Source organism: Candidatus Villigracilis affinis (assembly GCF_016705895.1).
Lineage (GTDB): Bacteria > Chloroflexota > Anaerolineae > Anaerolineales > Villigracilaceae > Villigracilis > Villigracilis affinis.
On sequence record NZ_JADJKT010000009.1, the window covers coordinates 57,672 to 101,446 of the forward strand.

The following is a 43,775-nucleotide window of genomic DNA, read 5'->3' on the forward strand; positions in this document are numbered from 1 at the left end:
CGATCGCGCCTTCCTTGGTCACATGCCCGATCATGAACACCGACACACCCGAAGATTTCGCCAACTCGCGCAAATGAGAAGCGCACTCACGCACCTGCGAAACTGATCCTGCCGACGAATCCAATTCAGATAAATATACTGTCTGGATCGAGTCGACAATCAGAAGGTCAGGTTTCAACTCGTTGACATGGTTGAGAATCACTTCGAGATTCGTTTCCGTCACCAGCAAAAGATTTTTCGGCAATTCCTTTTTCCCATTTAACAAACGCACCGCGCGCATTTTGATCTGCCGCTCCGACTCTTCGCCGGAAACATACAACACACGCTGCGAGTTCGCCATTTCCATTGCCATTTGCAGCATCAGCGTGGATTTGCCGATGCCCGGGTCACCGCCAATGAGGACAATGGAACCGAGCACGATCCCGCCGCCGAGGACACGCGCAAACTCACCGATCGGCAGGTGGACACGATCTTCCGCGTCACCCCCGACCTCGTCAATGGGTCGCGGTTGCGAGCGGCCACTCAGCCCACGGACATTCGCCGAGCTCTTGCTGACGGGTTCTTCGTGGACGATTTCCTCCACCATACTGCTGAACGATCCGCACTGCGGACATTTGCCCATATACGAAGCGGCCACACGTCCACACTGTTGACAAACATAACGGGTATGTGTTTTTGCCATATCGGTTCTCACAATCCAAAAAAGGGTGAAAGGCTTGATTAATTCCTTCAAAGTATAACAGAATTTTTGTTCTGTTTTTGCGCGTCGATTTAGTCCACACGGCGACCTTACGCCTGCCAGCGCATCAAAACGGAAAAATGCTTGACCATCGTGGTACATTACAGTAAAATACCACCCGCTAAACAATGCTCTCGTAGCTCAGTGGATTAGAGCGCTTGCTTGCGGAGCAATAGGTCGCAGGTTCGAGTCCTGCCGGGAGCACTAAAAACCACCTTACAAAAGGTGGTTTTTTATTTAGATCGCACACCCCGAGGATGATATTCGTGTCTCGACCATATTAAAAGCAAACGTGATTCACCATCCACCCGTTTTCTATTTATAATGGCAGGATGAAAAAGAACAAACCCCACATTCTCCTGACAAACGATGATGGCATTCGCTCTCCCGGTCTTTGGGCTGCAGCCAGCGAACTTTCCAAGATCGGCTATGTGACTGTAGCCGCGCCGCGTGAACAATCGACGGGCATGGGGCGCAGCCTGCCCAGTACGTCAGATGGGGTCATTCGCAAGGAACAGGTACAGGTCAACGGTCAGGAGTGGAGCGTGTATGCAATCGGCGGTACTCCCGCACAAGCTGTCCTGCATGGGGTGCTGGAGATCGTTCCACACAAGCCCGATCTTATCGTTTCAGGCATTAATTACGGCGAGAATGTCGGGCTGGGAATCACCATCTCGGGGACGGTCGGCGCAGCAATGGAAGCCGCCTCGCTGGGATTCCCCGCACTGGCAATTTCACTTCAAACCGAGCCTGAGTTTCATCTCTCCCATTCAGACGAAATCGATTTTGCAGTAGCTGGACATTTCACCGCCTATTTTGCAAAAATGATCCTCGAAAAGAAACTCCCCGAAAATGTGCATCTTTTGAAAGTGGAAGTACCGAGTCACGCTACGCCTGAAACTGAGTGGCGGGTCGGGAGGCTTTCCCGTAACCGATACTATGACCCCGTCCCATCCAAAAGGGATTCATGGGAACAGCCCGGGCCCATCTCGTACAGACACAGCGCAGGTATTGACGAAGACCCCGAAGACACTGATGCTCACATTTTGCGGACGAAGAAAATGGTGGCTGTAACCCCTATCAACCTCGATATGACAGCGCCAGTGGTGTTGGCTGATTTCGAAAAAAGTTTGCGGAATTAGGGCAGAAAGCGAAAACTAAAAATGGTTTTCGCTTTTTCTGTTTAAATAGATACCCAACCTTTTAAGGCCTGGACGGATATATCCTATAGAAGATGGACGAAATACAGGCAATTCAACGACTCAAGAACGGCGATATCAGCGGACTGGAATTTCTGGTCGCGCGCCATCAGGTGAAGGCCGTGCGCACGGCTTATCTGATCACGCGTGACTTGGGGCTGGCTGAGGATGTGGTGCAAGATTCCTTCCTCCAGGCATTTCGCTCCATACGTGGCTTCGATTCAACACGTCTGTTCGAGCCGTGGTTCATGCGCAACGTGGTCAATGCTTCAGTGAAGATGATGCAAAGGTCGGCGAAGCAGGTTGAGGTCGGAGATGAAGCGGACGAATCTCTTTTTGCAGAATTGGCCGCGAGAGTCGAGTCGGTTGAAGAGCAGGTCGAGTCCATCGAAATCCAAAATCAGATCTGGGACGCCATGCAAAAATTATCACCGCGTCAAAGAGCGGTGATCGTTCAAAGATATTTTCTCGAAATGAGCGAAAAGGAAATGGCGGAAGATGCAGGCTCGGCGGTCGGCACGGTGAAGTGGATGCTGAACGCGGCGCGTGAACGCCTGCGCGGCTTGATTGAAAGGAGCGAGAGATGAACGATAAGCGCATGAAAGACGCGTTGGAAGCTATCGCTCGTCGCGACGTTCCGGAGAATACCAACCTTATGCCGCGCATTGCGGTTCAACTTGAAAGGAAATCTCCGATGACTACCCTTCGCGCCCGTCCGTTTGTGGCGATATTAATTGCTTTGCTGATTTTACTCACGCTGAGCGGCGTGGTTTACGCCATCGGGCGTTCGCTCGGATATATCCCCGGTATTGGCATCGTGGATCAAAGCACACCGATCCGTGTATTGGCGGAACCAGTCTCGCAGACTCGCGATGGAATTACGATCACGGTCAGCGATGTGGTGTTGACCTCAAGCAAGACCGTGGTGGTCTATACCGTTGATAATATTCCGCAGGAAAAACTTTCGCGCGATGTGGCCGTGCCCGGTTGCGGCTCGAAGCCGGAAGAACACACACTCCTGACAACTTCTGAAAATCTTATACCGAAGGATCTCGGCTATGAAATGAGCGGCTGGGGCGCAGGCTATAAAGTCCGTCACATCTTTGCCCCGCTCCCTGCGGACATAAATGATGCCGTGCTCATCATTCCATGTATCGAAGGCTCCCTGCAAGGTACTCTGCCCGAAAACTGGGAACTGCCTCTGCAATTTATTCCCGCGCCGCCGGATATGACCGTCGTCCCGGTTGTTGAGGTCACGCCCTCACAAGAACCAACCGGGCGAGAACCCACTGAAACTGAAAAGATCGTCGAGACAGAAAAGGGCTTCATCCTTATTGGCACGTTCAATTCACGGCCTGCCGCGGGGCGCGCAAGCCATGGATTTTTCCACCTTCCCCATTTTCACCGACGCGGACGGTCAGGATGTAATTTATGATTTCGCCAATTTTCAACTTGACCAACCTGCGGAGCTTCCCCCGGTCGGTTCCTTCCCGTGGGCATTTGAGATCATCGGCAAGGATCATGCCTATCCGCTAACCATGACCGTCAGCGCAGTGGCTGCTCAATATTCAGAATCAAGCGCCAGCTTTGAGTTCGACGCGGGGCCGAATCCGCAGGAAGGACAGGTTTGGGATCTGAATCAAGACATCGAGTTGGCAGGGTTCCCGGTGCGCGTCGTCAAGGCAATCCGCACCGCCGATGGCTACAGTTTCGATTTCGAGAGCGCCGCCATGTTCCACGGCGTCAGCCTTACCATCGGAAATTCCCTGCCCGTCGGGTCTGGCCTGGGCGACCCCGGACATTTTATTTCGGTGGTCAGATTCGAAGGCGAAGTTCCTTCGGGCAAATTAACGGTACAGGCCTCAAACCCGGTGGTGGCGGTTTCTGGCAACTGGCAGATTCAGTGGGGCGTGGAGAATCTCCCCATTGAGGAATCTCCCACGCCGGTAGCAGCGGATCAAACCTGCCTGACGCGTGATTCTTGGCAAGCGGCATTGGACAACTATCAGCCTGCTCCCGCCGACCTTGCCAAAAAGCTGCTCGTCTACGGAGCACTCGGCGATAATTATTACGACTACGATAATTACGGAAGTTTCATGACCAGCACTGATGGCAAAGACAAACAGATCATCTCGCAAGGCGTTTATCCCTCGCTTTCGCCGGATGGAAGATACGTGGCTTTTGCCTGGGGTGAAGGTTTGAATCTTTTCGACTTCGCAAGCGGCGGACAAATTCACATCCCCAACACAACCACCGATGACAATGTCCCGGTCTGGTCACCGGATGGGACGAAGATCGCTTTCAGCAGCGGAAGCGACCTCAACCTATACACCATCAACCCGGATGGCAGCGGTCGAACGCGTGTCATCAACGAAAATGGCGATGAGCAATTGGTGGATTGGACTTCCGATGGAACCGGCCTGATCTATGGCGTGAATGTGGAAGGCGGCATTTCCCTGCGGAAAGTGGAGATCGCCAGCGGCGCGGTCACAGATTTTTTCATCATCCCTAATCATCGCGCCTATGAAGATTTCGCCATCTCCCCCGACGGAAACCGCATCGCATATCATGCGCGTGAGAATCTCCAGGATGCAATTTACATTTCCAATCTCGATGGTTCAAACCGCAGGCTATTCGCTCAAATGGGAAATTGGATCGTCACTGCGCCGTTCTGGTCACCAGATGGCAACTGGCTGATTATCGTTATGCGCTCCACCGACCTCCCCGACCGTCCCACCGAACTGATGCTGGTCAACGTGAACGACTGCCGAATCCATCCAACTCCGCTAAGTGTGGAAGCAATCTACGGGTGGATCCAGTAGAGAGAAAAAATAAAACAGGCGGAGGAAAATCCTCCGCCTGTTCTTTTACGGTCTATCGTCCGTTGTCCACGGTCTGACTTACAACTCGCTTGCTCTTCTCGCAATCTTATCCTTCGCACGCTCTGTAAACTCAGCCAATGAAATATTGTTCTGCTGACTTCCGTCGCGCACGCGGAGCGAAACTTGTCCAGCCTGCATTTCATTATCACCGACCACGATCATATACGGCACCTTCATCAACTGCGCCTGGCGGATCTTGGCGTTCATGCGTGAGGCGCTCAGATCTGAATGAGCGCGGATTCCGTTTTCACGCAATTCCTTCGCGATCTTTTCTGCATATTCATTCTGCGCATCTGTAATTGAGATGACGCGCACTTGTTCCGGCGAGAGCCAAACCGGAAAGTTACCCGCGTAATGCTCGAGCAGGAAGCCAACCATGCGTTCATGTGTTGAAAGCGGGGCGCGGTGGATACACAGCGGAATTTCATCCACGCCTTCCTTGTTCGTGAACTTCAAGTCGAAGCGCTCTGGTACGGCAAAGTCCACTTGATTGGTCATCAGCGAAAATTCGCGCCCGATGGCTGACCAAACTTGCACATCAATTTTTGGACCATAGAATGCAGCTTCGTCTTCGCGTTCCACGTATGGCACGCCGCCGTTATTCATCGCCCGGCGCACCATCTCTTCCGTCTTGAGCCATAGGCGCTCGTTGTTCACATATTTTTTGCCCAGTCCCGCCTTGCTGTGCAGGGACAGGCGCATCACGTACTTCTCGATCCCGAACAGTTCAAAATACTTGCGATATAGCGCCACCACACCCATGAACTCCTGTTCGAATTGTTCCTCCGAGCAGTAGATGTGAGCATCGTTCATTTGCATCGAGCGCACGCGCATTAAACCAAACAACTCACCTGATTTTTCATAACGATAGCACGTACCGTATTCAGCGAGGCGCACGGGCAGGTCGCGGTAAGAACGTCCCTTCGAACCGAAGATCTTATGGTGCATCGGACAGTTCATTGGCTTGACATAATACTTTACGCCTTCGATTTCCATCGGCGGATACATGCTCTCGGCATAATAGGGCAGGTGCCCCGAACGGATGAACAGATCTTCCTTTGTAATAATTGGCGTTTTAACGCGCAAATAGCCAGCCTTGTCTTCCATATCCTTGGCGAGTTTTTCGAGTTCCTCGATCATCACGCCACCGTTGGGCAGCCAGAGCGGCAGGCCAGGACCGACTTCATCGTCGAAGATGAAGATTTCCAATTCCTTGCCCAGCTTGCGATGATCGCGCTTCTTCGCTTCTTCGAGCTGCTGCAGATATTCTTTGAGTTGATCCTTGCTCTCCCAAGCCGTACCGTAGATGCGTTGCAGCATCTTATTGTTCTCATCACCGCGCCAATACGCGCCCGCAATGGACATTAACTTGAAGGCATCCTGTTTGATCTCTTTCGTGGTTTGAACATGCGGACCACGGCACAGATCTGTGAACGTATCCTGCTGATAGATCGATATCTCAGGCGGCCCATCCAGCGGGTTGCCGTATTCGTCCGTGCCACCTTTTTCGAGGCCTTCGATCAATTCCAACTTATAGGGCTGGTCGGCAAAAATCTTTTTCGCCTCCTCAGCAGAGATGACCGTTTTCTTGAATTCATGCTTGCCCTGCACGATTTGTCTCATACGCTTTTCGATCTGTTCCAGATCTTCGGGCGTGAGGTTGCGCGGCAGGTCAAAGTCATAATAAAAACCGTTCTCAACGGGAGGGCCAATGGTTGGTTTCCCATCAGGGAACATCTCCATCACCGCCTGCGCCATCACATGCGCTGCAGAATGACGGATTCTGTATAACTGCGTATCTTCATAACGTTCTGTTTGTAATGCCATTTTTACTTCCTTTCTTAATACTCGCACAATACGAACTTTGGTTTGTTTCTGCTTTCCAGGGAATTTCGCGCCTCGGAGAAAAGCAGTTACAAACCTCCGAGCCGCTGACGAGTATGGATACGAACTTTAGTCATAACAACCTCCAAAAAACAAAAAACTCTCGCCCATCACGGGGCGAGAGTTTGATCTCACGCGGTTCCACCCGAATTGTATGTTGACATTCATTCAACACACCACTCTTAAGCCTCTAACGGAGCAACCCGTTTCCCTTACTCTCTTTCGATTTCAAGGTCACGCTCGCGAGTGGTTTTCGGTGATTGTTTCTTGAAGAGGCTCTCAGTCTCTGGCTTCTTCTCTCTGTCAGAACGATGATCACGTACTCGTCTCGGTCAACACGTTTTTTTAATCGTTGGTTCGTATTATATGCTGATTCAAAAGGCTGTCAAGCAAAACAAAAAGTCCCAAAATGGGACTTTTTGTTTGTGGGCGAGATAGGGCTCGAACCTACGACCTCTGCTATGTCAAAGCAGTGCTCTAACCAACTGAGCTACCCGCCCGAAGGACTGACATTATACAAGGTGTCCCAAAAATTGACAATCCCCTGTATAATCCCAGCGACATGGCTCGCAAGAAAGCACCCGAAGATTTATCCGTCGAGGAACTGCGTCGACTGCTGGTTGAAAAACGCCGCGGCGCGCGCAAGGAAAGACTGGAAAACTTCCGCCGCACAGGACGCGTACTCTCGGTCACGCCGGAACCATCCGACTTTACCTCGGATCGCTCCGCGCCGATCGTTGATACAGCAGAAGCGGCATCCTCCACCCCGGAACCTGCTCCTGCAAACCCGCGCCGCAAGTTCATGGATCGTGTCCTGCTGGGCGTGGAAGTGCTCGCCGTCCTCGGCCTGATCGCTGTATTGATGAACAGCCTCGGCATGCTGCGCACACTCAACACCGAAGTGGCATCCGCGCTCAACCCGGAGACCGTCACACCGACACCGTTGGTAATGGCTGTTGTGTTACCATCCGGTCACACCCCACCCGATGCGCAGGGAAATACACGGCCCAACGAAGCCGAAATTCCCGAACATCTGCGCCCCATGGTGCAGTCGCTCGTGAACCTGCCCGTTCCCACCGCCGCACCAGACCAGGCGGTCCGCATCCAGATTCCCGCGCTCAGCATTGATGCACCGATCGTTCAGGGTGATGGCTGGGAACAACTCAAAAAAGGAGTCGGCCAAAATATCGGCTCCTCAAACCCAGGTCAGGATGGAAACGTCGTGCTTTCGGCGCACAATGACGTTTACGGAGAAATATTCCGTTATCTCGATCGACTCGCGCCCGGCGATCAAGTCATTGTTTATACACAACAACGGCAATACACCTATGTTGTAGACCGCACAATTCTTGTCGAGCCGACCGCCGTGGAAGTGATGGCATCCACCGGCACACCGACCGTGACACTGATCTCGTGCTATCCATACCTTGTTAACAAACAGCGCATTGTTGTCTTTGCGCGATTACAAAATTAGGAGAAATATAAAATGGCTACAAAAAACAAAAGACCAACCCGCGTCGGGGCTGCCCCACAACCAGCAGTTGAATTCAACCCCGATTACACACAAGTCAAGAAGGACCTGGCTCGCATTGGCTTGCTCTCGGGCGCTTTCTTTGTTCTGCTGATTGCGCTTTCCTTCGTCATAAAATAGTTATCGCGCATACGGAAAGACAAACCCAGAAAAGAGGAAAGACGGATTCCGGGCTTTTCCTCTTTTTTTATTTCCAAAACAAATATGACCCAACCTGTGTTCGACATCCTGCTTGAAAAATTGACCTACGGCGGCGAAGCCATGGGGCGCCTCCCCGATGGCCGTGCCGTGTTCGTGCCGTTCGGCCTGCCAGGCGAACAAGTCCGCGTGGAATTGGTGGAGGAGAAAAAAGGTTTCGCGCGCGGAATACTGCTTGAGATATTAAAAACCTCCCCGGAAAGAATCGCCGCGAAATGCAAACACTTTGGGGTCTGTGGCGGCTGTCATTATCAAAACCTTCCGTATGAAAAACAATTGACGGCAAAAACCGAGATCCTGCGTGATCAATTGCAAAGGATCGGCAAGATCGAAAACCCGCCCGTGAAGCCCATCGTTGCCTCACCGCTCGAGTGGAACTATCGCAACCATGTTCAGTTTCATCTCACAGCAGAAGGCAGGATCGGCTTTATCAATTCCCGGGGATATTCCACCCTGCCCATCGAGGAATGCCATCTACCCGAAATAGGCATCAACACCTTTTGGCCTGATTTGCAATTCGAATCAAACGAAGGCGTGGAACGCGTCTCCCTGCGCAGCGGACAGGATGAAGAGTTGATGGTGGTGCTTGAATCCGAAAATCCTGAAACGCCCGAACTCGAGATCGAAGCGGACGTATCGGTCGTGCATTTATTTGATGACCATCCTGTTGTCATTGCAGGGGAAAGTTATTTGAGCATGAAGATCGCTGAAAGGGATTTCCGCGTTTCCGCCGCCTCATTCTTTCAAGTAAACACAAGAATGGCTGAGAAAATGGTGGAGCACCTGGCAGAAAAACTGCCCGTTACAGAATCTGCCACCCTGCTGGATGTGTACTGCGGTGTCGGTCTGTTCAGTGCTTTCTTCGCCAGGAAATATCAGCGGGTAATCGGCATCGAATCTTCGGAATCAGCCTGCGAGGATTTTGCATTCAACCTCGACGAATTCGACAATGTCGAGTTATATGAGGGCGAAGCGGAAACGATCCTGCCCGGGCTTGCGGACCGTATCGATGCACCACTTCACATGATCGTGGACCCACCGCGCGCCGGGATCGAAAAGCATGCCTTGGATGCGATCATTAACATCAATCCACAAGTAATCGCCTATGTTTCATGCGACCCATCCACGCTCGCACGGGATGCGGCACGGCTTATTAATGGGGGATATCAGTTGGTGGAAGTGACTCCGTTCGACCTATTCCCCCAAACCTATCACATCGAATCGATTTCGATCTTTGAAAAAAAGTAGAGGCACAGCGCGGCTGTGCCTCTACAAAATGATTATTCGTCTGCGATGACGATGACCTTGTCATCGGGCGAGTAGCTCACCCGCTCCGATTTCTTCGGGTTGGTGTGAACGCCATATGCTTTTTCTGCATCATGGCTTTCTCTCATCACGCGATAACCGATGGCAGTCTCGCCGCGTCGACGGGCGGCTTCGGTGACGGTATAGAAATTCACAGGTTCGCCTGTCACCACATAATCGCTGATCGGCTTGAGGTAGATCTCCGCGCCTTCGGGATCGAACATGTCATTGAACACACCCAGCAACTCCGCGTTTTCTGAAAGCTGTGTCATCATCAAACTGATCAAGTGCTCGCTGACGATGAAGTCATCCACCTTTGCGGCTTCGGCCAATTCGCGATTGCGCAAGTCGAGCATTTCGCTAATGATCGAGAACGGTGTTTCGTCGCGCTCGGCAATATCGCGCAGGTGCAGTAACGTGATGAGAGTAATCGCATCCGCTTCCTGCTGTTCGAGGTGATTGTACGCCAGCACGATGACATGGTCGTATTCGGTGGCTTCCAGGCTTTCGAGCATCTCGCGGTCACGAATATCACCTTCCTTGACTGTGATCTTCTGATTCTTCAAAACACCGCTTTCAAGTTTTATCTGCTTATCCAGTTCGAAGATATCTGAAACGATCGTAACTTGCGAACCTTTGGCTACATAGTTGTCCAATTCACGGATGATCGTGGCACCGGAACCATTCCAACCGAGGATGAGCGTCCGCTCCGGCTTGGAACGGGAGGCTGCTCCAGAAACCTGTATCAGGCGTTCGTCAAATTGTTTGCGGCCGATCCCAGTTAGTTTGATCTTATCGTCGTCTTCCGCAATCACAAAGATATGGTCACCTGATTGAATGCGGGTATCCATTCCAGGATTCATTGCAACAGATCCATCCGCCTTACGGATACCCATTAATGTGGATGTCTCATAGGCTTCGAGCGCTTCGCCGTAGGTCTTCCCCGAGAGTTCGGGTTCCTGTTTGAAATAAATTTCATCGCCGCCGAAATTCATCAACTCTGTATAAACAATGGACAGGCCGCTTTGGCGTGAGGTTTGCGCCACAACGCGGGCGATGAGATCATTGGTGAGGATGGGTTGAACGGTATCCTTTACGCCCAGCATCTTGACCACGTCCATGTTCTTCGGGTCGCGGATCTGAGTGACGATGTGATAGGGTTCTTCACGGCGGTTGGGATTGTTGGTGATGGCCAGCACTGATTTGATGATATGCGTATCCGGGTCTGCGCCTTCAGCGAGGATGATGATCGAGCGCGCCGTGTGCGGACTGGCAATTTCAAGATCGGTCAGGTCGATGGGATTGCCCGAACGACAAATGACACGGGTATTTTTTGTATCGGGAATACGATCAGCGATCTCGTCTTCCATTTCAACCTTGTCCTGATCGGCCAATATGACAATGACCGCCCCGCTTTTTCGGCTTTCGTTCGCAAGGACAAGTTCTGAAATGACTGTAAATACCTGAGTGCTCCAGCCAAGGATGAGGGTGTGATCGTTTTCCAAAACTGCAGAGCGCCCCTTGCGCAGTTCATCGAGTTTGTCTTCGAGACCGTTATTGATAATACCGATCAACGCACTGACGACAAAGATGCCGCCGAAAGTCACGACAAGCATCATGAGCAGGAAGAAGAAACCGCCTGTATCGCCGCCCATTGTGCCTGAATCCAGCGTACGCAGGAGACCCATCCATGCCAGTTGGAACAAGCTTTCATCGTTGGGGGCACTTCCAGTGATCTTCACCAGCGCCGCAATCACAAATATGATGATGGCAGAAAGCACAAAAAGAGCAAAGATCAATGCGCCTGTACCACGAGACATATAATTATCGAACCAGTATTGAAACTTTTGCTTAAAAGTGGGTGCTTTCATTTTTTCTCCTCACGCCGTAATTTTGGCCTATTATAACCAGCCCGCAGGGAATTTGACCTGCAAGTTCATTACATCTATACTTGGGTCAGTTAAGAAAACTATCATCTTTTACAGGTAACATCCGCCGAATTCAAAAAGTCAATGCAGTGCCGCAATTGTTCAATTTTTTAGAATTTAGAAAGTGAGGTAAGTCATGTTTGCATTTGAAGGTTTTGACCGCCGCAAGGAAGAGGACCGCATTCGTTCTGAAGGTCGGCTTCCCCCGGGGCAATCTCTGACCCAGAAATTCCCCGTTCTGCACTACGGCCCTGTGCCAGCTTTCAACCCCGCCACTTGGGATTTCCGCGTGTGGGGTGAAGTGGAAGAGGAAAAGCGCTGGTCATGGGATGAATTCAATAAACTCCCCCGCTCAAAGATCGAAATGGATATTCACTGCGTGACCCGCTGGAGCAAATTCGACACCACCTGGGAAGGCGTTTCGGTAAAGACTTTGGTGGAACAGGGTTTCTTCAAGATCAAACCCACAGCCACTCATCTCATGCAGCACGCCGAATACGGATTCACGGTCAACCTGCCGCTGGAAGTGGCGTTGCAGGATAACTTCCTGCTGGCCACCCATTTCATGGGCGAGCCGATCACGCCCGACCACGGTTATCCGTTGCGCGGTGTGGTGGGATTCATCCCCGGACGCGAGGACATGGAAACCCCATACCTGTGGAAGGGTGCAAAATGGCTGCGCTCACTCGAGTTCATGCCCCGCGACAAACGCGGATTTTGGGAACAAGCCGGGTATCACAACCGCGCCGACGTCTGGCGCGAGGAACGGTTTGGATAAGAAAAACAGCTTGAATAGTGCGGGATCATAATCCCGCACTATTTCTTTTTCCGAGCTAACAGTGACCGTAAAATGAGCGGGAAATACAAGACCGCTATTTGAGAAAATAATAGGATTAACCGTATAGTATTCCAATCCAGCAACGCATACCATGAGGGCATGGGACGGGGCAGGTCTCTCAAGTTTGTATCCATTGAGATAATTTGATCATCGAACGACCAGATTTTTCCATCGGCGGTCATGACAGGGGGGAATGAAGTTCCATTTTGAAAATTTGAATTGTTCTCCGTATATCGAACAAGTTCGCGCGCATTGTCATTCCACGCTGGTTCGAAGACGACCACAGAAGATGGGGATACACCATACATCCATAAACGCCCAAGTGAATCAACCATTAATGCACGATATTTATCTATAACCCGTTCTTCATTATTCAGGCTTTCAGGCAACTGGGTGAGCAAAACACTGCCCAATGAGTCTATTTTCTCGACGACAAAGTTGCCATACTCCACCTCCAACAATACCCACAAGGCATTGTCGCCATCCAAAAAATAATCCTTTGCCCATCCATTCGCTTGAATGATAGGGATTTCCTGATCGGTCCATTTGCCATTTGAAAGTCGGTACACGCGGCTCTCTGTGTCGTTGCGCATCAACACAAGCAAGTCACCATCCGGCATCGGTGAAGCAGAGACAGGCGAAAGACCGCGCTGTTCAGCCATTTCCGGAAGCGCTAATTCAGACCAGATACCGGTCAAGGCATCCACCCTCACCACATGCCCCTGCCTATCCACAAACCAGCCATAACGGCCGGAGACCATGCCATCCAAAATGGATACACTCTGATCATTTTCAAAGGGAATCTCCTTCCAATGGTCAACTACATAGCGCAGCACGCCAGTATCCAGCCAGATGAGCGGAGTCCCATCCTCCATAACGCTGATATATTTTGGGTATGGAGTACCAAACGCAGATTCACGTTTCCACTCCCAAGCATTGTCTTTTTTCTTCGGAATATGGAAAACATGATAATTTTTGCTACCCTGTGAGATCACCCAAAAACCACCCTGCGGATCTACAGAATACTCATCCACACTTTCAAACCATGGAAACCGGGTTTCGGTCTCCCAAATATTTATGAACCATGAATGCGGCGGTTCCAGGAACACGACAAGCAGATACAAAGCCGCTATCAATGAGGTAATTGCTGATATGTTCCTAGACTGACGATGCCATTTTTCAATCGCCCCAGCGTCTTTCATGCTGGGCGCAATCGCCTCCGGAGGCACACGATTCTTCAACTCAATCACTATATCTTCGCCATGCCGATTGCCAAACAGGAGGGGAGTAAGGGTATATTTCGCCCCACTCATTTCAATGATCTCCACAGTGCCAAATACCCCAAGCATGAGACTCCTCACCCTCCCATATTTGACTGAAAAAGGTTTCAATCCGCGTTGAAGCAACCAATCCATGCCTGCTATGGTTTCAAGAGATATCTGCTCGTCATCGAAAATTAACCGCGCTTTCCACTCGGCGATCTGAACAACTGCAATCCATGCGGTCATAACTGCAAAAAACACAACAAACAGGGCAAACCAAATCCCCAAACTGACATTGCCATCTTTGATGGAAGCGAATAGCTCCATGAAGGTGAAGTATGTGTATGCCAGGAACAAAAAGACAGACAGCATCATCAAAAATGCAATCAGACTTAATATTTTTCTTTTCAGGGGCACACGGAATATCTTCATAAAACCCTCCCAAGTGAAATATCGAACGATGTCTGAATTATACAACTCTTCCAGACCGGCGCGTAAAAAAAACAGCACGGAACCGTGGTTCCGTGCTGTTAAAACTACCTGGGGTGATTTACGGTCTCTTCCCCAACTCCACGCTGATATCGACCCTTTCCTCGCCCCGCAGAACGGTGAGGATCACGGTCTCGCCGGGGCTTTTGTTGGTGATGAGGTAGGCCAGCATTTCATCGAAGGTGCGGATGTCGCGTCCGTCGATGGCGACGATCAAATCGCCGCCGCTGAACAGGTCGGGGATGCCCGTTGGGGTGGAGCCCGCCTTGATGCCCGCCTTATCCGCCGGGCCATCGGCGACAACATCGGTGACATAGGCGCCGGTAAACGACTTTAATCCCAGCTCATTGATGATATCAAGGCTCAACGAGTCCATGGAGGAAATCCCCAAAAATGGATAATCGTACTGGCCTGTCTCGATCAAGACCGGGACGACACGTTTGACCATGTTAATGGAGATCGCAAAACCGATGCCCGAATTGACGGGCTGTCCCGTTTCGGTGGTGCTGGTGGTGCGAATGGCGCGATTGATGCCGACCACTTCGCCGTTGATGTTGAAAAGCGGACCACCCGAATTGCCGGGGTTGATCGCAGCGTCGGTTTGGATGATATCGCCCGTGGTGAAGGGACGTCCATCCGGGGTTTCGCGAATCGCATCGAGCGTGCGGCCAAGAGCCGAGATGATGCCAACCGTCATTGTGCTGTCGAGGCCAAAGGGGTTGCCAATGGCCACTACGGTCTGACCCACTTTCAGTGAGTCCGAATCGCCGAGCGGCAGGGGATGAAGCTCGCCCGCAGGCGCATCCACTTTGATGACCACAACATCCGAGTCGATATCCGTCCCGATCAATGTGCCATAGGCCATGTAACCGGAAGTGAAGCGCACTTCGATCGTGGTCGCATCCTGCACGACATGATAATTGGTGATGATATGGCCTGCGCCATCATATACAAAACCTGAGCCCTGACCCACATCTGTAATGATGGCCACTGTGCCGGGGCTGACGTTTTCAAACAACGCGACCAAACCATCTTCATCTGTGACGGGATTCGAAGTGTTTGAATTCAGAGGTGCAACAGGCACCACCGGCTGTACCGGGGCCGCAGGTTGTTGTAACGGCAATGAAGGTGTCTGGCAGGCGAGCATAGCCAACACCAATAGAACAAAAGCCAGAATACTTTGCTTTGCTTTCATGAAATACTCCTGTGATCAACTTTAAAACTTAATGCGAGCTGCTTCTTCAAGCAATTCCCTCTGCTTGGGTGACAAATACTTTGGCACCTGCGGCTTCAATCTTACAAAAAGATCCCCTTTGGTGGCCGGGTTCTTGATATGCGGCATGCCGCGCCCGGCCAAACGAAAGACCTGGTCGGTTTGCGTGCCTGCGGGAATGGTCAATGTAACTTTGCCTGTGGGAGTCTCAACTTCCGCCTCACCGCCAATGATCAAAGTAAGCACATTCACGAGGGATGTCGTGTAAAGGTCCTGACCCTCCCTTTCGAATTGCCCCTCGTCTGTGATATTCACGAGAAGATAAAGATCGAGTCCATCGGGACCCGCACCTGCCACTCGAACCTTTGAGCCGGTCTTCACCCCGGCAGGGATCCGCACCTGCAACTTGCGTCCATTGGTTTGGAGCTGGCGCATGGTGCCGCTATACGCCTCCTGAAAAGTGATCTCCACTTCCTGTTGGTAACCCTGCTCAGCGGCCTGATTACGCGCCGAAGAACGGACCGCCTCACCAAAGATGGTGCGGAAGAAATCGGAAAAACCGCCGCCCGCAAAAGGATCTTCGGCGTTTCCATAGCCTCTTTGCTGTGTGCCCTGCTGCTGTTGAAACCAGTCGTCCCATTGAAAATCACCCGGGCGTCCCCCACCGGTGCGGAAATTGGAATATGCGCTGCCCAACTGGTCGTAGCGCGCGCGTTTCTGCTCGTCGCTCAAGACCTGATAAGCCTCGTTGATCTCCTTGAATTTATCCTCAGCCTTTTTATCGCCCGGATTCTTATCCGGGTGATATTGCATGGCAAGCTTGCGATACGCTTTGCGGATATCGTCTGTACTGGCCTTGCGCTCCACGCCGAGGGTTTTGTAGTAATCCTTATATTCCATGAGGCTATTGTGACACCGCGCTAGTCCCTCGTCAAGCACTCAAGGGGCACACTAACATAACTCTAACCTGCCTGTCTTATATGGTAAAGTAAGCCAATCACCGAATAAAAGGATTAAAAAATGAAATCGATTTGTGTTTTTTGCGGATCATCAGACTCGGTTCATGCGGACTATAAGACTGCCGCTTTTCAATTGGGCATTGTCCTCGCGAAAAGAAGGATCCGCCTCGTCTACGGCGGCGGCAAGACTGGTTTAATGGGCGAAGTTGCAAACGGGGCACTATCCGCAGGCGGAGAGGTGATCGGCATCATCATCCCTTCCATGAATACGCCCGCGCTGGCTCACACCGGCCTTACCCGCATGGACGTGGCCCCCGACATGCACGGACGCAAAGCCCGCATGCATGAACTCTCCGATGGATACATTGCCCTGCCTGGCGGCTTCGGCACATGGGACGAACTCTTTGAAACCATTACCTGGGCACAGACCGGCGCACATGAAAAACCCGTGGGAATGCTAAATGTGAAGAATTATTACGCACCCTTGCTCGCCGCAATGGATCATGCGGTAAACGAGGGCTTTGTCTTCGAAGAACACCGCAAAGCCGTCTTCTGTGAAATGACCTCCGAAAAATTACTGGATGAAATGTCAAAATACCAGCATCCGCGCGAAGCGGTAAAGCGTTGGTTGAAAAAGGATTAAGAAAACAGTCCGCAGGAAAGTTTCCTGCGGACTGTAATTTATTTATCCATTGATCAAATCATGCCAGAGTCAGAATGATCGGTTCATCTTTTGTGACAATGACCGTGTGTTCGAATTGGGCGGCGACGGTTCGGTCGATCGTGCGCAGGGACCAGCCATCTGATTCTTCGAAGATGTGCCCCCTGCCTGTGGTGAGGAAAGGCTCAATGGCCAGAACCACGCCTTCGTCCAGTATGCGGCGATCTTTCGATTTGTAGTAGTTGTAGACCTGTGTCGGCTCTTCGTGCAGTTTATGCCCGATGCCGTGACCCGTCAAATCGAAAATGACACCGAACCCGTTTCGTTTTGCTTCATCCTGAATCGCCTTGCCAATGCCATTCAACGGTTGGCCCGCCCGCGCGGCCTGCACCGCCTTCACCAAAGCGGACTTGGTCGCCTCGATCATTTTGTCGTATTCAGAAACCTGATTCGCAACGACCATCGAACCGCCCGTATCCGCAAAGTAGCCGCCCATCTCAGCAGAGACATCGATGTTGATGAGCTGACCCGCCTGCAATACCTGGTCGCCGGGGATTCCGTGCGCGATGACAGGCGAAATGCTGATGCAGGTTGCGCCGGGGAAGGAATACATCACCTGCGGCGCAGATTGCGCGCCTTCCTTTTCAAGAAATTCCCTGCCGATGGCATCCAGTTCGGCGGTGGTCATGCCGGGCTGGGCCTGTTCCATCATCAGCTTCAACGTTTGCGCGACGACACGGCCAATGGCTTTGAGGGAATTGATCTCTTTTTCAGACTCAACGATCATGCTTAACCTGCTTTGATTCCGCGCTCGATGGTTTCGCGGTGTTCAAGGAAATGTTCGGTGGTGTCGCCTAATATCCACAACAAAATGGGGCGTTTCTCGGGGTCTTCTGCGTGACGGGGAGTCAGCAGGTCTTCAAAACTCATCGCATCGAGCCGCGCATGCACCTGCTCATAAACCTGCTTCAAATCATCCATCACTTCTTTTATGGAACGGTCTTTGTTGCGTTCAAAAAGAACCGGGTTGATGATTTCCATATCCCAGCTCTCCGCTACACTTTCGGCAACTTTCAAGACCTCGTGCGCGGGACGTTTATCCAGGTGAACACCGATGAGGATGTTCATCCATTCGGTGAGGTGCGCAAGGTTATCCTTCGGTGACCAGCCGCCCGGGTCGGGTTTGGTCATCTGTGCATCGGTCAGGCTTTCAACAACCTGTAACAGCAGCCGAAACTCCCGCTCGATCGCGGACATTAATTCCTTTTTACTGCCGGGCATCCATTGTTCTTCCATGATGATTTCTCCTATAAAACGATCAACTTACCTTCTTCGAGTTTTTCCTTTTCCTCATCTTTGCGCCAGATCCACGCTTCCCCGCGGACAAGGGTCGTCTTCTTTCCATCCACTTTCACATGCGCCCCATCCGATAACATGAGGATGGGATTGTCGTGAAAGAAATGATAATCCGCCAGCCATTCATCCTTCACAGATTGACCATGCGAATCAAGCGGATAATGCGCCGAGAAATTGAACGGTGTCAGACCCAGACCATCAAAAAAGGATGTACCAACCGTGTTCATACTGGCAGCGGTGAGAATGTTCGGGCCGCATAGCACGGTCCCTGCGCTGAATCCGACCAAAGGCAGGCCAGCCTGGATCTTCTTTTTCAGGTAAAGCGATATGCCGCTGAGATGCAAACGATGATTGAGCAAAAAGGTATTTCCGCCGGGGATATACACCAGCGACGCATCCCGCAAAATATCTTCGATCTCTTTTTGACGCATCAACTCGGTGTTGACCATCTGTAACCGTCCCAGCCCTTTGAAGGCGGTCTCGTTCAACTCCAGCCAGCGTTCGGCATACAGTGAGCCCAGCGGTAAATACGCCACAATTGGGTCACGCTTATCTTCCAAATATGGGCGGCTGGCTTCGATCACATCACTGATGTCATCTTTGCCGGGGGTGGAAAAGAGGTGGAGGTTAAGAGAGGGCATAAGAAGTTAACCTGTAACCTGCAACCTGCCAACAATCACCCGCTTTAGCTCTTCTTGCACGGACTCCCATTTCTGATCCGAATTGACAACCACCCATCGTTTCGGCTCGGCCTTGACCATCTCCAAATACCCCGCGCGGACTCGTTTGTGGAATTCGACAGTGTAGGCATCCATGCGATTCCATTCCATTTCGTTTTGGGTTTTGCGCTTCAGGCCAATTTCCACTTCCAAATCCAACAGGATCGTTAAATCGGGAGTTAATCCGCCCGTTGCGTATTTCACCAGTGCGCGGACTTCATCCAAATTCTGCTGATGCCCGTAGCCTTGATAGGCGATGGTCGAGTCAAAATAGCGGTCGGAGATGACGATCTCGCCTGCGGTCAAACGCGGCTGGATGACCTGCTCCACGATCTGCGCGCGGGCAGCCTGATAGAGCAGGGTTTCCGTGCGCGGGTGCATCTCCGCATTTTTCAGGTCATGCAAAATATCACGGACCTGCTCGCTGATGGAGGTGCCGCCCGGTTCGCGGGTGGGAAATACAACATGTCCCTGCTCGCGGAGGTATTCCACGAGATACGGGATGTGAGATGTTTTGCCTGAACCTTCAGGACCTTCGAGGGTGATGAACATATGGTTAGTGATTAGATGATTAGAGATTAGATAACTAGAGGGAATGGTAACATAAAAATAGAGAGCAGCATCACACTACTCTCTATTCTCCAATCCCTATTCTCTAAATATTCTTACATGCCTGCGCGGCTCTTTGCCGTATGAGTGGCTGACGAGTTCCGCGTTGCGCGCCATTTCGTGTTGGACGCGGCGCACGAGCGATGGGCCAGGCGGAAGATCTACCCAGCGTTCGCCGTTCAACACGGCGGAAATGGCCTGCTCGGTCTGGCCGCGGATATCTTCCATATTGTCGCGCGGGGCTTGATGCTCAGTGAGGTTATACAGATCGCCGAGGAATTGTTCCACCTGCGCCACGGTGTTCGCGCGCAGCACATAGATCGGCATACCACGCGATTCGGCATCAATGACGGTCTTTTCACGGTTGCGATAATACGTCCGCAGGGTGACGAGCACATCAGCATCGCTGACATCAGCCACCACCACGGCGGGCACGCCGATCCGCTTGGCAGCTTGCATCAATCGGTTGCGCGCCACACCATAGGCAAACACACGCACGGTCTGCAATTTCGCGCCGACACTCGGCGTGTTGATCGCGGGTGGGTTGATCGAGTCTGAGCGCTGAGTCTGCTCTTGAATAACAGGAGCAGGCCTGCCCGTCGTTTGATCGACGGTCCCTCGTCCACGGCGCGGCACTTTCACATCCGCTTTGGCGGCAGGTTTCGGCGGCGCAAGCTTCTCTATCTGGATCTGCCCCGCCTCATCGCGTGTGCGAATTTCGGGCGGCATGGGCACGTCGCGCAACAATGCATCCACCGCAGACATGATATCGAGATGGACTGCGAAGCGTTCACGATGCTGGATCTCGATGAGGACATCGAAGGTCGGGGGCGCGCGTCTTTCGAGGACCGTTTTCTGGGTGCCGCGTCGACGGGCTTCCTCGTCTGAAAGTGTGACCGCTTCGATGCCGCCGACAAGGTCGCTCAGCGTGGGGTTGAGCAGCAGATTTTCAAGGGTCTGGCCGTGCGCCGTGCCGATGAGCTGCACACCGCGTTCCGCGATGGTGCGTGCGGCGAGGGCTTCGAGTTCGCGCCCGATCTCGTCAATGACGATGACTTCAGGGTTATGGTTTTCAACCGCTTCGATCATCACTTCATGCTGGAGCATGGGTTCGCGCACCTGCATGCGGCGCGCCTTGCCCACGGCAGGGTGCGGCACATCGCCGTCACCGCCGATTTCGTTCGAGGTATCGACGATGACCACGCGTTTGTTTTCAGCGAGGATGCGGGCGGCTTCGCGCAACAGGGTGGTTTTGCCCACACCGGGGCGGCCAAGGATCAAAACGGATTTACCCGATTCGATGATGTCTTGAATGATATCGACCGTGCCATATACGGCACGGCCTACGCGGCAGGTTAAACCGACAATGGCACTGCGCCTGTTACGAATGGCGGAGATGCGATGAAGTGTACGCTCCATGCCTGCGCGGTTGTCGGCGTCGAACGTGCCGATGCGCTCGGTGATGTGGTCAATTTCTGCGCGGGTGATCTCTTTTTCAGAGAGGACAATTTCACCCTCGACAAAGCGCGCAGTGGGCACTCTGCCAAGGTCAATGACAATCTCCAGCAGTCTGTCGCTGTTGTTGGCCTTCTCCACCGCATGACGAATGGAAGTGGGCAGGACTTCGAGGAGAGCGTCGAGGTCGTCTGTGATTCTATGTTGGGTCATATGTTAAGTTTCAGATTGTGCAGGTGTCAGGTATCAAGTGACACGTAGTAGTAAAGCAGGGAAAGACGAAAAGGATATGCCGCGCAAATGCGCGCGAAACACGTTGCAGGGATCTGGGATTAGAAGAGGATGTAGTTGAGCATGTTGAAGTACCGCCTGTAAAAGAGGTGTCACGTTTCACGTGCCAGGCTTGCCCGCAGCCGCAGCATTAAATTGGTGTCACGTGCAGGTATATTATAGCAGGGTGGCGGTTAACGCTGAATTAAAGGCGTGTGTTAATTTCGTTGATTTGTCTGACGAATTTATTTGTTTTGTTTATGCCAGTTTTTCAGCACGAGGTACACAACCGGCAGGCTGGGATTCAACCCGGAGATGCGAACCGATTTCCGATTCACCAGGTGGAGCAAAACAAAATATATCTTTCCATTCCGTGACCGCTGGAACGTGAACTGAACACTTTGGATCTCATCGGCAAGCAGGGTTTTCTCGCTCAAGAAATATTTGATCGACATGGATCTTCCGTCAAGCACGAGCGAGCGGGGACGAAAAAACATCATCCCCACGAACACTGCAACGATGACGAGGAAGATGATAAGAGGTGCAATCATGACCGGGGCGACATCGGGTGAGTTGTACAGCAAAAGCCCAAACCCTACGAACATGCCTACGAATAGAACCGTGAAGATGAGTCCAGCCAGCAGGGGAAAACTTCCGCTTTTCAGTTCATCATATTCGCGCGGATTGAACAGGTCGGGACGTTTGTTGCCGATCGATTCCACAACTTCCTCATAGCCGGGCAGGTTGGGGCTGGGCACGACGGTTATATCACCGTCGAGATTGTGAAGCTTAATGGAATATCCTCTGCCCGAGACGCGGTTGATCTCACTCCAGCGCAGTGTCTTTGTGCCCAGGAGACTTTGAGATGAAATTTCATCTTCAGAGATGATGGTCTTTTGGGTCAGGGATGTTATGGAAATGATGACGACCAGCAGCAAAATGGCAACAGGAATGAGCATGGACCCATCACCCAGGTCCATATTGAAGAACATGGCGACCAGTATGAAACCGAACATCAGGATCAGGACGACAAATTGAAATGGGGAATGCTTGTAAACACGGGGTTCATTCATGGTCTTCTCCTACACTATTAGTGACGTCTGACCTTATCCCAATCCACGTGCGGGGAATCTTTCAGCAGATACAATCGGATACCTTCATATTTTACATTCACATAATGCTCCGCGCCCCATTCGTTGAGATTCTGCGAGCCGACCTCGAATTCCTGCACGTAAGTGGGCATCAGGGTTTTGATGGAGTAGTTCAGGTCGTATTTGTTGTGGCCAGGGACACTGTTCATGCCAAGCCAGCTCATTTGACCGGAGAGGTCGGGCGGCAGATTGGCGATGTACGGGTCGGATTTGCCGAGGAAATCAATGGCGGGGCGGTCGGCGTAGTAGGGAATCGTCCCTGCCCAGAAGACGCCGATAGTGGCATTTTCATCGGTCAATTCGTTGATAGCGATGGCGATATCGGTTTGTTTGTGGGTGGCACCGTTATCGTAGGGCAGGGCGGAGAGAGTCATCTCGCGCAGGAAGCGGGAGTCTGCGAGGTAGAGTCCGCACAATGCAAAGGTGAGGATGATGATGGAGGACGCTGGGCCAGTTGTCAGTTTGGGAAAGAAGCGCAGCGCGTCAGCGCATCCTTCGAAAAAGAGGATAAATAGGAACGGCATGGTCGGGGCCATGATGCGCCAGTAATTCCACGGATCGCCGCCGACGTAGATCTGATAAAGCATCGAGGTCAGGAACAACACGAACAGGTAAAGTTTTTGGCGTGAGAATTTCAGCAGCAGCCCGGTGATCGCAAGAAGAAGTACGAAGCTGGTTTCTTTCAAGAATGGTTGAATGAAGCCCCAGCCGTTTCGTAATCGTTCGAGCAGCGGCATGCCGACGAGTTTGAGGGTGTAGGTGTTGGGCACGATCTCGCCATAATAAAAATAGCGAAAGGCAGTTTGACCGAGGACAAAGGTTGAATATAGGAGACCTGCCGCCAGAAAAAGGGAAATCGATTTGCGTCCGTTTTTGAGGGTGGGGAGTAAAAATAAAAATGCGAGTGCGGCAAAGAGGAGCGAGTCGTTGCGGGTGAGAAAGGCCAGGCCGAAGCAAAGGGACATCCACCAAAGATGGCTTTGATCCAGCGTATCGGCATATTTAAAAGAGAACAGGACACCCGCGCCGAGCAGGAAGGCCAGCATGCCCGTTTCCATGCCCATGAGCGACCAGTAGTTGAGCGGATAATATAAAAGGACCGCGGCAAAGAGAAAATATTTTACGGGGTTGTTCTTGTTTGGGTTGACGATGTGAAAGATACGCAAGGTGAAAAACGCCGAGCCAAGTACGAAGAAGATCCCTGTCAATTGAACCGCCAGCACGGCATATCGTTTTTCAAAGAGGAAGGTCGCCGCTGACATCATCAAGGTCATCAGCAAATTGGTGTAGCCTTCCACTCGATTCGCGTCGCCTGCATTCCAGACCAATCCGCGGCCATGGGAGAAATTCCACGCGTAGCGCATGGAGATCATCGCATCGTCGAAAAGGTTGAAATATCGACGGTCATCAATGGCCGCGTAGGAGGAATGATAAATGAACGCCAGCGCCCAAATGGCGAACAGGGCGGAGAGCAGGATGAAGAGCCAATTTTGTTTCATTCGATTCGTAAAAGTCGCTTTGTGTTTCATCGCATAAAAGCCTTCAATCACGTCATTCAACCAAGGCCCCCTCCCTGCCCTCCCCCAAATTCCAAAGAACGGAATTTGGGGGAGGAAAACCATCACCACGCAAGGATGGTGGTCACTTTATCCCAATCAATATCGGGCGAGCCTTTCAATAGGTACAACTTGGCATCGTTGTACTTCACACGCACGTAATACTCTTCGGCCCAGCCGCTGAGTTTTTGCGTACCCCAGTCAAATTCTTCCACATAGGTGGGGAGCAGTTTCTGGATGGAATAGGTCAAGTCGTATTTGTTGTGGCCGGGCATACTGTTCATGCCGAAGCCCGCGCTCTGACCTGAAACATCAGGCGGCAGGCTGGCAATGTATTTATCTGATTTACCGAGAAAATCGATCGCGGTACGGTCAACGTAATACGGAAGCGTTCCACCCCAAAATACTCCGATGGTGGCATCTTCTTTCGTAAGGTCATTGATGGCAATGGCCGCTTCCACATGCGCCTGGGCATAGTTGTTTTGATACGGCAGATCAAGCAGTAGAAACTCCCGCACAAAACGTGCATCTGCAACATACAACGCAAAAATAGATAGTGCCGCCAGTGCGAAATTGCGAATCCAACCTGTTTGAGAAAAACGCTCCACAATTTCGAAACATGCGAATGAAAAGAGCAAAAGCAGCAGAGGCATGGTCGGCGCCATGATGCGCCAATAATTCCACGCATCGCCGCCCACATAAACCTGATACAACACCGAAACGAGAAAAAAGCCGAACAGGTACAACCTCTTCCACGAAAATCGCAGTGTCAGTCCAGCAAGCGCAACGAGCAAAAGCGCCCCCGTTTCTTTCAAAAACGGCAAAATGAATCCCCATCCATTTCGCAGGCGTTCATCGAGCGCCATGCCGACGAGTTTCAAAGTATAGGTATTCGGCATGATCTCGCCGTAATAAAAATAACGAAACGCCGTTTGCCCGAGGATAAAAGCCGAGTACAAGACTCCCGCCGCAAGAAAAAGATACACATCGCGGCGTCCGTGTTTCAAGGTTGGGAGCAAAAATAAAAACGACAGTGCGGCAAACACCAGCGAATCATTGCGGGTGAGGAATGCCAAACCGAACGAACCTGCCATGAGGAGGATCAGCGAACTGGGGCGATTCAGCGAATCAGCATATTTAAGCGAGAGTAGAATGCCTGCGGTGAGAAAGAACGCCAGCATGCCCGTTTCCATGCCCATCAGCGACCAGAAATTGAGCGGATAGTAGAGCAGGATCAAGACAAAAGGGAGATAACGATGAAGACCCGAATCAGACGTCCCGAAATTTGATTCGGCGTACTTTGAAATCCTCTCCCCGATGCGGACCGTCATCCACGCCGTGCCAAGCGTGAAGAAGATGCCTGTCAATTGAATGGCAAGCACGGCATAGCGTTTGTCGAATAAAAATGTAGCCACCGACATGACCAGCGTCATCAGCAGATTGGTATAGCCTTCGACACGCTCCACGTCGCCCGCGTTCCACACCAGGCCACGCCCGTGCGCGAGATTCCATCCATAGCGCATGGAGATCATCGCGTCATCAAAGAGGTTAAAGTACAACCGCCCGTCGCTCGCCACGTAGGAGGAATGATAAATGAACGCCAACGCCCATCCGCCAAACAGTACAGACAAGAGGAGCGGGAGCCAATTCTTTTTCAGGTAAACGCGGATATGGCTGGTCATCACAGTTTTAAGTCTAGTCACGATTGGTAATTTTCTCGAATACTTTCAGAGCGTTTTCAATTCCATTTTCTGTTTGAATCTTGCGCCCAAGTTCGATGGCTTTTTGTCGCATCTTGGGATCGCCAACGCCGAGTTGAATAGCTTCCCGCAGACGTTCGGTGGTCAATTCCTTAAATCGAATAGGCCTGGGACCCGCCCCCAACTGGGCGATACGCTCCCCCCAATAGTGCTGGTCAAACACAAACGACACAACACAGGATGGCACACCAGAGCGAAGACCAAAGGCAGTTGTGCCTGAGCCACCATGATGAATCAACATTGCCATTCGCGGGAACAACCAATCATACGGGGCATAATCGATCTTGAAAACATGATCAGGTAACAACTGATTTCCAAGGCCGCCCCAGCCCATATGTAAAATGCCGCGTTGCCCGCTCTGTTTTAAGGAATCAAGAACGATGTTGGTGATGCGCTGCGGATCTTTTACCGGCATACTTCCGAAACCAATAAACACAGGTGGACTGCCTGCTTCAATGAATGCTGATAAATCATGCGGCGGTTCCCAATTTCTATCTTCTGGAAACCAATAACCCGTGATATGGACATACTCGTTCCAATCGGCGGGACGCTCAACCACATATTGACTAAACCCGTTCACGATTGGAAACCGCCTCGTACCCAATTGACCAAAGTAACCCAGCAGCGGCAGCGGAGGCAAGTTGAGCGTTTTTTTACGCCAACGATTGATTACAGTGCGAAACATTTGCCACGCTATCTGTTCGCCCAAATAATAAGTTGCTTTGTTATAGCCCGGCAGGGGAAGTTTTGGAAAGCCCATAAGAGGAAATCCCCGTGTCCGAGCCAATGGAATTACGGCTGCTTGTGCCATGGGCACATCGTATTTTTCCGCCAAGTCAAAACCAAACAATCCCGCTGGCAGTTGATTAATAATAAGGTCTGTTTCACCCAGATGAGGAGCGGACAAATCACGAGCGTAACCTTCTGCCAGAGAACCAAAGGAGCGCACAAGGGCAGGCAGGTCTGCTCCTGCATTGGCGACCAATTCCTTCGCATTTCCCTGAATTGGGTGAAAGTCCAGCTCGTTTTCGGTTATAAGTGGTGCAAAGTCTTCAAAGGTAATAAAACGGACTTGATGGCCGGCAGCTTTGAACCCTTTGCCGAGGGCAGCATAGGGCTGAACATCACCGCGTGAACCTAGTGCAAGAATCGTTATGTGCATGGAAAATATCTTGAGCGAAACGCCTGACTATTTATTCAGTACCCAATCCCAACTCTGGAATCGGCGGAAGTGAGCCGCTGTACAACCAGTTGTTGAAGAATTCGCCCAATTCCATTCCGCTGATTTCCTCTGCAACAGAGACGAAATCTTCGGTGGTGGCGTTGCTGTTTTTGTAGCGGTTGTGATACGTTTTCAGGATCTCGAAGAAAGCTTCATCGCCCACTTCGAGTCGCAAGGCGTGCAAGGTGAGTCCGCCCCACTCGTATACGCTGGCGTTGAACAGGTCATTTGCAGGCGGATTTCCCGGCGCGCCAACCACATCTCCATATTCGACCATGTCTGAATACAGATATTCGACATACTCGTCCCGCGCTTCGGGGCCTTCGGCATGTTCCACCCACAGCACTTCGGCATAGGTGGCAAAGCCTTCGTTGAGCCAGATATCGCGCCAATCGGCCACGCTGACGCTGTCCCCGAACCATTGATGCGCCAATTCGTGGGCCACGGTCAATTCGGTGCCTTCCACGTCATCCACATCCACCATGTCAATTCCAAAAATGGACAGGGTCTGGTTTTCGAGCGCCGAACCGAATTCGACGTCCATCACGAGCGCGCCATACACCTCGAAGGGATACGGGCCGAACAACCCGCTGAAATAATCGATCATCTCGCCCTGCCGTGCAAACGGCGCGCGGACCTTTTCACTCAGTCCCGTGGAATAATAATTGCGGATCGGAATCCCGTTGTCTGAACTCATCGTCTCGATATCAAACTCGTCGATATTGATCGTGGCGAGATAGCTCGCCATCAAACTGGGCGAATCGAAGACGAAGGTGGTCGCATCACCCTTATCGGTGGTTTCGATCAGCAGGCCATTGGCCGCCACCTCGAATGGCTTGGGAACCGTGACACGAAACGTGTAGGTCGCCTTGTCCAATGGGTGATCGTTGACGGGGTAAAAACTTGCAGAACCATCGGGTTCGCTTAATACAAAACTGCCGCCATCCACAGTGACCCAGCCCGTTTGCACAGGCAGGGCAACAGATTGCATCTCTTCGGGTGAGCCGCTGTATTGAACGATAATGGTAAACATATCACCGTCCACGAGCGGCTTGAGCGGGCTGACGATTAATTCCTGTCCCTTACGGGAATAGTCCGCTTCCGCGCCGTTGACCATAAGGCTGTTGATATCAAAGCCGACAAAATCGAGATTGAAACTGCCAAGGTCCTGGGTGGCAATCGCCTCGATGGTCACGATGGCTGTCAGGTCACTGGTGGCAACATCGTGGATGGTGAAATCCAACAGGTAGTGAGTCACATCATAGCCGCCGTTCCCAAACCCCGGGTAGAGCGAATCGCCCAATCCTGTTGAACCGGCAACCGCTTCCAGGGTCGCATCAGGGACGATGGTGGAGATCGCCACGCCGGTCGGCGGTACTGAAACGGGATTTGTGCTGAACTGACTGCACGCAAGAATGGCAAATGCAACCAAAAATGCCGGGAGAATGACTTGAAGTGATCTGCTTTTCATTTTATATCCTTGTGGTTCAGGCAGTATATCATGGCAGTGTGTTGTAAAATTGAACGCATAGATTGGAGTCAGATGAACGCCTCACCGATTTTCGAGTTTGCATTACTTGGTTTTATTTCCATGTTCACCATGATCAACCCCATTGGTGTCATTCCCGTATACACGGCGATGACCGCGAAGTTATCTCCGCATGAATCGCACCGCGTGGCACGCAAGGCCAGCCTGACGGCGTTGTTCATCCTGCTCGCCTTCGCATTGACAGGCCAATGGATCTTTCGTTTCTTTTCCATTTCAGTCAACAGCCTGCGCGTGGTGGGCGGCGTGATCTTTTTCCTGATGGGCTACGAAATGCTGCAAGCCCATCTTTCACGCACACAGTTCGATGACGAAACGAATCACGAATACATCAATGATATTTCCATCACACCGCTCGGCATTCCCATCATCTGCGGACCGGGTGCGATCACAACATCCATCCTTTTGATGAACGAATCCACATCGCCGCTCGAATCAGGAATCGTGATCGGTATCATCGTTTTGATCATCGCATTGACTTACTTTTTGTTGCTTGGCGCAAAACAGGTCACACATCTGATCGGCGAGAATGGCAACAAGGTAATGCTGCGGCTGATGGGCCTGATCGTGATGGTTATCGCCGTGGAATTTTTCTTCAGCGGGTTGACCCCGATCATCCGTGAGATCTTCAGGATACAGTGAGGCATACATGAACCGCAAATTGGATTGGCCTGCACTTTTGCTTTTTACCGCGCTGCTCTTCGGCGCAATTGTCCGCTTTTGGCCTGCGTTCACGAACGGATTTCCCCTCAACGACGGCGGGATGTTCTACAGTATGATTCTCGATTTGAAGGAAAACGATTATCAACTGCCCGAATTCGCGGAATACAACAGCGTGGATATTCCCTTCGCCTATCCGCCGCTCGGATTTTATGTCGCAGCTTTTCTCTCGGACGCTTCGACCACGCTCAGCGCAGGCCTGTTGCCTGTTTCTGTACTCCAAATATTGCTCTGGCTGCCAGCTTTGGTGAACACCCTCTCGATCTTCTTCTTTTATAAACTCGCCGAGCAAGTCCTCAACTCACGCCTATCCGCTTCGCTGGCGGTGATGATCTACGCGCTCTCGTCACGCGCCTTTCTGTGGCAGGTGATGGGTGGAGGAATCACACGCGCCTTCGGCATGTTGTTCCTGATTCTGATGCTGTGGCAAGCGGTTCAATTGTTCAAAAGCGAGGGATATCCCAAACATCTTGCGCTGACCATTTTATTTGGCGCAGGCGCGATCCTGAGTCACCCTCAGACTGCTTTGCATGCCGTGTTGGGTGGCGCAGTGCTTTTTGGCTTTTACGGGCGCAATAAACGCGGAGTCCTCTCTGCGGTGGCGGTTGGTTTTGGCGTGGTGTTTCTCACTGCCCCCTGGTGGGGAAATGTGCTTTTGCGCCACGGCCTCGAGCCATTGCTCTCCGCAGGCCAGACCAGTCAGCGAACGCTTGAATCCTACTTGATCGTCCTAAACTTGCATGGCCCTGGCAATTTCCTCGCCATTCCTATGTTGATATTCTTCTATATTGGCCTGTGGATTTCAATTAGACAAAAAAACTTTTTCTTCATCGCCTGGATCGTGCTTGCCTATTTAATAGATACCCGCGGCGGTGACAGTATTGCATTACTGCCAGAGTCCATGCTGGCGGGAATGGGACTTGGAAAGGCTGGTCCATCTTGATCAACCGCTCGAACGATGAGCAGGATTCAACCTTGCTCATGGCGCAAGGTTCAGGCGCTGGTTTTCGGTGCGTTCTTCTATTTCATCCTCGCGGCCAGTATTTCCGATTTTCAACTGGTCAACACCAGCCTGAAACCCGAAGACCTGAGGATGATTGAGTGGGTCAATTCAAATTTGGAGGAAAATAAAACCTTTTTGCTTTCGACAGGGCGCGAGTTCTCAATGTCTGACCCGATGCAGGAGTGGTTCCCTGCGCTGACTAAACAACACAGTGTCACCACCCTGCAAGGTTTGGAATGGACGTTAAATGAGTTATTTTTTCTCTGGTACGAGGAATTGGTCGCGTTCCAACATTGTGCGGATGTGAATTGCGTCACCGGATGGAGCGGGAAAAACAAGATCAACTATGATTATCTGCTCGTAACGATTCCTACCCGGGATGACGAGAGCGATTTAGCCGACTCACTGAGAAGCCTCGCAATTTCGGCCAAGGCTTCTCCTTCTTACACGGTTGTGTACGAGTCGGAGAATGTGTTGATATTTGAGTTTCACAGGTGATGATATTTTCCATAGCGAGGATATAACCTGCTATTGCAAAACAAAACGCGGACACGGTCCGCGTTTTGTTTTAGAAAACATCCTTTCCTTCCCATTCATTCATGAACTGGTCAAGAAAGCGGAGCATGATCTCATGTCGCTGCTCCGCTATTTTTTTTGCGGTCGGCGTGTTCATCATGTCTTTTAGCAAAAGCAATTTCTCGTAAAAGTGATTGATGGTGGCGCTTTTGCTGTTCTTGTATTGTTCAAAAGTAGCATGCATCTGCGGCGTGGACTCGGGATCGTACATCGGTCTGTTCTTGTAGCCGCCGTAGGCGAAGGCGCGCCCAATGCCGATGGCGCCAATGGCATCGAGTCTGTCGGCGTCCTGCACGATGAGGCCTTCGAGACTTTTCATTTTATTTTCCACGCCCGCGCCTTTGTAGGAAATGTGTATGATGATTTCGCACACTTTGTCAGTGGTGGAAATCTCCACGCCGCAGGAATCAAGCCAGGCCTTGGCGCGAAGCGGGGTTTCATCGCCCGTGTCGTTGAATTTCCAGTCGTCGAGGTCATGCAAGAGGGCGGCAAGTTCCACGATGAACGCATCCGCTTTTTCATGTTGGCAGATGGTGACGGCGTTCTTCCACACGCGGTAGATGTGCCACCAATCGTGGCCCGAGGAATCGTCGGAGAATTCCTGTTTGATGTATTCGGCTGTCTTTTGGATGATGTGGGGTTGATTCATGCGGCTATTTTGCCACAAAAATCAGCCGTTCCATTTCATCTTCATGTACACGCCGCCTTTTTTCAATTCATCGAGCATTTGGTTCAGGCGCTTTTGGCGGGTGGATTCGAGTTTTGCGCGCGTGATCCAGCCGATGTAATCATTCTGTTGAAACGCTGGACGCGCGAGGTAGGCATCCATGAGCCCGTGTGAATCGAGCGCATCGCGGAAAAAATCAGGCATTTCATAGCGAGGACGTGGGGGCATGATCAACTCCTTTTGAGAAATAACAAAATGAGGGCGACGACATTCGCCGCCGTACCGATCGGCAAATACCATAAACCAAGAAGCGCGATTGCGATCAACGCATTGCGGCCCCAGGGTTGATTCAATGCAAAGCCTGCCACGGCGATCAACGCGGCGATGCCATAAACAACGAAGACAAGTTTCATGAATGTGGAACGCGGCTCAATGCCGAGCGCCTGCACAAGGAGGGTCCACGGGCCAAGCTGGCCTGCGTATTCACCACTCGCTGGCGTAAAGTAATCGCCGACCGTCAATGCGCGCAGACCGTCGGCGAGCATCCAGCCAGCGGTTAAGGTGATGAGAATGATGATGACCCATCTCATATTATTTTTTCAACACACACAATGCCTGGCGGATCTCGCCAAGGTGATACGCCGTGTGGACCACAATGGCAAGCGAGCCGCCAATCGAGTCATCGTTCCAGACGGGATTTTCGCGGAACAGGTTCGAAATGCGCTGATAGGCTGCCTGTAATTTATTTTTCGAAGCAATCCATTCTTCGGGCGTGACCTTTTCCACGGTGCGCCACACTTCACCCCAATCCACACGGCTGCTATCGTGGTGAACCACGTACCGTTCCAATACTTCCATGTAGAAGGTCACATGTGCAACCTGCGCAGCCAGCGAGGCGCACTTTCCGCCCACGGGAATCGATGCCTCTTCCGCAGAGACAGTTTCAAGGGTGCGAAAAAGAGACGTATCTTTGTCGAGGTAGATTCCGTGGGTGTTGTCGAATGTTTCATCGAGCAGAGCCATCAAATTGTTGAAAAAATCTTCATGAGCGATGGATTGGGTCATTTTTATCCTGCTCCTTCAAATGCGGATCTGAGCCACGCGACGAGTTCCACATCCACTTCACGCGGATCGCTGACATTAACGATGTAGTTGCACATGCTTCCTTTGGGCTGTTCCAGCAGGCGGGCGTTTTTCTTGAAGTCCTTCGCGTTGATGCCAACCTCGAAACGCGTGTTGGTCTTGGGGCCGATCATGGCAAATTGCTTTTTGCGGCGCAGGCTGACATATCCCTTTTTGGGAACGATCTCGAACTCGCCGAACTTTTGGATCTCTTTCATCAGTTTTTCATGAATGGGGCGGAAGCCCGCCTTTGCCCCCGAATAGATTTCATCGAGCACGGCATCTTCGTTTTTGCCTTCCGCGGCGCGTGTGCCATCGGATTGCAAAATGGCGTGGACGAGCGAATTGGCATCGCCGTGCCCCAGCCCAAGCTTTTCCTTGAACATGTCGCGGAGTTCGCCGTGTTTGCTCAATCCGCTTTTCTTTGCGATGGCGGCCAAGTTCTGCAAGGGACTTGCCCGTCTTCTTTTGAATATTTTCCAATTGGGTCTGGATGGCTTTATCAAGGCTACTCATAAATCATCTCCTTAAAGGTTCTCGAAATTATTGACAGACTGTGCGTCTCCGCTTGAAGGCAACCAACCAATTCGCAGGTGAATCGGATTGAACTACTGACGTCCGTATATTGAACATATATTTCCCCCGACCTCGGGAAATCGATATTCCTCCCAACAAAAAGACAACGAACATGCTGGCAACCACCGCAGGCCAGAACGGCGCGGAAGGCAGACGGGTGGCAACTTCTGATACTCCTGCCGCGATCAACCCCACGTACGACCAGTTCATAAATTCATAGTGAAATTCCAGCCAGCGCCCATGAGGAAGGCGAAGGTAGGCGGGGATGAATCCAGCCAGCAGGGTGAGCAAACTCGCCAACGCCGCACCATGAAAAGGTCCGAAATGACCCGTGAGTTGATAAATGAAAAGCGCGGTGAGGTTGAGTCCCAGCATATTGAAAAAGTAGGCATATCCCAGTTGTTTATGCAGACGAGTCCCTTTGCGGGCAAGCAGCACACACGCGCCAAAGATCAATGCTGAGACAGCGGACACCATATGAAATGTTGATACAAATTGATAAATCATTCTCTTCTTTCTAAAGATCACACACAATATTATTTTCTAACGCCATATCCCGAGTATAAATCCGATGACTGTAAAATACACCGTTATGAAGCCGCCGTTGACGAAAATATATTTCCACGAGCGCTGTTCAAAGAGGGCAATGACCGCAAAGATCAGGGCTGCAAAACCGAAGCCAGCAAGGAAACCCGCCGCCGCTCCCCAGACTGCATTGGTATTCGCATCACCGAGGAAAAAGGCCAGGTTGTACGAGATCAACAGCGAAAACAGAAAGGCAAGTCCATAGGTCTTGGCGGGGTTTTGCTTTGCAAGCTGTTCCTCGGTCAGCTTTGTTTCAGCCAGCCAGGCTTTGTAAAACAGAGCGGGCGAATACCAGAACGCACCCAATGCCAGATTGAAAATGGCGCAAACAAAAACAGCGATGTGATTAATATACAGGTTTTCCATGAGATTTCTCCTTTGTTTTTTGGAGGTGATCTTACAGAAATCGAATCCAAATGTATTGGAAAAAATTTACATTAATCCACCGGAACATAATTCAGAGTGGACGCCTTCCTTTTGATGTACTCGTTGGGGGTGAACCCGGAAAAAGCCTTGAAGTCGTTGATGAAGTGCGCCTGATCGTAAAAGCCGCTGTCCATGGCGATTCCGCTCCATTGAACGGGCTGATTCTTTTCTATTGTCTTGATCGCTTTCTGAAAACGGGCGATCTTGAGATATTGTTTTGGCGGCACACCGACCTGCCCTTTGAACAGGTCAATGAAGTGTTTTTGGGAATACCCGATCTGTTCCCCCAGTTTTTTGAAATTGAACAAAGTGGGCTGGCGAAGCATGCTGGCGACCGCATATTTAACGCAGTTGGATTTTGTATTATCGTAAATCTTATCCCCGGCCATGTTCAGCAGAAACAGTTCAACCAGTTGGAACATCTCCTGCGGTGACCTGGCAGAAATCAGCCTCTCGCGCAAGTCGAGAATTCTTCTGCCAAAGACCAGATCAGCCATGACGACCGAATCCGTCAACTCGTTCATCGGAAACGGATAAAAAGGACGCGCCATTCCCTTTTTGAAAATCACCACCAGCTTCCTACTCTCCCTGCCCGAAGGAATGGTGATGGGACGGGTCCGCACACCGCTGACCCAGGCGTGACGGCAGGATTGAACGATCTCCAGCGTGTCATTATTGTGAATATGCTGGGGCGCATCCGACAGGTCGATGATGAGTTCCGTATTTCCATCGGGCAGAAATCTATCCAAAGAGTGCGGCGGACGCATGTCCTCAAAGTAGATCAGGCTGTCGAGAAAATCACTCAGCGGAAATGGTGGTTGGTGAATTTCGAAAAACATGGTGGCTTGTCCAGTGGTTTTATTATAGAACAAGTATTCTATTTTTACAATCCCATTTTTCAACCTCTTCCCGATTTGCAGAACAGGGTAAATCTTAGGCAAACCTAAGTCCTTTCCACAAAAATCCTGGAAAGGCTATAATTCCTGTATGGCTACTAAAACTAAAAAATCCATTCCTGTTTTTGATTCCGACGAAGAAGACATCATCGAAGAACCCTCTGTCCCAATGCAGGTTCAGCAGGATCCTTCTGAAGAGACCATCACCTTCAAAAAGAGTCACTTTTACTCGGTTCTGGTCGTGCTGGCTTTTGCAGTCGGCGTGCTGGTGGGCTATGTTGCCTGGGGCCGCGGTTCCGGGGGAACCACCACAACGGCAGGAGCCCCGGTGGCTCAGGCACCCGCCGCTGAGCAGGCCCCCCAATACAGACGCTACGATATCCCTACCGAAGGCTTCCCAAGCCTCGGCCCGGATGATGCGCCGATCGTGATCGTCGAGTTCAGTGATTTCCAATGCCCGTTCTGCCGCCGCTTCCACGATGAGACCTACCAGTCGCTGTTGGATGCATACCCCGGTCAGATCCGCTTTGTGTATCGCAACCTGCCGCTCACATCCATTCACCCGGCTGCCATGCCCTCCGCGATCGCCTCGCTCTGCGCACAAGATCAGGATGCCTACTGGGATTTTCACGAAAAACTGTTCAGCAGCGAACAGCTCGATGAAGAGACCTTCATCCGCTACGCTGCCGACCTCGGGCTGGATACTGAAAAATTTACCGCCTGCCTTTCCAGCGGCGAACATGATGCTGAAATCCAGCAAGACATGAACTTCGCCATTGATCTCGGCGTACAGTCCACGCCCACATTTTTCGTCAACGGGCTTGCCATTGTCGGCGCCCAGCCGCTTGCCAACTTCCAGCAATTGATCGATAAGGAATTGGCCGGAGAGATCCCGTAACGTCTTTCCTATATCATTTTCAATTAAAGAGTTCACGGAAGTTCTTAAAATTTCCGTGAACTCTTTTTCTTTTTGGTATGATGTTCCGCGTGTCAATGATTCCCCAAAGATTTGTCCTCTGAGAGCAAACCATGAAAAAATTTGTCGCCATTGCCGGAAACATCGGCGTGGGTAAATCCACGCTTGTAAAAATGTTATGCAACGAAATGGGCTGGGAGCCGTTTTATGAACCCGTCACTGAAAACCCATACCTTGCAGATTTTTACCAGAACATGTCTGCCTGGGCTTTTCACTCGCAGGTATTCTTTCTCACCCATCGTCTGCGTTCGCATATGGGGCTTGCCCAGCATCCCAGTTCTGTGATCCAGGATCGCAGTGTGTACGAAGATGCTGAAATCTTCGCGCAGAATCTGTACGATCAGGGCAACATTCAGGACCGCGATTATCAGACCTATCGTGAGTTGTATGAAACAGCTGTGCAATTCCTGCCGCCGCCCGACCTCGTCATTTACCTGCGCGCCTCCGTGCCCACCCTGCTCAATCGCATCAACTCACGCGGACGCACCTACGAGCGAACCATTGCCCCCGAGTATCTTCAAAACCTCAACGACCTCTACGAATCATGGATCGAAAATTTCACACTCTGCCCCGTATTGGCCGTCCCTGCCGATGACCTGGATTACGTGGCGCATTCCGGTCACCTGCGGCTGATCATCGCAAAAGTGGAAGACAAACTGATCGGAAAAGAAGAAGTGGTCTTCGAGCCCGATGAAGTGGCGCGCGCCGCAGAAGATTAAATGAAAAACCTCCCTCGGGAGGTTTTTCATTTAAGTTGAGAGAATATCTCCGCGCATTGAATGGCGTTGTCCTCTTCCATATTATCTTCAATGCTCCACCATGCAGACAGGATGGCATGAGCAGTTGCCCAGCGAATAATTTTTTCACGTTCCCAGCCGAGTCTCTCCGCGAGGATGCTCACCCGCCTCTCTGCCTGGACCTTGAAACTGGTTCCGTCCGAAATGCTGTCCCATGGATTGATCATGAGTGGCCCTACTTCATACCCTGCAGGCCCAATGACTCCCTTCGGGTCAATGATCAACCAGCCGCGTTCCGAAGACAAAATGTTGAAATGATGAAAATCGCCGTGCATTAATTTCACATCGGTATCGGCAAACAATTCGGGCAAAAATGATTCGACTTTCTCCAAAAGAACTTGCGGAAAAGGTCCCGTCCCGCCATTGAAATGCGGACGGATTTTTTGTAACCCAGCAAACCAATTCGACAATTTTATAAATTTATTCTGTAAGGGTGGAATAACCCCACCCCTGCGTTGTATGTTCAGCATCACATCTGCTGCGATATTTGTACGCTCATCATCATCTTCAAGTTCGGCGAGCATTTTGCCGGGTTTGAGTCTTTCCAGCAATAAGAACCCGCGCTCTTCATCGTGTTCCAATAATTGACAGGCACCATCGCCATTAAATAATTTCAGGGCGGTCATTTCACTGGTCAACTCGGGGTTTGGAATTCCCATTTTGAGGATCACATCTTCATCATCACGTTTTGCAAATGCAACAAAATTAAATGACAGATTTGGCACAGGCTGAACAGCGGTCAAACCCCAACGAGTGGAGACTTCGTCAATTAAAGCAGGAAGGACAGCGAGAAAATTCTCGCCGTCCTTTTTGTAGACATTTTTTATGGTGGAGATGAAGGTTTCGGGAAGTTGCATTTTATTTACTGCATTCTGTAAGGACACAGCGGCGCTGTGTCCTTACAAGATTATTTCACCCAACCCAAACCAATGCGTCCGCGTTCGGTTTCGATCTTTTGGATCTCCACATCGATGATGTCGCCCACTTTGAGGACGGTGCCGTTGGGGATCTGGCTCTTGTGCAGAAGGCCATCTTGCTTGACGCCGATGTCTACGAAGGCGCCGAAGTCCACTACGTTGCGGACGGTGCCTTTGAGCTGCATGCCTGTCAGCAGGTCTTCGGCTTTGAGCACGTCCGAGCGCAGGATGGGAGCGGGGGTATCGGAGCGCGGGTCACGGCCTGGGCGGACGAGTTGTTCGAGGATGTCTTTGAGTGTGGGCACGCCGCATTCGAGTTCGGCGGCTAATGTTTCGAGCGGAGTTTTTGCGGTGAGCAATTCCAAGGCAGCGATTCTGTCTGGGATGGACGAATCAACTGTCAGCGCGGCGCGAGCGAGAATGGATTCTGCTATCGCGTAGGATTCTGGATGGATCGCTGATTCATCCAACGGGTTCGCCCCATTTCGAATCCGCATGAAGCCTGCTGCTTGTTCAAAGGCTTTGGGGCCCAAGCCCAGCGACCTTCTTCAATGCGGTGCGGGATTTGAAAGGGCCGTTCGCGTCGCGATGCGTGACGATGTTGGTGGCAAGTTTGGGACCGATGCCCGCGACATGCGTGAGCAGCGCGGAACTGGCGGTGTTGACATCCACGCCGACGCTGTTGACCACGCTTTCGACGACGCCATCGAGGGCGTGCGTGAGCGCGGTTTGATCGACATCGTGCTGATACATGCCCACGCCAATGGACTTGGGATCGATCTTGACGAGTTCGGCGAGCGGGTCTTGCGCGCGGCGGGCAATGGATACTGCGCCGCGGATGGTGACATCGAGATCGGGGAATTCAGCGCGGGCGAGAGATGATGCGGAATAGACCGATGCGCCCGCTTCATTGACGATGAGATATTTTGTTTGCGGCGCGTTCTTGGTGAGTTCGGCGGCGAGCTTTTCCGTTTCGCGTGAGGCGGTGCCGTTGCCGATGGTGATGAGCGTGACGTGATGGCGGTTGATCATATCCTGCAGGGTGTTGATCGAACCTTTCCAATCGTTCTTCGGCTCGTGCGGATAGATCGTGCCAGTGTCGAGCAGTTTGCCAGTGGCGTCCACGACGGCGACTTTGCAGCCTGTGCGGAAGCCAGGGTCGAGGCCGAGGACAACTTGATTCGCGAGCGGAGCTTGTCCGAGCAGGGCGCGCAGGTTGGTGGCAAAGACTTGAATGGCATGGTTGTCTGCGACCTCGCCTTTTTCACGGCGGACATCGCGTTCGATGGCGGGGAGCAAAAGGCGTTCGGCGGAATCTTGAATGGCAAGCGCGAGTTGATCGGCGAAGGGACTGATGATGTCCTGCTCGAATTCAGATTGAACGGCGTTGAGCCAGTCACGTTCGGGGACATCCACGCGCACGCGCAGGATGCCTTCCTTTTCGCCGCGGGTGAGCGCGAGGATTTGATGCGGCTGGAGTCTGTCCACGCGCATGGAGAAATCGTAATAACTTTCGTACACGCGTTTTTCATCGGCTGCGTCTGCGACCTTCACAGAATGGACTGTGGAAAACTTGAGCGCCTTCTCACGAGTCGCGGCGCGGACGTTGGCATTTTCGCTGATCATTTCAGCGACGATGTCGCGCGCGCCTTGCAAGGCTTCTTCGATATTCGCAACTTGATCGTTGAGGAATTTCGCGGCGAGTTTTTCAGGTGAGCCGCTGGTGGATTGCTTGAGAATTAATTCGGCCAGTGGTTCCAGTCCCTTTTCACGGGCGACCATGGCGCGGGTGCGGCGTTTCTTTTTGTAGGGCGCGTACAGATCTTCGAGCGCGGTCATGGTGACGGCGGCGTTGATGCTCTCGCGGAGTTCGTCTGTGAGTTTGCCCTGCTCTTCGATGGAAGCGATGATGGAGACACGGCGTTCGTCGAGTCCGCGCAGGCGGATGAGTTCATCGGCGATGATGCGGATCTGTTCGTCGTCGAGGGAGCCTGTCATTTCCTTGCGGTAACGGGCAATGAACGGGACGGTGTTGCCTTCGTCTAGTAAGTTGATAACAGCCGTAACTTGCGATGGCTTGACATTGAGTTGGGATGCGATCTGTTCAGCGTGGGTCATGGATGCGATTTTATCATAGTAGAACAAAGTGTTGTGAAGAGTGAGAAGTGGAAAGTTGAAGGTCAAAGGTTGAAAGTTGAAAGTCAAAAGCAACCACGGAGACACGAAGGCACGGAGAAGAACAAGAAAAAAACTCTGTGCCTCCGTGGTGAAAGTTGGTTTATAAAAAACAGCGCACAAAGATTTCTCTCCATGCGCCGTTGTCTGTCGTCCATCGTTAATGGTCTATCGTCTAACTCGGAAACAATTTATCAAACACCTCAGGGCAATACTTCTGCACCATGTCTGAGGAGATGCCGTTCTCTTTGCAGATCTCGGCGTAGAAATCCACACTGGGGCGGCGGATGCGTTTTTGGGTGTCGATGTCCAAGCCCCACAGGCCGAAGCGTTGAGTCCAGCCGCGTTCCCATTCGAAGTTGTCCACGAGTGACCAGTGGAAGTATCCCTTCACAGGCCAGTTGAAATTGACGGCGCGCCAGATCTGATGCAGGTGCTGTGCAATGTAGCGCGGACGCATGTGGTCGTCTGAATCTTCCACGCCGTTTTCGGTGATGATGATCGGCAGGTTGGGGTAGGTGCGCTCGATCCATTTGATGGAGTTGAAGATGCCTTCGGGGATGTTGGCGAGGAAGTTCGTGTCGCTCATGTCGGCGTTCTTGGGATAGCCGCTGTTCGAGAATAATTCGCCAGGCTTGAAGAGGTCAAACCAGACGGTATCGACAGAGTAATAGTTGAGGCCGAGATAATCCTGCGTGCCTTTGGCTTCGGGGATGTTTTGATTGCCGATGGGGGAACGCATGACGCCTGTTGAAATGGCAGAGGGAAATGCCATGTTGAGTCCCTCGTAGCGGATGTTGCGCATGAGTCTATCGAGCGGTGACCAGCTCAAACGGGGAACCATTGGGCGGTAATGCAGAGCGTAGCCTACGCGAGCTTCGGGTTGCAGCTCATGGATGGCGCGATACGAAGCGGCATGTGCGCGGATCATGTTGCCCATCACACGCATGGATAATTTGAGGTCTTTCTTTCCAGGCGGGAATGCGCCTTGCACGTATCCGCTCATGGTATACACGTTCGGTTCGTTGATCGTACACCAGAGCGTGTTGTATTCCTTGAGCGCATCCACTACTTTGCGGGTGAACTTCTCGAAGAGGCCGACGATCTCGGGGTTTTCCCAGCCGCCGCGCTCCGTGACCCAGAGCGGGTCGGTGAAATGATGCAGCGTAACCAAAGCTGTCAGGTTGCGTTCCCTCAGTCCGCGCAGCATGAGGCGGTACTTTTCGATGGCTTCCTCATCCCACGTGTCAGGCGTCGGCTGAATGCGGCTCCATTCCAACGAGAAGCGGTGCGCGTTCTGTCCCGTTTCGGCGGCGCGGTCGAAGTCTTCGCGCCAGCGTCCGCCCCACCAATCGGCGGCGAGTCCAGACTTGTGGACGGTGTGCCCCGCTTCTTCCCACGCGTGCCAGTTGTTGTTGGTGTTGTTGCCTTCCACTTGATGCGAGGCGGTGGCGGTTCCCCACAGAAAGCCTTTTGGAAAATGATAGGTTGCTTGAGGCATGGTTCTCCAGATACAAACCCTAAAGGTCTTAAAGACCTTTAGGGTTTTCTTGATAAATAAGCGAGATACAAAGCGACAGACCCAGCCACAGCGGCGTTGAGCGATTCGATCTGGCCCTTCATGGGGAGCTTCAAAACGATGTCGCATTTCTTTCGGACGAGATCATGTAACCCGTCGCCCTCTGAGCCGACGACGAGTCCCAATGCGCCTTTCAGGTGACGAGACCCCGCTTCGACCTCCGCCCCAGCTTGATCCAGTCCGACGATCCAAATATCATTATCTTTGAGCGCGTCAATCGTCTGGGACAGATTCGCCTGGGCGATGAGCATGTGCTCGCTCGCGCCAGAAGATGCGTTGACCACGGCGGGAGTGACCTCCACGGAGCGGGCGGTGGGAATGACCACGCCATGCACGCCAAGCGCCTCGGCGGTGCGGATGAGGGTGCCGAAGTTCTGCGGGTCTTGCAGAGAATCAAGCATGAGAATAAAAGGCATTTCGCCTTTGGCATGTTCAGGATCTCGATCACATCCGAGTAGGGATACTGCTCCACTTCGGCGACGATGCCCTGATTGTTCTGGTGGACTTTATCCAGCTTGGGGCGCGGGACGCGGTTGACCCTGATCTTCTGCGGCTGTGCCAGTTTGAAAATCATCGATCTTGCCTTTGTCCTGTACGCCTTCGGCGATGTCAATGGAAAATACCTGCCTGCGTTTCGCGCGCAGGGTTTCATAAACTGCATTGCGGGAATAGATAAGTTCTTTCATGGTGGGTTGATTTTACATGAGAAACAAGTCTTCTGTGAATGTATAATTTTTGACATGAAAAAAGAGTTCACTATTACCCAAATCAATGCAAAAGACTCCCCCATGTTGAACGATCTGTGCAAGCTACGCGATGGATTATCCGCGCATCACAACGACACGACATCGTCTGAGCGGTTCAGAGAATTCATGAACAAACATCTCGGCGAAGAAACCATGCTCACATTCTTGATTCTTGATGAAGGCAAAGCTATCGGCTACGGCCTCGCCTTCGACGTCGCCGAACACGCCTACATGCCCGAGTGGACTCGCAAGGGCTACATCACGCAATTCTTTGTAAACGTGGAATATCGCAGTCAAGGTATTGGCGAAATGGGATTGGCCTACATCCACGATTGGTTTCGCGCACGCGGCATCACCGATGTACTGCTCAATGTGGCAATCAAAAACGAAGTCGGCAACCGCTTCTGGCAAAAGAATGGGTACGTCCCTTATGCCACACGAATGATCCACCGATTGAAATAATCATTCTTTGTACGTGTTGATATTATCCAGCAAATCCAGCACCAACTCTTTCAAGTCACCGCGATTCGGCAGAGAGCCGATCAAGCCACCATCGGCGCCATGCGCGAGGCAGCCCGCCGCCGCCGCCAAGAAGCGACGAAGCCTTGTTCATCAAATTGCTGACCGTTTCCTCAGGCAGAACTCTTGTCAACAGGTTTGCGGCTTTGACTAAAGCCTTCGTCGCGGTCTTTCTTAACCCGGGCCTGCTGACTGTTTCTACGGCATTCGCCAAGTCTGTGAGAAACTCCGCGCCGCCTGCGCATGGACGTAATTCACTGTTACATGCAGGGACGGGGGGAAAATCTGTCTGTCCAAATACCAGCCGCGCAGGGCAAGTTCATCGGCGAGTTCGTACACATCCATGGAATCAGATGCGATGGCGAAGACGCTCATCTCTGGGTTGCTCAACACTTTCAAACCAGGGATGGCGTTGATGCCATCTTGAAATATCTTTGCCGTGCGCATGACGATATCGGTGATCTCAAGGTAACCATCTTCGCCCAAATAATTGAGCAGTGCCCAGGCCGCAGCGACGGGTCCGCCGGGGCGCGAGCCAGCCATGCCAGCCGACGGGTATATGCCGCCCGGCCAGTCGGTGGAGACAAACATTTGATGGCGGCGCAGTTCCGAGGTCCGATAAAGAACGAGGGAGGCGGGTTTGGCGGCGTAGGCGTACTTGTGCAAATCTGCTGAGATGGAAGTCACGCCGGGACGTTGAAATCCAAAATCAGGCACGGGATATCCCAACTTGCGGACGAAGGGCGGCATGAAGCCGCCCACA

At 51.8% G+C, this 43,775-nt stretch carries 45 protein-coding genes, 2 tRNA genes, 2 pseudogenes and 1 other annotated feature (1 of these 50 only partly in view); of the genes and pseudogenes, 16 read left to right on the plus strand and 33 right to left on the minus strand.

What is annotated here, in order from left to right; genetic code table 11:
- On the minus strand, positions 1–682 hold the start of the coding sequence (gene radA, locus IPI86_RS06550; protein WP_345297192.1) for a DNA repair protein RadA. The gene continues 737 nt to the left of window position 1, outside the view; the window shows 682 of its 1,419 coding nt (coding positions 1–682); its start codon is at positions 680–682; the stop codon falls past the left edge of the window.
- A gap of 187 nt (positions 683–869) precedes the next feature.
- Here radA and IPI86_RS06555 point away from each other — a divergent pair.
- The 5 genes from IPI86_RS06555 to IPI86_RS06575 all read left to right on the plus strand — a co-directional run bounded on the left by IPI86_RS06555 (position 870) and on the right by IPI86_RS06575 (position 4,760).
- A tRNA-Arg gene (locus IPI86_RS06555) sits at positions 870–943 on the plus strand.
- Between the two features lie 128 nt (positions 944–1,071).
- Complete coding sequence (surE, locus tag IPI86_RS06560) at positions 1,072–1,881, plus strand: 5'/3'-nucleotidase SurE (RefSeq protein ID WP_345297193.1); 810 nt, start codon at positions 1,072–1,074, stop codon at positions 1,879–1,881.
- Positions 1,882–1,973: 92 nt separating this feature from the next.
- The gene (locus IPI86_RS06565) at positions 1,974–2,525 is read left to right on the plus strand and encodes an RNA polymerase sigma factor (RefSeq protein ID WP_345297194.1); all 552 of its coding nucleotides are present in this window, start codon (positions 1,974–1,976) and stop codon (positions 2,523–2,525) included.
- Positions 2,522–3,373 carry a hypothetical protein gene (locus IPI86_RS06570; protein ID WP_345297195.1) on the plus strand — a complete coding sequence of 284 codons (852 nt, stop codon included), beginning with the start codon at positions 2,522–2,524 and terminating at the stop codon, positions 3,371–3,373. The genes IPI86_RS06565 and IPI86_RS06570 overlap by 4 nt, the downstream gene beginning before the upstream one ends.
- Positions 3,315–4,760 (plus strand): hypothetical protein, encoded by a 1,446-nt coding sequence (locus IPI86_RS06575; protein WP_345297196.1) that lies wholly within the window; start codon positions 3,315–3,317, stop codon positions 4,758–4,760. Before IPI86_RS06570 ends, IPI86_RS06575 begins: the two co-directional genes overlap by 59 nt.
- 78 nt (positions 4,761–4,838) lie before the next feature.
- Here IPI86_RS06575 and thrS read toward each other — a convergent pair whose 3' ends face one another.
- Together thrS and IPI86_RS06585 are read right to left on the minus strand one after the other, a co-directional pair.
- Positions 4,839–6,647 carry a threonine--tRNA ligase gene (gene thrS / locus IPI86_RS06580; RefSeq protein WP_345297197.1) on the minus strand — a complete coding sequence of 603 codons (1,809 nt, stop codon included), beginning with the start codon at positions 6,645–6,647 and terminating at the stop codon, positions 4,839–4,841.
- 167 nt (positions 6,648–6,814) lie between these two features.
- Positions 6,815–7,049 (minus strand) — a binding site (T-box leader).
- An 81-nt stretch (positions 7,050–7,130) separates the two neighbouring features.
- Positions 7,131–7,204 (minus strand) — tRNA-Val (locus IPI86_RS06585).
- A gap of 62 nt (positions 7,205–7,266) precedes the next feature.
- On the opposite strand from IPI86_RS06585, the gene IPI86_RS06590 reads away from it, so the two are divergent.
- The 3 genes from IPI86_RS06590 to IPI86_RS06600 all read left to right on the plus strand — a co-directional run bounded on the left by IPI86_RS06590 (position 7,267) and on the right by IPI86_RS06600 (position 9,681).
- Complete coding sequence (locus IPI86_RS06590; protein ID WP_345297198.1) at positions 7,267–8,178, plus strand: class D sortase; 912 nt, start codon at positions 7,267–7,269, stop codon at positions 8,176–8,178.
- A 12-nt stretch (positions 8,179–8,190) separates the two neighbouring features.
- Positions 8,191–8,355 carry a hypothetical protein gene (locus tag IPI86_RS06595; RefSeq protein ID WP_345297199.1) on the plus strand — a complete coding sequence of 55 codons (165 nt, stop codon included), beginning with the start codon at positions 8,191–8,193 and terminating at the stop codon, positions 8,353–8,355.
- Positions 8,356–8,439: 84 nt separating this feature from the next.
- Positions 8,440–9,681 (plus strand): class I SAM-dependent RNA methyltransferase, encoded by a 1,242-nt coding sequence (locus IPI86_RS06600; RefSeq protein ID WP_345297200.1) that lies wholly within the window; start codon positions 8,440–8,442, stop codon positions 9,679–9,681.
- Between the two features lie 32 nt (positions 9,682–9,713).
- Here IPI86_RS06600 and IPI86_RS06605 read toward each other — a convergent pair whose 3' ends face one another.
- A complete protein-coding gene (locus IPI86_RS06605; protein ID WP_345297201.1) occupies positions 9,714–11,609 on the minus strand; it encodes a potassium transporter TrkA in 1,896 nt (631 codons plus the stop codon).
- Positions 11,610–11,802: 193 nt separating this feature from the next.
- Here IPI86_RS06605 and IPI86_RS06610 point away from each other — a divergent pair, with 193 nt between their 5' ends.
- Positions 11,803–12,444 carry a molybdopterin-dependent oxidoreductase gene (locus IPI86_RS06610; protein WP_345297202.1) on the plus strand — a complete coding sequence of 214 codons (642 nt, stop codon included), beginning with the start codon at positions 11,803–11,805 and terminating at the stop codon, positions 12,442–12,444.
- A gap of 38 nt (positions 12,445–12,482) precedes the next feature.
- On the opposite strand, the gene IPI86_RS06615 is transcribed toward IPI86_RS06610, so the two are convergent.
- From IPI86_RS06615 to IPI86_RS06625, 3 genes are all read right to left on the minus strand, one after another.
- The gene (locus tag IPI86_RS06615) at positions 12,483–14,198 is read right to left on the minus strand and encodes a hypothetical protein (RefSeq protein WP_345297203.1); all 1,716 of its coding nucleotides are present in this window, start codon (positions 14,196–14,198) and stop codon (positions 12,483–12,485) included.
- Between the two features lie 118 nt (positions 14,199–14,316).
- Complete coding sequence (locus IPI86_RS06620; RefSeq protein WP_345297204.1) at positions 14,317–15,450, minus strand: trypsin-like peptidase domain-containing protein; 1,134 nt, start codon at positions 15,448–15,450, stop codon at positions 14,317–14,319.
- A gap of 21 nt (positions 15,451–15,471) precedes the next feature.
- Positions 15,472–16,368 carry a DnaJ C-terminal domain-containing protein gene (locus IPI86_RS06625; RefSeq protein ID WP_345297205.1) on the minus strand — a complete coding sequence of 299 codons (897 nt, stop codon included), beginning with the start codon at positions 16,366–16,368 and terminating at the stop codon, positions 15,472–15,474.
- A 120-nt stretch (positions 16,369–16,488) separates the two neighbouring features.
- On the opposite strand from IPI86_RS06625, the gene IPI86_RS06630 reads away from it, so the two are divergent.
- Positions 16,489–17,070, plus strand: coding sequence for a TIGR00730 family Rossman fold protein (locus tag IPI86_RS06630; protein WP_345297206.1), 582 nt, complete (start codon positions 16,489–16,491; stop codon positions 17,068–17,070).
- Between the two features lie 58 nt (positions 17,071–17,128).
- On the opposite strand, the gene map is transcribed toward IPI86_RS06630, so the two are convergent.
- From map to IPI86_RS06680, 10 genes are all read right to left on the minus strand, one after another.
- Positions 17,129–17,875, minus strand: coding sequence for a type I methionyl aminopeptidase (map, locus tag IPI86_RS06635; protein WP_345297207.1), 747 nt, complete (start codon positions 17,873–17,875; stop codon positions 17,129–17,131).
- A gap of 2 nt (positions 17,876–17,877) precedes the next feature.
- Entirely contained in the window at positions 17,878–18,384 is a 507-nt protein-coding gene (locus tag IPI86_RS06640; RefSeq protein WP_345297208.1) for a ClbS/DfsB family four-helix bundle protein, read from the minus strand.
- Between the two features lie 11 nt (positions 18,385–18,395).
- Positions 18,396–19,085 carry a Type 1 glutamine amidotransferase-like domain-containing protein gene (locus IPI86_RS06645; RefSeq protein WP_345297209.1) on the minus strand — a complete coding sequence of 230 codons (690 nt, stop codon included), beginning with the start codon at positions 19,083–19,085 and terminating at the stop codon, positions 18,396–18,398.
- 6 nt (positions 19,086–19,091) lie between these two features.
- Positions 19,092–19,715, minus strand: coding sequence for a dTMP kinase (gene tmk, locus IPI86_RS06650; RefSeq protein ID WP_345297210.1), 624 nt, complete (start codon positions 19,713–19,715; stop codon positions 19,092–19,094).
- A gap of 96 nt (positions 19,716–19,811) precedes the next feature.
- The gene (locus IPI86_RS06655; protein ID WP_345297211.1) at positions 19,812–21,440 is read right to left on the minus strand and encodes a R3H domain-containing nucleic acid-binding protein; all 1,629 of its coding nucleotides are present in this window, start codon (positions 21,438–21,440) and stop codon (positions 19,812–19,814) included.
- A gap of 302 nt (positions 21,441–21,742) precedes the next feature.
- Positions 21,743–22,570 carry a hypothetical protein gene (locus IPI86_RS06660; protein WP_345297212.1) on the minus strand — a complete coding sequence of 276 codons (828 nt, stop codon included), beginning with the start codon at positions 22,568–22,570 and terminating at the stop codon, positions 21,743–21,745.
- Between the two features lie 17 nt (positions 22,571–22,587).
- Positions 22,588–24,147 carry a hypothetical protein gene (locus tag IPI86_RS06665; RefSeq protein ID WP_345297213.1) on the minus strand — a complete coding sequence of 520 codons (1,560 nt, stop codon included), beginning with the start codon at positions 24,145–24,147 and terminating at the stop codon, positions 22,588–22,590.
- 122 nt (positions 24,148–24,269) lie between these two features.
- Positions 24,270–25,907: a hypothetical protein gene (locus IPI86_RS06670; RefSeq protein WP_345297214.1), complete on the minus strand. Its 1,638-nt coding sequence runs from the start codon at positions 25,905–25,907 to the stop codon at positions 24,270–24,272.
- On the minus strand, positions 25,900–27,126 hold the full coding sequence (locus tag IPI86_RS06675; RefSeq protein ID WP_345297215.1) for a glycosyltransferase: 1,227 nt from the start codon (positions 27,124–27,126) through the stop codon (positions 25,900–25,902). Before IPI86_RS06675 ends, IPI86_RS06670 begins: the two co-directional genes overlap by 8 nt.
- 31 nt (positions 27,127–27,157) lie before the next feature.
- Positions 27,158–28,657 (minus strand): M1 family metallopeptidase, encoded by a 1,500-nt coding sequence (locus IPI86_RS06680; protein WP_345297216.1) that lies wholly within the window; start codon positions 28,655–28,657, stop codon positions 27,158–27,160.
- A gap of 72 nt (positions 28,658–28,729) precedes the next feature.
- Here IPI86_RS06680 and IPI86_RS06685 point away from each other — a divergent pair, with 72 nt between their 5' ends.
- The 3 genes from IPI86_RS06685 to IPI86_RS06695 are packed head-to-tail and all read left to right on the plus strand — an operon-like array spanning position 28,730 to position 30,953.
- Positions 28,730–29,374: an NAAT family transporter gene (locus tag IPI86_RS06685; protein ID WP_345297217.1), complete on the plus strand. Its 645-nt coding sequence runs from the start codon at positions 28,730–28,732 to the stop codon at positions 29,372–29,374.
- Between the two features lie 7 nt (positions 29,375–29,381).
- Entirely contained in the window at positions 29,382–30,395 is a 1,014-nt protein-coding gene (locus IPI86_RS06690) for a hypothetical protein (RefSeq protein ID WP_345297218.1), read from the plus strand.
- A 15-nt stretch (positions 30,396–30,410) separates the two neighbouring features.
- Complete coding sequence (locus IPI86_RS06695) at positions 30,411–30,953, plus strand: hypothetical protein (RefSeq protein ID WP_345297219.1); 543 nt, start codon at positions 30,411–30,413, stop codon at positions 30,951–30,953.
- 70 nt (positions 30,954–31,023) lie between these two features.
- On the opposite strand, the gene IPI86_RS06700 is transcribed toward IPI86_RS06695, so the two are convergent.
- The 8 genes from IPI86_RS06700 to IPI86_RS06735 form a co-directional block, all read right to left on the minus strand.
- Positions 31,024–31,680, minus strand: a complete 657-nt coding sequence (locus IPI86_RS06700; RefSeq protein ID WP_345297220.1) for an HD domain-containing protein — start codon at positions 31,678–31,680, stop codon at positions 31,024–31,026.
- A gap of 21 nt (positions 31,681–31,701) precedes the next feature.
- Positions 31,702–31,926 carry a YdeI/OmpD-associated family protein gene (locus IPI86_RS06705; RefSeq protein ID WP_345297221.1) on the minus strand — a complete coding sequence of 75 codons (225 nt, stop codon included), beginning with the start codon at positions 31,924–31,926 and terminating at the stop codon, positions 31,702–31,704.
- Between the two features lie 2 nt (positions 31,927–31,928).
- Complete coding sequence (locus IPI86_RS06710; protein WP_345297222.1) at positions 31,929–32,288, minus strand: hypothetical protein; 360 nt, start codon at positions 32,286–32,288, stop codon at positions 31,929–31,931.
- Position 32,289: 1 nt separating this feature from the next.
- Positions 32,290–32,763, minus strand: a complete 474-nt coding sequence (locus IPI86_RS06715; RefSeq protein ID WP_345297223.1) for a hypothetical protein — start codon at positions 32,761–32,763, stop codon at positions 32,290–32,292.
- A 2-nt stretch (positions 32,764–32,765) separates the two neighbouring features.
- On the minus strand, positions 32,766–33,269 hold the full coding sequence (locus IPI86_RS06720; RefSeq protein ID WP_345297224.1) for a DUF5655 domain-containing protein: 504 nt from the start codon (positions 33,267–33,269) through the stop codon (positions 32,766–32,768).
- Between the two features lie 94 nt (positions 33,270–33,363).
- Positions 33,364–33,903, minus strand: a complete 540-nt coding sequence (locus tag IPI86_RS06725) for a DUF2306 domain-containing protein (protein ID WP_345297225.1) — start codon at positions 33,901–33,903, stop codon at positions 33,364–33,366.
- Between the two features lie 36 nt (positions 33,904–33,939).
- Positions 33,940–34,347 (minus strand): DUF1761 domain-containing protein, encoded by a 408-nt coding sequence (locus IPI86_RS06730; protein WP_345297226.1) that lies wholly within the window; start codon positions 34,345–34,347, stop codon positions 33,940–33,942.
- Positions 34,348–34,418: 71 nt separating this feature from the next.
- Positions 34,419–35,246, minus strand: a complete 828-nt coding sequence (locus IPI86_RS06735) for an AraC family transcriptional regulator (protein WP_345297227.1) — start codon at positions 35,244–35,246, stop codon at positions 34,419–34,421.
- Positions 35,247–35,394: 148 nt separating this feature from the next.
- Here IPI86_RS06735 and IPI86_RS06740 point away from each other — a divergent pair, with 148 nt between their 5' ends.
- Complete coding sequence (locus IPI86_RS06740) at positions 35,395–36,201, plus strand: DsbA family protein (protein ID WP_345297228.1); 807 nt, start codon at positions 35,395–35,397, stop codon at positions 36,199–36,201.
- Positions 36,202–36,332: 131 nt separating this feature from the next.
- Positions 36,333–36,998 carry a deoxynucleoside kinase gene (locus tag IPI86_RS06745; RefSeq protein WP_345297229.1) on the plus strand — a complete coding sequence of 222 codons (666 nt, stop codon included), beginning with the start codon at positions 36,333–36,335 and terminating at the stop codon, positions 36,996–36,998.
- A 26-nt stretch (positions 36,999–37,024) separates the two neighbouring features.
- On the opposite strand, the gene IPI86_RS06750 is transcribed toward IPI86_RS06745, so the two are convergent.
- The 6 genes and pseudogenes from IPI86_RS06750 to IPI86_RS06775 form a co-directional block, all read right to left on the minus strand.
- Positions 37,025–37,933 carry an aminoglycoside phosphotransferase family protein gene (locus IPI86_RS06750; RefSeq protein ID WP_345297230.1) on the minus strand — a complete coding sequence of 303 codons (909 nt, stop codon included), beginning with the start codon at positions 37,931–37,933 and terminating at the stop codon, positions 37,025–37,027.
- Between the two features lie 50 nt (positions 37,934–37,983).
- A complete protein-coding gene (locus IPI86_RS06755; RefSeq protein ID WP_345297231.1) occupies positions 37,984–38,490 on the minus strand; it encodes a S1 RNA-binding domain-containing protein in 507 nt (168 codons plus the stop codon).
- A gap of 16 nt (positions 38,491–38,506) precedes the next feature.
- Positions 38,507–40,111 carry a Tex-like N-terminal domain-containing protein gene (locus tag IPI86_RS06760; protein WP_345297232.1) on the minus strand — a complete coding sequence of 535 codons (1,605 nt, stop codon included), beginning with the start codon at positions 40,109–40,111 and terminating at the stop codon, positions 38,507–38,509.
- 232 nt (positions 40,112–40,343) lie between these two features.
- Entirely contained in the window at positions 40,344–41,669 is a 1,326-nt protein-coding gene (locus tag IPI86_RS06765; RefSeq protein ID WP_345297233.1) for a family 1 glycosylhydrolase, read from the minus strand.
- Positions 41,670–41,707: 38 nt separating this feature from the next.
- A complete protein-coding gene (locus tag IPI86_RS06770) occupies positions 41,708–42,163 on the minus strand; it encodes an RNA methyltransferase (protein ID WP_345297234.1) in 456 nt (151 codons plus the stop codon).
- A gap of 95 nt (positions 42,164–42,258) precedes the next feature.
- A pseudogene (locus IPI86_RS06775) lies at positions 42,259–42,408 on the minus strand (hypothetical protein); the annotation flags it as partial.
- Positions 42,409–42,487: 79 nt separating this feature from the next.
- Between IPI86_RS06775 and IPI86_RS06780 the strand changes: the two are divergent.
- Positions 42,488–42,955: a GNAT family N-acetyltransferase gene (locus IPI86_RS06780; RefSeq protein ID WP_345297235.1), complete on the plus strand. Its 468-nt coding sequence runs from the start codon at positions 42,488–42,490 to the stop codon at positions 42,953–42,955.
- Positions 42,956–43,010: 55 nt separating this feature from the next.
- Here IPI86_RS06780 and IPI86_RS06785 read toward each other — a convergent pair whose 3' ends face one another.
- Together IPI86_RS06785 and IPI86_RS06790 are read right to left on the minus strand one after the other, a co-directional pair.
- Entirely contained in the window at positions 43,011–43,226 is a 216-nt protein-coding gene (locus IPI86_RS06785) for a hypothetical protein (RefSeq protein ID WP_345297236.1), read from the minus strand.
- Positions 43,211–43,775 (minus strand): annotated as a pseudogene (locus IPI86_RS06790) (aspartate aminotransferase family protein); the annotation flags it as partial. The pseudogene IPI86_RS06790 and the gene IPI86_RS06785, both read right to left, overlap by 16 nt.

Excerpts from the sequence above, each read along its gene's own strand:
- IPI86_RS06740 (WP_345297228.1), top strand. The coding sequence starts at position 35,395 with ATGGCTACTAAAACTAAAAAATCCATTCCTGTTTTTGATTCCGACGAA.
- IPI86_RS06750 (WP_345297230.1), bottom strand. The coding sequence starts at position 37,933 with ATGCAACTTCCCGAAACCTTCATCTCCACCATAAAAAATGTCTACAAA.
- IPI86_RS06565 (WP_345297194.1), top strand. The coding sequence starts at position 1,974 with ATGGACGAAATACAGGCAATTCAACGACTCAAGAACGGCGATATCAGC.
- IPI86_RS06710 (WP_345297222.1), bottom strand. The coding sequence starts at position 32,288 with ATGAGATGGGTCATCATCATTCTCATCACCTTAACCGCTGGCTGGATG.
- map (WP_345297207.1), bottom strand. The coding sequence starts at position 17,875 with ATGATCGTTGAGTCTGAAAAAGAGATCAATTCCCTCAAAGCCATTGGC.
- IPI86_RS06685 (WP_345297217.1), top strand. The coding sequence starts at position 28,730 with ATGAACGCCTCACCGATTTTCGAGTTTGCATTACTTGGTTTTATTTCC.
- IPI86_RS06645 (WP_345297209.1), bottom strand. The coding sequence starts at position 19,085 with ATGCCCTCTCTTAACCTCCACCTCTTTTCCACCCCCGGCAAAGATGAC.
- IPI86_RS06605 (WP_345297201.1), bottom strand. The coding sequence starts at position 11,609 with ATGAAAGCACCCACTTTTAAGCAAAAGTTTCAATACTGGTTCGATAAT.
- IPI86_RS06690 (WP_345297218.1), top strand. The coding sequence starts at position 29,382 with ATGAACCGCAAATTGGATTGGCCTGCACTTTTGCTTTTTACCGCGCTG.
- surE (WP_345297193.1), top strand. The coding sequence starts at position 1,072 with ATGAAAAAGAACAAACCCCACATTCTCCTGACAAACGATGATGGCATT.
- IPI86_RS06725 (WP_345297225.1), bottom strand. The coding sequence starts at position 33,903 with ATGATTTATCAATTTGTATCAACATTTCATATGGTGTCCGCTGTCTCA.
- tmk (WP_345297210.1), bottom strand. The coding sequence starts at position 19,715 with ATGTTCATCACCCTCGAAGGTCCTGAAGGTTCAGGCAAAACATCTCAC.
- IPI86_RS06760 (WP_345297232.1), bottom strand. The coding sequence starts at position 40,111 with ATGACCCACGCTGAACAGATCGCATCCCAACTCAATGTCAAGCCATCG.
- thrS (WP_345297197.1), bottom strand. The coding sequence starts at position 6,647 with ATGGCATTACAAACAGAACGTTATGAAGATACGCAGTTATACAGAATC.
- IPI86_RS06600 (WP_345297200.1), top strand. The coding sequence starts at position 8,440 with ATGACCCAACCTGTGTTCGACATCCTGCTTGAAAAATTGACCTACGGC.
- IPI86_RS06730 (WP_345297226.1), bottom strand. The coding sequence starts at position 34,347 with ATGGAAAACCTGTATATTAATCACATCGCTGTTTTTGTTTGCGCCATT.
- IPI86_RS06625 (WP_345297205.1), bottom strand. The coding sequence starts at position 16,368 with ATGGAATATAAGGATTACTACAAAACCCTCGGCGTGGAGCGCAAGGCC.
- IPI86_RS06575 (WP_345297196.1), top strand. The coding sequence starts at position 3,315 with ATGGATTTTTCCACCTTCCCCATTTTCACCGACGCGGACGGTCAGGAT.
- IPI86_RS06700 (WP_345297220.1), bottom strand. The coding sequence starts at position 31,680 with ATGAATCAACCCCACATCATCCAAAAGACAGCCGAATACATCAAACAG.
- IPI86_RS06770 (WP_345297234.1), bottom strand. The coding sequence starts at position 42,163 with ATGCCTTTTATTCTCATGCTTGATTCTCTGCAAGACCCGCAGAACTTC.
- IPI86_RS06615 (WP_345297203.1), bottom strand. The coding sequence starts at position 14,198 with ATGAAGATATTCCGTGTGCCCCTGAAAAGAAAAATATTAAGTCTGATT.
- IPI86_RS06765 (WP_345297233.1), bottom strand. The coding sequence starts at position 41,669 with ATGCCTCAAGCAACCTATCATTTTCCAAAAGGCTTTCTGTGGGGAACC.
- IPI86_RS06620 (WP_345297204.1), bottom strand. The coding sequence starts at position 15,450 with ATGAAAGCAAAGCAAAGTATTCTGGCTTTTGTTCTATTGGTGTTGGCT.
- IPI86_RS06595 (WP_345297199.1), top strand. The coding sequence starts at position 8,191 with ATGGCTACAAAAAACAAAAGACCAACCCGCGTCGGGGCTGCCCCACAA.
- IPI86_RS06610 (WP_345297202.1), top strand. The coding sequence starts at position 11,803 with ATGTTTGCATTTGAAGGTTTTGACCGCCGCAAGGAAGAGGACCGCATT.
- IPI86_RS06640 (WP_345297208.1), bottom strand. The coding sequence starts at position 18,384 with ATGGAAGAACAATGGATGCCCGGCAGTAAAAAGGAATTAATGTCCGCG.
- IPI86_RS06705 (WP_345297221.1), bottom strand. The coding sequence starts at position 31,926 with ATGCCCCCACGTCCTCGCTATGAAATGCCTGATTTTTTCCGCGATGCG.
- IPI86_RS06660 (WP_345297212.1), bottom strand. The coding sequence starts at position 22,570 with ATGAATGAACCCCGTGTTTACAAGCATTCCCCATTTCAATTTGTCGTC.
- IPI86_RS06630 (WP_345297206.1), top strand. The coding sequence starts at position 16,489 with ATGAAATCGATTTGTGTTTTTTGCGGATCATCAGACTCGGTTCATGCG.
- IPI86_RS06755 (WP_345297231.1), bottom strand. The coding sequence starts at position 38,490 with ATGCGGATTCGAAATGGGGCGAACCCGTTGGATGAATCAGCGATCCAT.
- IPI86_RS06675 (WP_345297215.1), bottom strand. The coding sequence starts at position 27,126 with ATGCACATAACGATTCTTGCACTAGGTTCACGCGGTGATGTTCAGCCC.
- IPI86_RS06780 (WP_345297235.1), top strand. The coding sequence starts at position 42,488 with ATGAAAAAAGAGTTCACTATTACCCAAATCAATGCAAAAGACTCCCCC.
- IPI86_RS06695 (WP_345297219.1), top strand. The coding sequence starts at position 30,411 with ATGAGCAGGATTCAACCTTGCTCATGGCGCAAGGTTCAGGCGCTGGTT.
- IPI86_RS06715 (WP_345297223.1), bottom strand. The coding sequence starts at position 32,763 with ATGACCCAATCCATCGCTCATGAAGATTTTTTCAACAATTTGATGGCT.
- IPI86_RS06665 (WP_345297213.1), bottom strand. The coding sequence starts at position 24,147 with ATGAAACAAAATTGGCTCTTCATCCTGCTCTCCGCCCTGTTCGCCATT.
- IPI86_RS06680 (WP_345297216.1), bottom strand. The coding sequence starts at position 28,657 with ATGAAAAGCAGATCACTTCAAGTCATTCTCCCGGCATTTTTGGTTGCA.
- IPI86_RS06570 (WP_345297195.1), top strand. The coding sequence starts at position 2,522 with ATGAACGATAAGCGCATGAAAGACGCGTTGGAAGCTATCGCTCGTCGC.
- IPI86_RS06655 (WP_345297211.1), bottom strand. The coding sequence starts at position 21,440 with ATGACCCAACATAGAATCACAGACGACCTCGACGCTCTCCTCGAAGTC.
- IPI86_RS06590 (WP_345297198.1), top strand. The coding sequence starts at position 7,267 with ATGGCTCGCAAGAAAGCACCCGAAGATTTATCCGTCGAGGAACTGCGT.
- IPI86_RS06745 (WP_345297229.1), top strand. The coding sequence starts at position 36,333 with ATGAAAAAATTTGTCGCCATTGCCGGAAACATCGGCGTGGGTAAATCC.
- IPI86_RS06735 (WP_345297227.1), bottom strand. The coding sequence starts at position 35,246 with ATGTTTTTCGAAATTCACCAACCACCATTTCCGCTGAGTGATTTTCTC.